53 protein-coding genes and 1 riboswitch (2 of these 54 only partly in view) are annotated in these 55,780 nt (G+C 72.5%); of the genes, 31 read left to right on the forward strand and 22 right to left on the reverse strand.

Annotated elements, in window-relative coordinates; genetic code table 11:
• From FXF68_RS05360 to FXF68_RS05370, 3 genes are all read right to left on the reverse strand, one after another.
• On the reverse strand, window positions 1–1,460 hold the 5' portion of the coding sequence (locus tag FXF68_RS05360) for a sensor histidine kinase (protein ID WP_246178326.1). It extends 874 nt beyond the left edge of the window; 1,460 of the gene's 2,334 nt are visible here — the first part of the coding sequence; the start codon lies at window positions 1,458–1,460; the stop codon falls past the left edge of the window.
• A gap of 283 nt (window positions 1,461–1,743) precedes the next feature.
• Complete coding sequence (locus tag FXF68_RS05365) at window positions 1,744–2,673, reverse strand: terpene synthase family protein (RefSeq protein WP_148757738.1); 930 nt, start codon at window positions 2,671–2,673, stop codon at window positions 1,744–1,746.
• Window positions 2,674–2,816: 143 nt separating this feature from the next.
• The gene (locus FXF68_RS05370) at window positions 2,817–4,250 is read right to left on the reverse strand and encodes a cytochrome P450 (RefSeq protein WP_148757739.1); all 1,434 of its coding nucleotides are present in this window, start codon (window positions 4,248–4,250) and stop codon (window positions 2,817–2,819) included.
• Between the two features lie 411 nt (window positions 4,251–4,661).
• Between FXF68_RS05370 and FXF68_RS44390 the strand changes: the two genes are divergently transcribed.
• Window positions 4,662–4,793, forward strand: coding sequence for a hypothetical protein (locus FXF68_RS44390; protein ID WP_281292131.1), 132 nt, complete (start codon window positions 4,662–4,664; stop codon window positions 4,791–4,793).
• 145 nt (window positions 4,794–4,938) lie between these two features.
• Here FXF68_RS44390 and FXF68_RS05375 read toward each other — a convergent pair whose 3' ends face one another.
• Complete coding sequence (locus FXF68_RS05375) at window positions 4,939–5,982, reverse strand: quinone oxidoreductase family protein (protein WP_148757740.1); 1,044 nt, start codon at window positions 5,980–5,982, stop codon at window positions 4,939–4,941.
• Between the two features lie 167 nt (window positions 5,983–6,149).
• On the opposite strand from FXF68_RS05375, the gene FXF68_RS05380 reads away from it, so the two are divergent.
• The gene (locus FXF68_RS05380) at window positions 6,150–6,776 is read left to right on the forward strand and encodes a TetR/AcrR family transcriptional regulator (protein WP_148757741.1); all 627 of its coding nucleotides are present in this window, start codon (window positions 6,150–6,152) and stop codon (window positions 6,774–6,776) included.
• A gap of 20 nt (window positions 6,777–6,796) precedes the next feature.
• Here the strand turns inward: FXF68_RS05380 and FXF68_RS05385 are convergent, their stop codons facing one another.
• The 3 genes from FXF68_RS05385 to FXF68_RS05395 all read right to left on the reverse strand — a co-directional run bounded on the left by FXF68_RS05385 (window position 6,797) and on the right by FXF68_RS05395 (window position 10,041).
• On the reverse strand, window positions 6,797–7,561 hold the full coding sequence (locus FXF68_RS05385) for a class II aldolase/adducin family protein (RefSeq protein ID WP_148757742.1): 765 nt from the start codon (window positions 7,559–7,561) through the stop codon (window positions 6,797–6,799).
• Window positions 7,558–8,577, reverse strand: a complete 1,020-nt coding sequence (locus FXF68_RS05390) for a methyltransferase (protein ID WP_148757743.1) — start codon at window positions 8,575–8,577, stop codon at window positions 7,558–7,560. Before FXF68_RS05390 ends, FXF68_RS05385 begins: the two co-directional genes overlap by 4 nt.
• An 81-nt stretch (window positions 8,578–8,658) precedes the next feature.
• Window positions 8,659–10,041, reverse strand: a complete 1,383-nt coding sequence (locus FXF68_RS05395; RefSeq protein ID WP_148757744.1) for an NAD(P)/FAD-dependent oxidoreductase — start codon at window positions 10,039–10,041, stop codon at window positions 8,659–8,661.
• A gap of 598 nt (window positions 10,042–10,639) precedes the next feature.
• Between FXF68_RS05395 and FXF68_RS05400 the strand changes: the two genes are divergently transcribed.
• The 3 genes from FXF68_RS05400 (at window position 10,640) to FXF68_RS05410 (ending at window position 13,393) form a co-directional block, all read left to right on the forward strand.
• Window positions 10,640–11,695 (forward strand): type III polyketide synthase, encoded by a 1,056-nt coding sequence (locus FXF68_RS05400; protein WP_281292132.1) that lies wholly within the window; start codon window positions 10,640–10,642, stop codon window positions 11,693–11,695.
• Window positions 11,696–11,733: 38 nt separating this feature from the next.
• Window positions 11,734–12,258: a cupin domain-containing protein gene (locus FXF68_RS05405; protein ID WP_148757746.1), complete on the forward strand. Its 525-nt coding sequence runs from the start codon at window positions 11,734–11,736 to the stop codon at window positions 12,256–12,258.
• A gap of 181 nt (window positions 12,259–12,439) precedes the next feature.
• Window positions 12,440–13,393: a LysR family transcriptional regulator gene (locus FXF68_RS05410; RefSeq protein WP_148757747.1), complete on the forward strand. Its 954-nt coding sequence runs from the start codon at window positions 12,440–12,442 to the stop codon at window positions 13,391–13,393.
• Window positions 13,394–13,431: 38 nt separating this feature from the next.
• Here the strand turns inward: FXF68_RS05410 and FXF68_RS05415 are convergent, their stop codons facing one another.
• From FXF68_RS05415 to FXF68_RS05425, 3 genes are all read right to left on the reverse strand, one after another.
• Window positions 13,432–14,688, reverse strand: a complete 1,257-nt coding sequence (locus tag FXF68_RS05415; RefSeq protein WP_148757748.1) for an MFS transporter — start codon at window positions 14,686–14,688, stop codon at window positions 13,432–13,434.
• A 212-nt stretch (window positions 14,689–14,900) separates the two neighbouring features.
• Window positions 14,901–15,788 (reverse strand): DUF1932 domain-containing protein, encoded by an 888-nt coding sequence (locus tag FXF68_RS05420; protein WP_148757749.1) that lies wholly within the window; start codon window positions 15,786–15,788, stop codon window positions 14,901–14,903.
• A gap of 29 nt (window positions 15,789–15,817) precedes the next feature.
• Complete coding sequence (locus FXF68_RS05425) at window positions 15,818–16,813, reverse strand: aldo/keto reductase (protein ID WP_148757750.1); 996 nt, start codon at window positions 16,811–16,813, stop codon at window positions 15,818–15,820.
• Window positions 16,814–17,185: 372 nt separating this feature from the next.
• Between FXF68_RS05425 and FXF68_RS05430 the strand changes: the two genes are divergently transcribed.
• Together FXF68_RS05430 and FXF68_RS05435 are read left to right on the forward strand one after the other, a co-directional pair.
• Complete coding sequence (locus FXF68_RS05430) at window positions 17,186–18,688, forward strand: class I SAM-dependent methyltransferase (protein ID WP_148757751.1); 1,503 nt, start codon at window positions 17,186–17,188, stop codon at window positions 18,686–18,688.
• Between the two features lie 85 nt (window positions 18,689–18,773).
• On the forward strand, window positions 18,774–20,150 hold the full coding sequence (locus FXF68_RS05435) for an MFS transporter (RefSeq protein WP_222869807.1): 1,377 nt from the start codon (window positions 18,774–18,776) through the stop codon (window positions 20,148–20,150).
• Between the two features lie 98 nt (window positions 20,151–20,248).
• On the opposite strand, the gene FXF68_RS05440 is transcribed toward FXF68_RS05435, so the two are convergent.
• Window positions 20,249–20,905 carry an LmbU family transcriptional regulator gene (locus tag FXF68_RS05440; protein WP_187437740.1) on the reverse strand — a complete coding sequence of 219 codons (657 nt, stop codon included), beginning with the start codon at window positions 20,903–20,905 and terminating at the stop codon, window positions 20,249–20,251.
• A 492-nt stretch (window positions 20,906–21,397) separates the two neighbouring features.
• Here FXF68_RS05440 and FXF68_RS42135 point away from each other — a divergent pair, with 492 nt between their 5' ends.
• From FXF68_RS42135 to FXF68_RS05465, 5 genes are all read left to right on the forward strand, one after another.
• Window positions 21,398–22,387 (forward strand): hypothetical protein, encoded by a 990-nt coding sequence (locus tag FXF68_RS42135; RefSeq protein ID WP_187437741.1) that lies wholly within the window; start codon window positions 21,398–21,400, stop codon window positions 22,385–22,387.
• Window positions 22,388–22,494: 107 nt separating this feature from the next.
• Entirely contained in the window at window positions 22,495–23,820 is a 1,326-nt protein-coding gene (locus FXF68_RS05450) for a family 43 glycosylhydrolase (protein WP_222869808.1), read from the forward strand.
• A 122-nt stretch (window positions 23,821–23,942) separates the two neighbouring features.
• Complete coding sequence (locus tag FXF68_RS05455) at window positions 23,943–24,239, forward strand: polyprenyl synthetase (RefSeq protein ID WP_148757753.1); 297 nt, start codon at window positions 23,943–23,945, stop codon at window positions 24,237–24,239.
• The gene (locus FXF68_RS05460) at window positions 24,232–25,221 is read left to right on the forward strand and encodes a polyprenyl synthetase family protein (RefSeq protein WP_148757754.1); all 990 of its coding nucleotides are present in this window, start codon (window positions 24,232–24,234) and stop codon (window positions 25,219–25,221) included. Before FXF68_RS05455 ends, FXF68_RS05460 begins: the two co-directional genes overlap by 8 nt.
• Complete coding sequence (locus FXF68_RS05465; RefSeq protein ID WP_148757755.1) at window positions 25,214–26,404, forward strand: oxygenase MpaB family protein; 1,191 nt, start codon at window positions 25,214–25,216, stop codon at window positions 26,402–26,404. Before FXF68_RS05460 ends, FXF68_RS05465 begins: the two co-directional genes overlap by 8 nt.
• 91 nt (window positions 26,405–26,495) lie before the next feature.
• On the opposite strand, the gene FXF68_RS05470 is transcribed toward FXF68_RS05465, so the two are convergent.
• Entirely contained in the window at window positions 26,496–27,125 is a 630-nt protein-coding gene (locus FXF68_RS05470) for a hypothetical protein (protein WP_148757756.1), read from the reverse strand.
• Window positions 27,126–27,266: 141 nt separating this feature from the next.
• Here FXF68_RS05470 and FXF68_RS05475 point away from each other — a divergent pair, with 141 nt between their 5' ends.
• The 5 genes from FXF68_RS05475 (at window position 27,267) to FXF68_RS05495 (ending at window position 31,653) form a co-directional block, all read left to right on the forward strand.
• Window positions 27,267–28,493 (forward strand): sensor histidine kinase, encoded by a 1,227-nt coding sequence (locus tag FXF68_RS05475; RefSeq protein ID WP_148757757.1) that lies wholly within the window; start codon window positions 27,267–27,269, stop codon window positions 28,491–28,493.
• Window positions 28,490–29,167 carry a LuxR C-terminal-related transcriptional regulator gene (locus FXF68_RS05480; RefSeq protein ID WP_148757758.1) on the forward strand — a complete coding sequence of 226 codons (678 nt, stop codon included), beginning with the start codon at window positions 28,490–28,492 and terminating at the stop codon, window positions 29,165–29,167. The genes FXF68_RS05475 and FXF68_RS05480 overlap by 4 nt, the downstream gene beginning before the upstream one ends.
• 152 nt (window positions 29,168–29,319) lie before the next feature.
• Entirely contained in the window at window positions 29,320–30,561 is a 1,242-nt protein-coding gene (locus FXF68_RS05485; RefSeq protein WP_187437742.1) for a hypothetical protein, read from the forward strand.
• 323 nt (window positions 30,562–30,884) lie between these two features.
• Window positions 30,885–31,247 (forward strand): RNHCP domain-containing protein, encoded by a 363-nt coding sequence (locus tag FXF68_RS05490; protein ID WP_148757760.1) that lies wholly within the window; start codon window positions 30,885–30,887, stop codon window positions 31,245–31,247.
• 7 nt (window positions 31,248–31,254) lie between these two features.
• On the forward strand, window positions 31,255–31,653 hold the full coding sequence (locus FXF68_RS05495; RefSeq protein WP_148757761.1) for an RNHCP domain-containing protein: 399 nt from the start codon (window positions 31,255–31,257) through the stop codon (window positions 31,651–31,653).
• 44 nt (window positions 31,654–31,697) lie between these two features.
• Here FXF68_RS05495 and FXF68_RS44725 read toward each other — a convergent pair whose 3' ends face one another.
• Window positions 31,698–31,859, reverse strand: coding sequence for a hypothetical protein (locus tag FXF68_RS44725; RefSeq protein WP_148758209.1), 162 nt, complete (start codon window positions 31,857–31,859; stop codon window positions 31,698–31,700).
• A gap of 145 nt (window positions 31,860–32,004) precedes the next feature.
• Between FXF68_RS44725 and FXF68_RS05505 the strand changes: the two genes are divergently transcribed.
• The gene (locus tag FXF68_RS05505) at window positions 32,005–33,105 is read left to right on the forward strand and encodes an undecaprenyl diphosphate synthase family protein (RefSeq protein WP_148757762.1); all 1,101 of its coding nucleotides are present in this window, start codon (window positions 32,005–32,007) and stop codon (window positions 33,103–33,105) included.
• A 9-nt stretch (window positions 33,106–33,114) separates the two neighbouring features.
• Window positions 33,115–33,993: a polyprenyl diphosphate synthase gene (gene uppS, locus FXF68_RS05510; protein WP_246178328.1), complete on the forward strand. Its 879-nt coding sequence runs from the start codon at window positions 33,115–33,117 to the stop codon at window positions 33,991–33,993.
• Between the two features lie 42 nt (window positions 33,994–34,035).
• Here the strand turns inward: uppS and FXF68_RS05515 are convergent, their stop codons facing one another.
• Together FXF68_RS05515 and FXF68_RS05520 are read right to left on the reverse strand one after the other, a co-directional pair.
• Entirely contained in the window at window positions 34,036–35,469 is a 1,434-nt protein-coding gene (locus FXF68_RS05515) for a sensor histidine kinase (protein ID WP_148757764.1), read from the reverse strand.
• On the reverse strand, window positions 35,466–36,206 hold the full coding sequence (locus FXF68_RS05520; RefSeq protein WP_148757765.1) for a response regulator transcription factor: 741 nt from the start codon (window positions 36,204–36,206) through the stop codon (window positions 35,466–35,468). The genes FXF68_RS05515 and FXF68_RS05520 overlap by 4 nt, the downstream gene beginning before the upstream one ends.
• Before the next feature lie 459 nt (window positions 36,207–36,665).
• Here FXF68_RS05520 and FXF68_RS05525 point away from each other — a divergent pair, with 459 nt between their 5' ends.
• Complete coding sequence (locus FXF68_RS05525) at window positions 36,666–37,187, forward strand: DoxX family membrane protein (RefSeq protein WP_148757766.1); 522 nt, start codon at window positions 36,666–36,668, stop codon at window positions 37,185–37,187.
• A gap of 324 nt (window positions 37,188–37,511) precedes the next feature.
• On the opposite strand, the gene FXF68_RS05535 is transcribed toward FXF68_RS05525, so the two are convergent.
• Window positions 37,512–38,567, reverse strand: coding sequence for a S1 family peptidase (locus FXF68_RS05535; protein ID WP_148757767.1), 1,056 nt, complete (start codon window positions 38,565–38,567; stop codon window positions 37,512–37,514).
• 430 nt (window positions 38,568–38,997) lie between these two features.
• On the opposite strand from FXF68_RS05535, the gene FXF68_RS05540 reads away from it, so the two are divergent.
• Window positions 38,998–39,882, forward strand: coding sequence for an aminoglycoside phosphotransferase family protein (locus FXF68_RS05540; RefSeq protein WP_148757768.1), 885 nt, complete (start codon window positions 38,998–39,000; stop codon window positions 39,880–39,882).
• An 8-nt stretch (window positions 39,883–39,890) separates the two neighbouring features.
• Here the strand turns inward: FXF68_RS05540 and FXF68_RS05545 are convergent, their stop codons facing one another.
• The 6 genes from FXF68_RS05545 to FXF68_RS05570 form a co-directional block, all read right to left on the reverse strand.
• Window positions 39,891–40,640 (reverse strand): glycoside hydrolase family 25 protein, encoded by a 750-nt coding sequence (locus FXF68_RS05545; RefSeq protein WP_187437743.1) that lies wholly within the window; start codon window positions 40,638–40,640, stop codon window positions 39,891–39,893.
• Between the two features lie 53 nt (window positions 40,641–40,693).
• Window positions 40,694–40,833: riboswitch (cyclic di-AMP (ydaO/yuaA leader) on the reverse strand.
• Window positions 40,834–41,153: 320 nt separating this feature from the next.
• Window positions 41,154–41,789 (reverse strand): response regulator, encoded by a 636-nt coding sequence (locus FXF68_RS05550; protein ID WP_148757770.1) that lies wholly within the window; start codon window positions 41,787–41,789, stop codon window positions 41,154–41,156.
• Window positions 41,786–42,946 carry a sensor histidine kinase gene (locus FXF68_RS05555; RefSeq protein ID WP_246178330.1) on the reverse strand — a complete coding sequence of 387 codons (1,161 nt, stop codon included), beginning with the start codon at window positions 42,944–42,946 and terminating at the stop codon, window positions 41,786–41,788. The genes FXF68_RS05550 and FXF68_RS05555 overlap by 4 nt, the downstream gene beginning before the upstream one ends.
• A 10-nt stretch (window positions 42,947–42,956) precedes the next feature.
• Complete coding sequence (locus FXF68_RS05560; protein WP_148757771.1) at window positions 42,957–43,562, reverse strand: flavodoxin family protein; 606 nt, start codon at window positions 43,560–43,562, stop codon at window positions 42,957–42,959.
• Between the two features lie 79 nt (window positions 43,563–43,641).
• Window positions 43,642–44,469, reverse strand: coding sequence for a glycosyltransferase family 2 protein (locus tag FXF68_RS05565; protein WP_148757772.1), 828 nt, complete (start codon window positions 44,467–44,469; stop codon window positions 43,642–43,644).
• An 8-nt stretch (window positions 44,470–44,477) separates the two neighbouring features.
• On the reverse strand, window positions 44,478–45,365 hold the full coding sequence (locus FXF68_RS05570) for a glycosyltransferase family 2 protein (RefSeq protein WP_148757773.1): 888 nt from the start codon (window positions 45,363–45,365) through the stop codon (window positions 44,478–44,480).
• Between the two features lie 225 nt (window positions 45,366–45,590).
• Here FXF68_RS05570 and FXF68_RS05575 point away from each other — a divergent pair, with 225 nt between their 5' ends.
• The 10 genes in view from FXF68_RS05575 to FXF68_RS05620 are tightly spaced (at most 10 nt apart) and all read left to right on the forward strand, a layout consistent with a single transcriptional unit that may run on beyond the window.
• Window positions 45,591–47,231 (forward strand): carbamoyltransferase family protein, encoded by a 1,641-nt coding sequence (locus tag FXF68_RS05575; RefSeq protein ID WP_148757774.1) that lies wholly within the window; start codon window positions 45,591–45,593, stop codon window positions 47,229–47,231.
• Entirely contained in the window at window positions 47,228–48,748 is a 1,521-nt protein-coding gene (locus FXF68_RS05580) for an HAD-IIIA family hydrolase (protein ID WP_148757775.1), read from the forward strand. The genes FXF68_RS05575 and FXF68_RS05580 overlap by 4 nt, the downstream gene beginning before the upstream one ends.
• The gene (locus FXF68_RS05585; RefSeq protein WP_148757776.1) at window positions 48,745–49,779 is read left to right on the forward strand and encodes a glycosyltransferase family 9 protein; all 1,035 of its coding nucleotides are present in this window, start codon (window positions 48,745–48,747) and stop codon (window positions 49,777–49,779) included. Before FXF68_RS05580 ends, FXF68_RS05585 begins: the two co-directional genes overlap by 4 nt.
• The gene (locus tag FXF68_RS05590) at window positions 49,779–50,774 is read left to right on the forward strand and encodes a glycosyltransferase family 4 protein (RefSeq protein WP_148757777.1); all 996 of its coding nucleotides are present in this window, start codon (window positions 49,779–49,781) and stop codon (window positions 50,772–50,774) included. Before FXF68_RS05585 ends, FXF68_RS05590 begins: the two co-directional genes overlap by 1 nt.
• Entirely contained in the window at window positions 50,771–52,012 is a 1,242-nt protein-coding gene (locus tag FXF68_RS05595) for a glycosyltransferase (RefSeq protein WP_148757778.1), read from the forward strand. Before FXF68_RS05590 ends, FXF68_RS05595 begins: the two co-directional genes overlap by 4 nt.
• Window positions 52,012–52,617 carry a D-sedoheptulose-7-phosphate isomerase gene (locus tag FXF68_RS05600; RefSeq protein WP_148757779.1) on the forward strand — a complete coding sequence of 202 codons (606 nt, stop codon included), beginning with the start codon at window positions 52,012–52,014 and terminating at the stop codon, window positions 52,615–52,617. Before FXF68_RS05595 ends, FXF68_RS05600 begins: the two co-directional genes overlap by 1 nt.
• Complete coding sequence (gene rfaE2, locus FXF68_RS05605) at window positions 52,610–54,040, forward strand: D-glycero-beta-D-manno-heptose 1-phosphate adenylyltransferase (RefSeq protein WP_148757780.1); 1,431 nt, start codon at window positions 52,610–52,612, stop codon at window positions 54,038–54,040. Before FXF68_RS05600 ends, rfaE2 begins: the two co-directional genes overlap by 8 nt.
• On the forward strand, window positions 54,037–54,714 hold the full coding sequence (locus tag FXF68_RS05610; RefSeq protein WP_148757781.1) for an SDR family oxidoreductase: 678 nt from the start codon (window positions 54,037–54,039) through the stop codon (window positions 54,712–54,714). Before rfaE2 ends, FXF68_RS05610 begins: the two co-directional genes overlap by 4 nt.
• Entirely contained in the window at window positions 54,711–55,673 is a 963-nt protein-coding gene (locus FXF68_RS05615) for a glycosyltransferase family 9 protein (RefSeq protein ID WP_246178331.1), read from the forward strand. Before FXF68_RS05610 ends, FXF68_RS05615 begins: the two co-directional genes overlap by 4 nt.
• 10 nt (window positions 55,674–55,683) lie before the next feature.
• Window positions 55,684–55,780: the 5' end (the start) of an NAD-dependent epimerase/dehydratase family protein gene (locus tag FXF68_RS05620; protein ID WP_148757782.1), read on the forward strand. The gene runs 887 nt beyond the window's last position; only the first 97 of its 984 coding nucleotides appear in the window; it begins with the start codon at window positions 55,684–55,686; the stop codon falls past the right edge of the window.

The following is a 55,780-nucleotide window of genomic DNA, read 5'->3' on the forward strand; positions in this document are numbered from 1 at the left end:
ACGGTGACGCGCGTGTAGTCCTCGACCTCGCCCACCGCGCCGCGGATGGCGTCCACGAGCGGGACGGGGTCGCGCCACCCACGGGCGGGCAGCGCGCCGGACAGGACGATCAGGTTCTCGGCGTTGCGCCGCATGCGGGTCGCGAGGTGGTCGAGCCGGAACAGTTCCTCCAGTTCCTTGACCTCGATGTCGCGGCGGCGCTCCATCGTGTCGAGCATCGTGAGCTGCCGGTGCACGAGCGTCTGGGTGCGGCGGGCGAGGCTGAGCAGGACGTCCCGGATGCCGCGGCGCAGTTCGGCCTGCTCGACGGCGGTGCGCAGCGCGGTCTCCTGGACGTCGTTGAACGCCTGTCCGAGCTGCCCGATCTCGTCGGAGCCGAACTGGAGCGGCGGGGCCTCGGCGGCGACGTCGACCTTCTCGCCGTGCCCGAGCCGTTCGACGACGCTGGGCAGCCGCTGCTCGGCCAGCTCGCGGGCCGCGTCGCGGAGCAGCCGCAGTTGCCCGACCAGGGCACGTGCCGTGGTGATGGAGACCACGACGGCGGTGAGGAGCGCGAGCAGGCCGAGACCGGCGACCAGCACCAGTTTGACGATCACCAGGGTGCCGCCCGGCTTGGCCCGTCCGACCAGGTCGTCACCGCCGGCGTCGATGACCTGGTCGAGCTGGTCCAGGGTGGGCTGGGTGACCTGCCGCCACTGCTCGAGGGACACCGAGGGCCGTCCGCCGGGCCGGACCTGCTCGATGAGCCTGCTCTCCAGGCCCTCCAAGGTCCGGTAGAGGTTGGAGCCGGTGAGCCGCTGGTAGCGCGGCCGGTCGGTGGGCGGCAGGTGGCGGGCGGCGGTGTCGGAGTCGGCCTGCCGGATCCCGGCCAGCGCGACCAGCCGGTTGTGGTCCCCCGCGTCGAAGCGTCCCCTGGCCAGGATCCCGGTCACCAGGGCGTTCTCGCGCGACAGGGACTCGCGGGCGACGGTCAGCTCGATCAGCGCGCGACCGTCGGCCGCGACGTCCTTGTCGTCCAGTTCGGCGGTGGCCCGGCTGATCTCAAAGCACTCGTCGATGGCCTGGTTGTAGACCAGCATCGCCTCGTTGCGGCTGATGGCGCCGGTGTCGATCTGCTGCCGGACCGCCCGCAGCCGGTCGAGATAGGCGGCGACCTGACGGACGTGCCCCTTGGTCTTCTGGTCGTCGGTCTTGGCCGTGGTGAGCCGCCACTCCCGGACGAACCGGTCGGTCTGCGCGCGCTGCGCGGCCAGTTCCGCCGACACCCGCCGCGTGCCCGGACGCGCCCAGGCCGCACGTCCCAGTTCGAGCTGCGAGGCGCGGCGCTCGTCCTGCAGATGGTTGACCAACGTCTTGGTCGGTCGGCCGACCTGGCTGTCACGCTGAGCCGCCACGTACAGGCCGATGCCGTCGCTGATCGTCACCCACGCGGCGAAGGCCCACAACGCGAACAACGCCACCAGCGACAGGGTGATTTTCTGGCCCAACCGGAGGTTCGACGGACGATTCCGCTTACGGAGACGCACAGGCATCGGCAATTCCTCAAATCCAGCGACCCGGGGGAGGGAGGGGTGATGTGGTCCCGGTCCGGAGGACACCGGCCGTACGGGACGCCACCAGCCACGCGGAGCACATTAGCAACGCCGGGTAGGCCGGGAATGTGGAATGTCGGCTTCGTGCCGCTCGCCACACGAGCGGGGACAGTCGGGCTTTGCCGGGCGCCGCATTACGGTGGCGCGCGGGTCAAAGTCGCCGCCAATAGTCGTCGCCCGCGGAGTAGAAGGCGTCGGAGTACCGCAGTTGCCGGCGCAGGTAGTCGGCGCCGTCCGGACAGGGGCCGGCGAGGGCGTCGATCAGCGCCGCGCATTCGGTGAGCAGTTCGCCGATCCGCCGCTCAAGGACGTCGGGTGTCACCAGGCGAAGCGCGTTGAGGTCTCCGGTGTTCTGCTCCCGCTGCCAGGTGGCCAGGTCGTTGAACAGCCGCAACGTCTGCTGGACGCGCTGGCTGGCGTCCACCAGTCCGGGCAGGCACTCGGCGACCCCGGGCTCGTCGTGCGCGATCCAGTGGACGACGTTGACCCAGGTGGATCCGAAGTTGTCGGCGTTGTCCTGGTAATCCTCGAAGGTCGGCGGCGCTGCGGGGCCTTCGCGCGGGTCGGACGCGGCGCGCGCGAACCGCCAGTCCCATTCGCGGACCATGGCGGCGAGCATGGCGGCCAGGTGCCGCCGCCACAGCGGTCGGCGTTCGGCGAAGGCGGGATACGCGGCCAGGTCGTCGCGCAACTCGGCGAGGAACGCTCCCACCGCGTCCCCGGGCTCGGGGTCGGCGCCGTCGGCGACGGCCAGGCATCGCTGTCGCAGGCCGCGCACTTCCTCGCGGGAGCGTGCGCGGGTGTCGATCAGCCAGTCGACCGGGAAGACCCACAGCGAGGCCCGCGCTTCGTGCGCCAGGAGAGCCGCCGTGCTGCCGGGCGCCTGCGCGACGATGGCCCCGGCCAGCTTGCGCGGCAGTCCCCCGTCGAAGACGTCGGAAGGGAACAGGTCGCTGTAGCGCGCGATGGTGGACCGCAGGTCGTCCTCGCACTGAATCCGGAGGCGCTCGGTCACGTCCTCGGCTTGCGCCGGCTCCCCCTCCTGGGACGCTTGCCTGTTGAGCTGGTGCGCTGGCTGCATGGAGGCGGCTCCGTTGTCGGGACGGCGGCGGTTCGGGTTCTTCGCACCGGCGCGTGCGACCGCGCCCGGCACGACGGGGCGGGCCCTGGTCGAGCGCGGTCGGCACGACGGGGCGGGCCCTGGTCGAGCGCGGTCGGCGACGGTCAGACGCGCGGTTCGAGGGTGACCTGGACGTCCCGGTCCGGGTTCAGCGCCAGGCCGGGTTTGGGCCGGATGGGCGCCGAGCCGGCCGGCAGGTGAAGGCTCAGCCGATGGCGGCGCAGCAGCGACGCCAGGATGAGCAGGGCCTCCATTTCGAAGAACTGCTGCCCCAGGCAGGCGTGGTGCCCATATCCGAAGGCGAGGTCGGGCACCCCGTCCCGGAACTGCTTCTGGCGGGCCTTCTCGGCCTCGGGGGTGAACCGGTCGGGATCGAACCGGTCGGGATCGGGCCAGGCCCGCGGCAGCCGGTGGGTGAGGTACGGGCTGATCACGACGATCGATCCGGAGGCGATGCGCACGCCGTCGATCACGTCGTCCTGCTGCGCGACGCGGGGGATGATCCAGCCGACGGTGTACATGCGCAGCAGTTCGCGCAGGACGCGCTTGGTGTAGGTGAGCCGTTCGAGCTGCTCCAGCGTCGGCGTGCCGTGCTCGTCCGCCCCAGGGTCGGAGCCGATCTCGGCATCGATCTCGGCGTACAGTCGGGCCGCGACGTCGGGATGGTCGGCGAGCACCACCGGCAGCCAGCTCAGCGCGACCGCCGTGCTCTCACTCCCGGCGACCGCCAGCGCGACCAGTTCGTCGCGGATCTGCCGGTCTGTACGGCCGCGCCGCGCCAGCATCGAGGCGATCCCGGCGTTGCCCGGTTTCCGCGCGGCCTCCACCAGCGGCTGGATGACGCGGTCCACGGTGCGCACCGACCTGCGGAACCGCCGGTCGCCCGGCAGCGGGATCCAGTTCGGCATCCAGGGCACCAGCAGCCGCGGGACGATCGACGTGGTCGCGGTCCGGACCGCCCGGCCCACCAGCTCGGCGTCCTCGACGCTGATCCGTCCGCCGAAGAACAGGTCGTTGACGGCGCGGTGGATGACCCGGGTCGCCTCCCAGTAGATCTCGAAGACCTCTCCCGGCGCCCGGCGCTGGACGAGGTCGTCGACGGCCCGGGTGACCACCGGCGCCCAGCCCGGGTAGACCTCCCGCAGGTGCCCGGCGGCGAACTGGGGTTGCAGCGCCCGGCGCGCCTCGGCGTGCTTGTCGCCCTCGCCGCCGATGTTGTCGCCCACCAGCCGCTGCATGGCGTCCCACATCATGCCCTGCCGCGGGTAGCAGTCCCTGGCGCGGGTCACCAGGACGTGCTTGACGTCGTCGGGCCGCGTCACCAGGTAGGGCCGGACCAGTCCCAGGTTCAGGCGGGTGATCGCGCCGTCCCGCTCCTGCACGATCTGGGAAAGGGCGCGGAGGGGGTCTTCGCGCAACGGTCCGGCGAGACGGCGGAACGCGATGCTCTCGGCCGCGCGCGGACGCTCGGACCGGGACGGCCGCCGAGGGGACAGGGCCTGCGGGGATTCGCTGGAGGAACGGGCGTCGATCGACATGGCGCTTCACCTCGGGGGTCTGCTGCCGGGCGGTGCCGCCCCGGCGGCGCGGCACCCTGATGGGGGACGGTGAAGTCGGACCCGGCCGCCATGGGCCGGTGAGGCGTTCCCGCGCGGGCGTGTGCGACAGTGACCAAGGCTCGACGGGACGACCCGATCGGCTTGGCCCTGGCGTGTCCGCGCGCCGGAAGAGGCACCCGTCGGTCATGTCGCCGGGACGATGATCACAGGCTCACATCGACGGTTGCCCACCTCCCAGACGGACACAAACACGCCTAATCAGCAATGACCAACAGCAAAATATCATCTACCGGACATACCGGTGGAGATTGCCTCAGGGTAAGGATCATGCATCCTCGCGGCCAGAAGCTCGGGACCTGGCCGACGCAGCCCACGTGAAGGAACGGCTCGATGACCTTGCTCGCCCGGCACGGTCCCGAGTGGACCTTCATCGACCACCACCAGTTCTTGCTCATAGAACCTGATCAGTTGAATTTCATGCCCGAGGAAGACGAAAAGCTCAGCAACACCCGGCCGCGATGAGTTTCGCCAGCCGGGTCGGTCTACCACTCGTACGCCATCGAGCCACGACTGGAGACCCACCACGAGGAAACCCGCACCGTGTCGGCCCCAACCTCGATCAACCGCCGCACCTGCCCGGTGAAAGCGTCGGATTCGCGCGGGGAGGTTAGGGGATTTCGAGGATGGTCTGGCCGGAGGCGGTGCCCTCTTCTAGCTGGCGGTGGGCTAGAGGGGCGTCTGTCCATGGGAGTTGGCGCAGGTGGAAAGGGGGTGGGCGGAAACCGGCGCGGACGTCCTGCCAGAGGGCCCCGATCTGTCGGCGGTTGCCGGTGCGGACTCCGATGAGTGACTGGCTGCGCAGGTAGAACGGAAGCAGCCGCAAAGGGACGGGGTCGTGCTCGATGGCGCCGGAGACGACTATGCGCCCCATCGTCGCGAGCGCCGGGCGGTATGCCTCCCACAGCGCGGGGACGCCCAGGTTGTCGATCACGCAGTCGACGCCCTCGCCGCCGGTGGCTTCGCGAATGTGGTCGGCGAGGTCGGCGGTGGCGTCCAGCGCCGCGGCGAGCGGGAGGCCGGTGAGACCGTCCGGGCGGCGGGACGTGCGGGCGACGCCGATCACCGTGGCGCCCCGGTACGCGGCGAGCGCGGCGACCGTGGACCCAAGGGAGCCGGACGCGCCGACCACGAGCACGGTGCCGCCTTCCCGCACGTCACCGGCGTCGAGCTGGGCGCGGGCCACCGGGCCGTTCGCGGCCAGGGACGCGGCTTCGGCATCGCTGACATCGTCCGGCAGGACGTGCACCCCGGCGGCCGGGGCGACGCAGTACTCGGCGTAACTGCCTGGACGGTGCACGCCGATTAACGCGAGGCTCGGACACGCCTCCTCGCGGCCTCGCTGGCAGGCACGGCATTTGCCGCAGGGCAGGATGGCCGACACCCCGACCCGGCGGCCGACCAAGGCGGCGCTCACACCCGGTCCGGCGGCGTCGACCACACCGGCGTGCTCGGTGCCCAGCACGTGCGGGAAACGCCTGATGAGGGAGCCGAAGGGGGGACGTCCTGCGCGGGTGGCGACGTCCTTGGTCCGGGCCACGGCTACCGCGCGCACCCTGACCCGGACCTCTCCGGGGCCGGGCTCCGGTGTCGGCACCTCCCCCGCCCGCAGGACGTCCGGGCCGCCGAACCCGGTGAGGAGGACGGCCTTCACCGCGCGCGCCCCTCGGCGGGCCCGGCAAAGGCGATTCGCGGACGCGGGAGCACGGCCATTCCGGGCGACGCCCCTTTCCTCGGAATGCGTGAACTGAAATGGCGCGGCGTTCGTCCGGCATTCGGCCTGCGAGCTGCGGCATTGGTTACGGCTTGTAGCATGGGCTTGTGAGCGAGAGGGATTCCCGGGGGGCCGCGGCGGGCCTGCGCGCGGCGGGCGTCGCGCGTACCCGGCGCGCGATCGTCACCGCCGCCCGGAAGCATCTGATCGAGGTCGGCTACCACCGGCTGAGCCTGGAGCAGGTCGCCGCGGACGCGGGAATCACCCGGGTCACGATCTACCGCCAGTTCGCGTCGAAGCTCGGCCTGCTCGACGCGGTCGCCGACGACCTGGCCCAGCGCTCCCAGGTGGTGCGCGGCATGGAGACCGCCGCGGCGATGGCCGACCCGGCCGCCGCGTTCCGCGCCATGGTCGCGGAGCTGTGCCGGTTCTGGGGCACCGACCCCGACCTGTTCCGCAGGCTGATCGGCCTCGCCGCCGTGGACCCGGAGGCCGACCAGGTCGTGGGGAGCCGGGAGCAGTGGCGTTACGACCAGGTCGCCGCCTTCGTCCGAAGGCTCGCCGACGACGGGCGCCTCCGCGGCGACGCCGACGTCGACCGGTCCGCGACCGCGATCGGGGCCGTCACCGGGTTCGTGCCGTGCGACGAGATGGCGATCCGGCTCAAGCTCCCCCACGACCAGCTGGACGGCCTCGTCATCACGCTCCTCAACGGAGTCGTCCGCCTCGACTAGGCCGATTTCCGGCTTCCGCATCATTCGAGCAGGTCCGGCTGCGTTCGGACGGTCTGGTGGTAGAGCGGCTGGAAGTTGAGCCAGCCGACGAACTCGCCGCCGAGCTGCCGGTGGGTGAGCGCGGCGCTCTCGTCGTCGATGTGGATCGGCTTCCCGGCGGCCTTCGCGAGGAGCTGAGCCTGGCACGACCGTTCCATGGAGATGAACCACCAGGTGGCGGCGTCCACGGACGTCCCGACCGTGAGCAGCCCGTGGTTGCGCAGGATGACGGCCTTCGCGTCGCCGAGCGCCGCCGCGAGGCGCTTGCCCTCCGCCTCGTCCAGCACCACGCCCGTGTAGTCGTCGAGGTATCCCTGGTCGTTGTAGAAGGCGCAGGAGTCCTGGGTGATGGGCTCGATCGGCTCGCCGAGCGAGGAGAGCGCCCGGCCGTGGATGGAGTGGCTGTGCGCGGCGGACTGGACGTCCGCGCGCGCCCGGTAGATCGCGGAGTGGATCGAGAACGGCGCCTCGTGCGTCTGGTGCTCCCCCTCGACGACCTCCCCCTGGTCGTTCACCAGAATGAGGTCGCTCACCCGGATATGGGAGAAGGGCATGCCGATCGGGTTGATCCAGAAATGGTCCTGGAATTCCGGGTCGCGGGCGGTGATGTGCCCGGCGACGCCGTCCTCGAAGCCGTGCGCCGCGAACAGGCGCAGCGCGGCCGCCAGCCTTTCCTTGCGGTGTCGGCGCTCCTCCTCCACCGAGGAGAACTCGGGCGGGACGAGGTCGATGGAACGGCTCGTCATTTGTCCTCCTCGTCGTCGAGGCGGAGCGCGAGGATCGAGATCTCGCCCTCGGTGTGGACGCCGGCGACGCCGAGCCCGCGGTCGGCGGCGAGGGCCGCGACCTCGCCGACCGAGCGCTCCTGGCCGTTCAGGTAGACGAGCATCCGCAGGTCCATGGTGGTGCTCGGCGACTCGCCGTCCGGGCCGTACTCCCCGACGACGAGCACCACCCCGTCGCTTCCCGCCGCCTCGGCGCAGCGCCCGAGGATGGCCTTCGCGTCCTCGTCGTCCCAGTCGTGCAGGACGTCGGACAGCACGTACGCGTCGGCGCCGGACGGGAGCGGATCGAAGAAGCTGCCGGAGCGGACGTCGACGCGGTCGGCCATGCCCGCCTCCTCGAAGGCGCGCACCGCCGCCTCGGCGGCCTCCGGGAGTTCCACCAGCGTGCCGCGAAGGTTCGGGTACTCGGTGAGGAGCGCTCTCAGCAGCGCCCCGTTGCCGCCGCCGACGTCCACCACGTGCTTGAGCGAACCCCAGTCGTAGGCCGCCACGATCGACGGGGCCACCCCGGCGAGGTTGATCGCCATCATCGCGTTGAAGGAATCCGAGAGGGCCGGGTCGGCGGACAGGTCCTCCCACAGGGACCGCCCGTAGCGCTCGGTGTAGGCGTTGGTTCCGGCGCGCACGGTGCCCGGCAGCTCCACGAGGGCCAGCTCGGCGCGTCCGAGCGCGCCGTCGACGTCCAGGCGCTTGCGCAGGTGGGACGGGTGGTCGTCCCGGAGCGCCTCGCTTACCGGCGTCAGCCCGTACCGTCCCTCCTCGTCCTCGCTGAAGACGCCCGCGTTGGCCAGGTGGCGCAGCACCCGGTCGAGCGGGCCCGCGTTCACCTTCACGGTGTCGGCGAGCTCCGCGGCGGTGCGCGGGCCCTCGGCGACGTGGTCGGCGATGCGCAGCGTCGCCGCCACCCTGATCGCCATCGGCACGCTGAGGTCCGCGAGTTGCCCCAGGTTTCCAACCGATCCGTTCTGCTGCGTCATATCCGGTGGCTCCTTGTTGTCATGCGGCGAGGTTGCAGTGCGGCGAGGTTGCAGTCCGGCGATGCCGACCTGCGGCGACGGTCAGCGGGCGACGAGTCGTTCGAACTCGGTCCGGTCCGGGCCCTGCGCCGGGACGACGGGGTCCGCATGGGTTTCGAGGTAGTCCCGGATTCGCGGCGCCGCGACGGGGTCGTCGACGAGGGCTTCGGGTGTCATGAGCATGTTGAAGAAGCGCAGCTGCACCGCGTTCACCTCCGGCTCGTCCTCGCTGACGATCGCGAGGGCGGCGATGAACCGGCCCATCGGGTCGGCGGGCGGGGCGATCGGCCGCCCGCGGACGCCCGCCTCGATGTGCTCGCGCTGTTCGCGGGAGCTGGCGACCTGGGCCCTGAACCAGAAGCCCAGGTTCCGCTCCGCCCACTCGTCGAACCGGGCGACGAAACCGGCCGCGTCGCCGGCCGTCTCGACCGTGTCGGCGAAGTGCCTGGCCTGGAGGAAGGCGAGCGGCACGCCGCGTCCGAACGCCGGGTTGGTCTGGAGCGCCGAGTCGCCGAGCAGGACGAGACCGGCGACGACGGGGCGTCCGCCGATCACCAGCCGCCGCCACCTGTCCTCCAGGTTCCCCATCGGGTGCGGCTCGTCGATCGGTTCGCTGCGGTCGAGCCATGGCGCGGTCAGCGGCACGGACTCCAGGAAACGGTGGTAGACGCCGGGCTCGCGGAGCCGGTGCCGCAGCGGGTCGTCCGCCGCCACCGTCATGGACACCTGGAAGCAGCCGTTGTCACCGGCGAAGAGCACCAGCTTGGTGTAGTCGAGCTTCACGTATATGGGCACGGTCAGCGCGGGGAACGACTGGCCAGGACGCAGCCGGAAGTGCTGCGTGAGGTAGTGGAACCCGCACGGCTGGGCGGTCTCCCGCGGCGGGCGGCAGCCGGCCTCGGCCAGCCACCGCACCGAGCGCGTCCGGCGCCCGCTCGCGTCGACGACGACGTCCGCCGCGACCTCCCCGCTGGGCAGCCGCACGCCGACGACACGCGGGACGCCCGCGAGTTCGCCCCGTGTCAGCAGGCCCTTGACGGACGTCCCCGACAGCACCTCGACGCCCGGCTGCGCCTCGACGACACGGCGCAAAGCCCCCTCGTAGACGAGCCTGCGGGACAGCACGTTCTCGTCGCCGTCCCCGCCCGCGATCGGGACCCGCGGCGCGCCCCGGGCGGCGACCGCGTCCAGGACGTCGGGCGCCTCCTCCCGCATGATCCGGCTGGAGAGGCCGAGGAAGTTATGGCCCTGACGGGCGTGCGGGACGCCGTCGCGCTCCCACTCCGTGAAATCCTCCTCGGCACTCGCCTCGGGTTTCGGCTGATCATCCCGCTCCACCACGGTGACCATGTGGCCGCGCCGGGCGCAGAACAGGGCGACCGCCAGCCCGGCCATTCCCGCACCGATCACTACTATCTTCGCCATCGAGTTGCCAACCCTTCCCAGCAAAGGCGGTCACATCGAGCCGGCGCTCCGCGTCCCGCTCGGATCCGTCTTCGGCAAACCGGTTCAATCGACGGTCGGCGCACGGAAGTCCAGGGATATCAGACGACCCTGACACGAGCAAGAAGTCCCATCAAGACCGGAGTAATCGAAAAGACCCCCGATTTTCACCGAGCGCAAGATCGGACGGCGGAGCCACTGGTAGAGGCATCGCTGCAATGCCCTCAACAGTTGCCCGCCACCCTTGCGCCCGGCTCAACTCTCCTTCTCCACGGCATATCGAGAAGCGACTCCTGTGATATGCGCCACAAAAAGGACCGGTCCCGATCCGGGTGAACTCAGCGCAATAAGGGTTGACCTGCCAGCGCTGGCGACTGTAGAGATGTTCTGGTATTGGGTTCGTCCGCGACGTCGAATGGAATCGACCATCGACTTCTCGGGGTCCGACCGGGCGACCCACGGGGCAATTTCTTTACACCAGAGTCGGGCATGCTCCCGCCAGGATGGTTCTCCCAACTCCCAGGATGGTGCCACGATGCCGATCCTCTGCAAGCCGGCCGTCAATGTTCCGGAAAACATAGTGACCCTGGACGACACGCTTCGGCTGGCCGAGCAGCTGCACGCCGACCACCCCAAGCTGAAGCTGGTGCTGCGCCTTATCCGCAACACCGGCGTGCTCAAGCGGCACACGATCCTCCCGCTCGACGAGACGCTTCGGCACCCCGGGTTCGAGGCGCGGAACCTCACCTACGAACGGCACGCCAAAAAGCGGGTCCCGGCGGTCGTCGAGCTGGCGCTGAAGAACGCGGAACTGACCCCGCAGGACATCGACGTGATCATCTACGTGTCCTGCACCGGGTTCATGATGCCGTCGCTCACCGCCTGGCTCATCAATTCCATGGGCTTCCGGCACGACACGAGGCAGATTCCCATCGCGCAACTGGGCTGCGCCGCGGGAGGCGCCGCCATCAACCGGGCGCACGACTTCTGCAACGCCCACCTGGGCAGCAACGCGCTCATCGTCTCGTGCGAGTTCTGCTCCATGTGCTACCAGCCGACGGACCACGACATCGGTTCACTGCTGTCCAACGGCCTCTTCGGGGACGCGGTGTCGGCCGCCGTCGTCCGCGGCCACGGCGGCACCGGAATGCGGCTTGAGCGCAACTCTTCCTACCTCATTCCGAACACCGAGGACTGGATCTCCTATGCCGTGAAGGACACCGGATTCCACTTCCAGCTCGACAAGCGGGTCCCGACCACGATGGAGCCGCTCGCCCCGGTCTTGCGCGACCTCGTAAGCGACCAGGGCTGGGACGTGTCCAAACTCGGTTTCTACATCATTCACGCGGGCGGCCCGCGAATCCTGGACGATCTCTGCCGTTTCCTGGACGTCAAGCCGGACGCCTTCCGGCACAGCAGGGCCACGCTCACCGAATACGGGAACATCGCCAGCAGCGTCGTCCTGGAGGCGCTGCGGCGCCTCTTTGAAGAGGGCGAGACCGAGAACGACGAAAAGGGGATCATCGCGGGCTTCGGCCCGGGGATCACGGCCGAGATGGCGGTCGGGACCTGGGCGGACGGGTCGACCACGCGGTCCGCGGACCCCCGGCGGGCCGCCCGTCACCCCGTCTCGTGACCTCGCCCTCGGCAGCGGAATTCGGGAAGGAACGCGCCATGACCGACGGTCTCGTCATACCGCCCGGCGCCGGTCGGAAATTCGTCACCAGGGCACAAGAAGTGACCTTCAAGGTGACGGGCGACCATTCGCGCACCGGCTCCCTCTTCGAGGTCGTCGTCCCACCCGGATTCGACGTGGGCGCGCATGTCCACACCCGTACCGAAGAGATCTTCTACGTTCTCGACGGAGAACTCGAGCTCCTCGCATTCGAGCCGGAGCAGCGCACCCCGGACGACTGGCGTTCCTGGCGCGGGGCGGACGGCCGCCGTCCGGTCCGCGCCGGCGCCGGAAGTTGCATGTTCGTTCCGGCCGGATGCCCGCACGCCTTCACCAATCCGCACGACACTCCCGCGCGGATGCTCTTTCTCTCCGCGCCGCCACCGGACCACGAGGCCTATTTCGAGGAGCTGCTCGAGATGTTCGACAGCGGCACCGCCAATGTGGATGCCGTGATCAACCTGCGCGAAAAGTACGACATCCAGCAGATCACTCCGCTACGATTCGACGCGGCCGAGAGCTGACCTGCCGCGAAGAAGACAGCTCGCTCCCCGAGTCGCGCTGACTCGGCCCATCGACAGGCCATCGCGCCCTTCAAATTAGCGCCTGTCCGAGGGTATGATAATGACTTGGCCGAGACACGGTCGATCCTCCATCTGAGCTACCGTAGATCAGGTACCGCCGCTGCGAGGAGTGTCATCAGAAGTGGTTCCACCGAATAACGACGCTGAGCTCTCCCTGCCCAGTGATTTTCGCCTGCTCGTCGCGCTGGACGCCCTTCTTCAGACCGAGAGCGTCACCCAGGCCGCAAAGCGGCTGCATCTTTCTCCCTCCGCCATGAGCCGGACGCTGCACCGAATTCGCCACCGGCTGGGAGATCCGATACTCGCCCGCGCGGGGCGGGGCATGGTCGTCACTCCGAGAGGAATCGAACTGCGGGAACGGGTGCACCTCCTCGTCCGCGAGGCCGAGGAGTTGTTCTCCTCCGGGGAAGTGAACGCCATGGCGTCCGCCTGGCGCAACTTCGTGCTGCTCGTCGACGACGGATACGCGGGCGTCCTCGCGCCGCGGCTCATGTCATACGACTACCCGCAAATACCGGGCGCGACCTTTCATTTCATGTCCGCGAGCCAGGCCGACCCCGACGCCCTGCGCGAGGGGACCGCGGCCCTGGAGATCGGAAGGGTCCATTCCTTCTCACCGGAGTTGCGGGTCGAGAATCTCTTGTTCAGCCGCTACGTCGCCGTGGTGCGCGCCGGTCATGAGCTTTTAAATGGAACGATCGATGTCGAGCGGTTCGCCAACGCCTCGCATATCGACGTCCTGGAGGCCGACGCCGCGGGCGCCGCGGTCGACTCGTCCCTTGCGAAATATGATCTGCGCCGCCGCGTGACCATGACGACGCATCACTACACCACGGCGTTCTCGGTGATCGGCCAGACCGATCTGGTCGCGATCGCACCGGAGGTCATCCTGCATCCCGGCCTGTTCAAGGCGGGGCTGCGGTCATTCGCGCTCCCCATTCCGGCGACTCCCGTCGCCATTCGCATGGCGTGGCATCCGCGGAGCGAGGCCGACCCGGCGCACGCCTGGCTGCGCTCCCGCGTCCGGGACACCCTGCGAAGTCGCCTCCCGGAGAACGGTTCACCGTCCGACTGATCCCCGCCGGCCGACCCGCGCCGCCACGCCACCGCCGGTCAGCCATTGCCGGTGGTCTCGGCGACGTCGGTGCTCTCGGCGACGTCGCCGGCCCCGCGCGGCGCGGTGATCCACCACACGGCGAGCGCGGCCGTCGCCAGCCCGGCGCCGAGGAGGCAGATCCCGGTCCACCCCGCGGCGTTGTAGACGAACGCGGCCGACGTCGACCCGGCCACCCCGCCGAGGAAGAACGCGAGCATGTAGGCGGTGTTGATCCGGCTCCGCGCCTCGGGGTCGATCGCGAAGACGGTGCGCTGGTGGTTGATGTGCGCGCCCTGGAACCCGGCGTCGAGCAGCACGATGCCGGCGATGAGCGCGATCACCGAGGTGCCGCCGAGGACGAGCAGTCCCCAGCTCGCGAGCATCACGGTCAGGGAGATCGTGACGGTGCGGGCGCTGTGGCCGCGGTCGCCGAGGCGTCCCGCCAGCGGGGCGACCATCGCTCCGGCGATTCCGAAGAGCCCGAACAGGCCGATGGTCGTGGCCTCGTAGTCGTAGGGCGAGTCGGTGAGGAGGAAGGCCATCGGCGTCCACAGCACGGTGAAACCGGCGAACTGGAGGAAGGCCAGCACCATGCGGCGGCGCAGCTCGGACTCGGATTTCACCAGCGTCATCACCGACCCGAGGAGGGTCCAGTAGCCGGTGCGCCGCGTCGACGGCGTGGGCGGCAGCGTCCGGTTCAGCAGGATCGCGAGGACGACCATCAGCACCGCCGCCACCACGAAGATCAGCCGGAACCCGGCGAGGCCCGCCGCGAACCCGCTGAGCGTGCGCGCGGAGAGCGTGCCGATCAGCAGGCCGCTCGTCACGAAGCCCACGACGTGCCCGCGCTCGTCGGGCCCCGCGAGGGAGGCGGCGAGCGGGATCAGGATCTGGGCGGACACCGACATCATCGCGAGGCCGGCCAGCGCCAGGGCCAGCACGGGAAGCGCCGGTGCGGCGGCGCAGCCGAGGGCCACCGCACCGGCGAGCAGGAGCATGACCGTCACCAGCCGGCGCCGTTCCAGCAGGTCGCCCAGCGGAACCAGCAGCACGAGGCCGGCCACGTAACCGACGTTCGCGCCCGCCACCAGGAGGCCCGCCGCCGCGTTGGACACGTCGAACTCGTCGGCGACCAAGCCCAGCAGCGGCTCGATGTAGAACCGGTTCGCCACCGCCGCGCCCACCGTCGCGGCCAGCAGGATCATCAGCAGGCGCGACATGCGGTCCTGGCCGGGCCGTTCCGTCGTCGTCACCCCCTGGTGACTGGCGGTCATCCGGGCACCTCCGATGTTACAGGTCGTTTCACTAGATACTGTTTGTATCACAGACCGGAGGGCCACGAAAAGCGCCCGCGAACGCGGCAGGTAGGCAGCCGAAACGCGGCAGGGACGGGGCTCCCGAACGCGGCGGGGCCGACGCGCCCTCGTTCTCGGCGGTCGGCCCCGCGGCGTTTCCGTGTCCGGCCCGGGTCGTCCGGGCCGCGTCCTCAGCTCGGCTGGGAGGCGCCCTTCCCCTCCGCGCGCAGCAGGGCGAGGGCCTCGCCCAGGTCCTCCTCGGGCCGGTCCTTCAGCGGCGCCCAGCGTCCGAACACCTCGGCGGCCCCGCGCGACAGCTCGCCGGGCAGGTCGGCCGCGTCCAGCGCGCTCTGGACCTCCGCCATCTCGTGCTCCCAGCGCCAGCCGCGCACCGCGGCGGGCAGCAGGTAGCGGTCCGGGCTGCTGAACGGCGAACGGCCGGTGCGTCCCCGCTCCGCGTCGGCCTCGGTCTCGGCCTCGGCGCACAGGCTCGCGGCGACCTCGTACCGGTCCGCCAGCGCGTAGGACACCGCCGCCAGCGCGCGGGCCCCCTTCTGCCACAGGGCGAAGGCCAGCTTGAGGGCGGACGCGGTGCCGACCTCACCGTCCAGCGGGATCGCGGCCACCCCGGTGCCGTCGAACAGGGCCGCGACGGCGGCGGTCCGGTCGGACGGCCCGGACAGGTAGAAGCGCATCTGCGCGCCGGACGCGCCGAGGATCCCGCCGTCGAGGACGGTGGCGCCGTTCGCCGCGACCGTGGCGGCGATGCGCCGGACCCGCTCCGGCGAGATCGCGTTCGCCTCGACGTAGGTCCCGGCGAACCCGTGCTCCGCGACTGCTTCGGCGACGTGCTCGGCCGCGTTCGACGGGCAGATCGAGAGGATCGCGGTGCTCTCCGCGACCAGGGTCTTGAGGTCGTCCACCGGTCGCAGGGCGGCGGCGTCCGCGCGTTCCCGGGTCGCCGGGCTGCGTCCCTCGGGCAGCCAGAGCACGTCCGCGCCGCCGTGGAGCAACTGCCGGGCGATCGCGACGCCCATCTGTCCGGGGTGCAGGATCGCTATCGTCGGTCGGTCTGCCATTGCTCATCCTTGGGTTCGGAGGGTTCGGTTCACTCTTCGTCGTCGTCGGGGTTCGGAATGGGGCGGCTCGGGTAGCGGTCGCCGGCGGCCGATCCGGCGGGCACCGCCCGCTCGACGGCCGCGAGGTCCTCTTGAGTGAGCCGGACGTCGGCGACGGCCAGCGCCTCGGCGAGCTGGGCCCGGGTTCGCGCTCCGATCACGGGGACGACGTCCTCTCCGCGCGCCAGTGCCCAGGCGATGGCGAGCTGGGCGACCGTCATCCCCTTCGGCTCGGCCACCTCGCGCAGCCCGTCGATCAACGCGAGGTTGTGGCGGAGGTTCTCGCCCTGGAAGCGCGGGAAGCCGCCGCGGATGTCGCCGTCCCGCGTCCTCGGCTGGGACCGGCTCTCCGAGAGCAGGCCGCGCGACAGCACCCCGTACGCCGTGATCCCGATGCCGTTCTGTCGGCAGAACGGCAGGATCTCCTCCTCGATCTCGCGCGAGAGGATCGAGTACTCGATCTGGAGGTCGCCGATCGGGTGGGTCTCGTACGCCCGGCGCAGGGTCTCCGCGTCGACCTCCGACAGCCCGATGGAGCGCACGTACCCGGCGGCCACCAGTTCGGAGATCGCCCCGACGGTCTCCTCGATGGGCACGTTCGGGTCGGGCCGCGCCGGACGGTAGACGTCCACATAGTCGGTCTCCAGGCGGCGCAGGGTGTACGCCAGGGAGTTGCGGACGGCCTCGGGACGCGCGTCCAGCCCCGCCCATCCCCCGCCCGGTTCGCAGAGCACACCGAACTTCACGCTCACCGCGACCTGGTCGCGCCGCCCGTCCCGGAGGGCGCGGGCGATCAGGCGCTCGTTGTCTCCGATGCCGTAGAAATCGCCCGTGTCGAGCAGGGTCACGCCCTCGTCGAGCGCCGCGCGGAGCGTCGCGAGGCTCTCGGCGTCGTCGACGGGACCGTAGCGCCCCGACATTCCCATGCATCCGAGTCCGAGGGCGGAGACCGAGGGTCCGCCTGTGCCGAGCCGACGTTGTTCCACGTTCCCCTCCGTGTATGTGGGCGGGTGCGGGTGTGCCGCAAGGCGGCGGGAGAAGTGACGATTCCCGGACGGCGCCGGCACCATCGGCTCTCCCGTTGTGACGCACCTCACAAACAGATATGAATTGGCTTCCGACAGGCATATTTGCAATAGCCGCAACCATGCACGGAAACCTTTGATCGGCGTGCAACATCTCGACCGACTTGCAGATTCGTCGGCCACGGCGATTATAACCGTCCGCCTTATGCGGGACCTGCCCGGGGACAGCCCCTTGCCGGTCGACGACATATCCTGTTATACCTGGACGAAACTGTCCGATCTCTGCACGGAATACGTCGCATCCGCTCATCACCCGTGCGTTGGGAGACATATATGAGAGCGCAGGCCGCCGCCTTCAGCGAACGCCTCGAACAGTTCTCTCAGGTAAATGACGATGAGGTCTACCAGCTTTCCCTCGACCTGCTCCGCCTGGTGTGGTCCGAGGGACGCCCGCGTCCGGGCGCGTCGGACGCGGCACAGGAGATCGTCCAGCGGGTGCGCGCGGTGCCCGCCGGACGGCGCGCCCATCTCGCCGTCCTGCTCGGCCTCCTGGCCGAGACCGCCGGAGACGGCGACCAGGAGCTGCGCCGGCGGATACGCGACGGGCTGCCCCGCTTCGTGGAACTGCTCGGCACGCTGCGGCGGGACGAGCCCCTGGGCGCCGCCCTCGTCTATTTCCTAGCGCATTTCCCCGAAGACGCCGCGCGGATACTCCCGGCGGCCAGAAACGCCGCGCTGGATCCGGACGATTTCGCCCGCCTGGAACGGTGCCTCGCGTCATTCGATCCTTCGGCGCCTTTCATCGGCCGGGCGTGGCCGTCCCCGATCCGCTGGACGCTCACCGGCGCGGAGCGCGACCGGGAACGCCAATGGCTGGCTACGTTGTCCCCCGAGGCGGCGGTCGCGTTCTGGGAGAAGGACACTCGAACCCTCCTCGCCTATATGGGCGGCAAGGCCGCCTCCGCCATCGCCACGGGGCAGGTCACGTCCGAGGCGCCTCGTGAAACCGAGCCTGAAACCGCCTCCGTCCCCGCCGCGCAGGCGTCATCGCTTTTCGATGGATTCGCCGTGGTTATTCGGTGCCCGTCCTGCAAAGGCGAACTCGCGCGCGACGGGGCGAGCGTGGTCTGTGCTCGCTGCGCCGTCGACTACATGACCGACCACGGGTATCTCGACCTCTCCTCCGAGGCGTTCGGGGCCGGGGACCAGATCGCCGGTAATTCGCCGCTCTACCTGTCGAGGTACGAGCCCCTTCTACGCCCGGCCTTTCTCCGCATCAACGGGTCGAACTGGAACGGCGCCGTCTCCGTCGCCGACGAGGACCGGTATCTCCTCGAACACGCGCGTCCGGAAGGCGGCCCGCTCCTCGACCTCGGGGCTGGGACGGGCCGTTGGACGAGACTCCTGACGCAGCGCTTCGGCGGCGACCGGGTCATCGCCTTCGACCTCGCGTCCGCGATGGTCGGACGGCTGCGGGAGGTCGTCCCGGACGCGCTGACGATGCGCGGCCCGGCCCGGTCCCTGCCGTTCGCCGACGGCTCCCTCGGCGCGGTGAACTGCTGGAACACCATCCAGTCGATCGACGATCCGGAAGTCACGATCAGCGAGATCGGCAGGTGCCTGCACAGGGGCGGCACATTCACGATGCTCACCTACCGGCCCTCCGCCGACCCGCTCTACCGGTACTTCCAGCAACGGCACGAGGAGTGCCTGGGCGTCACGTCGTTCCCTCAGAAGGAAATGAGCGAGGCGCTCTCCTCGGCGGGAATGGCCATCGTGGACGAGTACACGCCCGGAACCTTCCTCATCGTCACCGCCGTGCGCGAAGGAAATTGATCGAGGCCGGATGTCGACCGCACAAGACACTCTCACAGGCCCCGAGGCGGCGCCCACGCGAAAAGGGTCCGTCATCGGCGTGGTCATGACCGGGGTGTTCCTCTCCGGAATGGACACCACGATCGTGGTCCTGGCCCTGCCCACCATGGAGCGTGATTTCGGCGCGGCCTTGGCCTCGCTCGTATGGCTCATCATCGGCTTCCTGCTGGTCAACACGCTGCTCACCACCCAGGCCGGACGCCTCGGCGACCTCTACGGGCCCGCCCGGATCTACAAGGCGGGCTTCGTCCTGCTTACCGCGGCGTCCTTGTTCTGCGGCCTCGCCTGGGACCTGACCTCGCTGCTGGTGTTCCGCCTGTGCCAGGGGGCGGGCGCCGCGTTCCTGACCGCGAACAGCGGGGCGATCATCGCGACCGCGTTCTCCCGGAACGAGCGCGGCAGGGCCTACGGCCACACCGGGGTCGGCTTCAGCCTCGGCGCGGTCGCGGGCATCGTCCTCGGCGGCCTGCTCATCACCTATGTGTCCTGGCGTTGGATCTTCTGGATCAACGTGCCCGTCGGCGCGGTGGCCCTGGCGTTCGCCCGCGGAGCGCTGCGCGACGAGGCCCCGCGGCAGCGGCGGGGCCTCGACCTGCCGGGCATGGGCACGCTGGGCGCGGGCCTGTTCTGCGTCCTGTGGTCGACCACCAGGCTGGCGACCGAGCCGTTCAGCCTCTTCTTCGCCGTGCTCATCGCCTGCGGCGTCGTGCTGCTCGGCGTCTTCGTCCTGCTTGAGCGGCGCCAGGCGGAGCCGATGCTGCGGCTGTCGCTCTTCCGCATCCCGGCGCTGTCGGCCCCGCTGCTCGCCGCGCTCCTCCAGGGGCTGGCCAACTATGCCGTGCTCTGGCTGGCGATCATGTACCTCCAGGGTCCGGAGGGACGGTCGCCGCTGGAGACCGCGCTGCTGATCATGCCCGGATACGTCATCGCGGGGATCATCTGCCTCGGCAGCGGCCGGCTCGCCGACCGGACCGGGCCGCTGCCGCCGATCGCGGTCGGGCTCGGGGCCGAGATCATCGCGCTGGGCTGCTATGCCCAGGTCTCCGCCACGGGCGGGGTCTGGCTGATCGTGGCGGCGAACATCGTCAACGGGATCGGCCTCGGGTTCTTCATCCCCGCCAACAGCTCCGCGGTGATGAAGGCAGCCCCGCAGGACCTCATCGGGATCTCCTCCGGGATGCTGCGGACCTTCGCGAGCATCGGGTGGGTGTTCTCCTTCCCGCTGGCGATCATGTCCGCGTCCCGGTCCATCCCCCGGGACCTGGTCATCGCGATCTTCGTCGGGTCGTCCGGGCTCGACGGCGCGGCGGCCGACGCCTTCACCGACGCGCTCGGCCCCACGTTCTACGTGCTCATGGGCATCATGATCCTGGCCATGCTCGCGTCCCTCATCCGGCTGGCCGGGAGGAAGGACCGGACCTGACGGCGATGCGGGCGGGGCCCACTGGCCCGCGCGCGACGTGACGGTGCCGCCGACGCATGCGTCGAGGACGGCCGTGGCGGGACGATCCACTTCGCCGGTCAGTCTCGCAGCGCTTGTGCGGCGGCACTGTCCAGGGTGGTCAGCACCCATTGCCGCAGGTCCGTCCCGACCTGGTCCGCCGCCAGGCGCCAGCGCTCGAGGTGGCTGCCGGGCACCGCGAGCCGCCGTGTGGCCTCGTCCGGCGAGACCTCGCGGACCTCGGTCGCGTACGAGAGCCGGATGCCCGCCCTCAACTGCTTGGTGGTCCACTTCGCCTGCTCGGCGCGGTCGAGCCATTTGTCCTGGTCCTCGACCAGCAGGGACGCGACCTCGGCGTGATGCTGGAAGCTCAGCGCGGCGCGCCGGCGGGGCATTTCGAACCGCCGTGCGACCCAGGCGTAGTTGCGGAGCGTCTGATACTGCAACCCGGCGGCGAGGATTCCGCGCTCGTAACGGTCGCGGTAGTGCTCCTTGCCGTATACGAGCCAGTCGCCGAGCCACCACGCGGACGAGTTCACGATCCCGGTGATCTGGCGGCCGGCGCGCTCCCAGTCCTCGAACGTCAACTCGGCTGGTATTTGCAGTCCCACCGCCGTCGTCAGCACGTTGCCCCGACGCTGCCCGCCGGAGACGGTTCCGCGGTTCGCCAGTGGCGGGGCCTTCTTCCGGTAGAGGACGGACTGCGTCGATTCGGTTTCGCTGACCAGCTTCGCCATTCTCGCTCCATCGAAAATCCAGCCGCGCATGACCCGCCATGCACGGTGCGCGAGAACAGGAAAGCCCGGCCGTGAACGTGTCCAACAGGGCGGCGGTCGGACTCGTCCGTACTCCGTCCAGGTTCTGACCAGGCGCGGACGGCGAACGGCGACCTCCCGGACCACAACCGGACACGCAATGTCATCGCTCGGACACTCTCGGACACGATCGATGGGACAATCGCCACAGCGGGACGGCAGAGAACTGAAGCGCAGAGGTCAGGCGTGACGACGAGCAATGATCCGGCAGACACTCCGAGCGCCCGCCAGTCCGGACTGGAGTCGGTGACGACCGCGGCGGACCTGGCGAGGCTGCTGGCCGAGCAGTGCGCCCGAGCCGACGTGTCGCTGCGGGAGTTGGAACTACGTGCGAACCGGGCAGGCGGGACCAGGCTGGCGCGGACGACGTGCTCGGACATGTTGGCCGGACGCAGGTTCCCCAAGAAGGCGTTCATGGTGGCGTTCCTGCGGGCTTGCCAGGTGCCCGAGGAAGAACTCCCCGCCTGGGAACGCGCATGGGAACGGGCGAAGATCTCCCAACTCCCCCAAACCTCCACCGTGCGAACCTCGGGGGCAGAGCAAAACACCACCCGACTCCCCAAGCCCACCCGCAACGCCCGCGAGGACACCGACCTCGAAAACGGCGACGCGAGTGACGGCAGCGTGGAGGACGCCGACGCGCGGGACAGCGGCGCAAGGGTCGGCGAAGCGGGGAAGGGTGGCGCGGCGGACGCCGGTGCCGGGGACGCCGGTGCAGAGGTCGGCGGCGCGAAGGCCGGCCGCGCGGGGAACGGCGGTGCGGCGGTCGGTGGGGCTGGGTCGGGCGGGGCGGCGGGCGGTCGGAAAGGGCGGCCGGTCAGCGGATGGGCCGGGCGGGGCGGGAAGGTTGTTCGGCGGCGTCTCGTGCTGCCGGTCGGGCTGATCGTCGCCGCGGGTCTGGCCGGTGCCATCGCCATCTCGGCGCTCACCGACGCGGGCGGCCACCCTCCCCAACGCCTGACCGACGACGGTCGTGCGTTCGGCAGCGGCGGGTCGAGCCAATTCACCGTGAGCGTCGATCCCGCCCATACCGAGTTGCGGCTGACCCGCCGTCTCGACGCGATCATCGCGATGCAGACCGCGACCGTCGCCGTGAACGGGGCCATCGCGGCGGTGTGGCAGCCCCTCCAGGGAGGGCCCCGGGCCTGGCAGGACCAGACCGTCGTCCTCCCGCCCGCGCTGACCCTGAGGCGCCGCTCGCTCACCATCACCAACACGTTCGTGTCCTCGGAATTCGACTTCAACGAGTTCACCTACTTCGTCGACCAGAAGGTCGGCGGCGACTGGTCCCGAGCCGACACCGTCAACATCGGCCCAGAGCACCCCGGCAGTGAAGCCGCGCATCACTACCGCATCACCAATCAGCACTGGGCTGGAGTGCGCCGCCTCGACTACCTGAAATGAACCCGCCCCACCCCGCCCTGCCCCGCCCCGCCACGGCGGGACAGCTCTCATGACCCGACCGTCCCTGCGCTTATGAGGAGTGCCTGATGCGATCGTCTGGCCTTACCGTGCTGCTGGTCACCGGGTTGGTGACGGCCATGGCGCACGTCGGATCGGTTCCGGCGGCGGCCACCGCGCCTCAAAGGACGGCCACGGAGCCTCCCAAAGAGGTCATCACCGATTTCGCCGACCCGGAAGTCATCCAGGTCGGAGCAACCACCTATGCCTACTCGACCAGCAGTTCGAGGGGCACGGTTCCGGTCGCCAGCGCGCCGTCCGCCTCCGGACCGTGGACCATGCGCGGGGACGCCCTGCCCACCAAGCCGTCCTGGGCGAAGGAGGAGGGCGGTTTCTGGGCGCCGGACGTCTCCCGCCGCGCGGACGGCCAGTACCTCATGTACTTCACCGCCCCGAGCGCCGCGAACCCGTACATGTGCATCGGGGCCGCGCTCTCGACCGGACCGCTCGGCCCGTTCCGGCCCATCGGCGGCGGTCCCCTCGTCTGCGACCCGCGCGAAGGCGGCGACATCGATGCGGCGAGCTTCGTCGACAACGACGGAAAGAGATATCTGCTCTACAAGAGTGACGGAAACGCGCTGAACAACGGCACGCCCTCGATCATCTGGCTCCAGGAGGTGAACGCCGACGGAATCACCTTCGTCGGCCCCCGCAGGGAATTGATCCGCAACGGCCAGGTTGCCGAGAATGGCGTTATCGAAGCGCCCGTGCTGATCAAACGTCCCACCCAGTACGTGCTCTTCTATTCGGGCGGCTCGTACTGCGGCGACGATTACTTCACGGGCTACGCCGTGTCCTCCTCGCTCGCGGAGCCTTTCAGCAAGGCCTACCGGCCGCTGATGACGACCGAGACCGTCGACGGCGCGGTGCGGGGCCCCGGCGGCGCGGACGTGCTCGGCGATCACGTCTTCGTCCACGGCTGGGTGGGAGAGTGCCCCGGCGAGGGAACGCGCTCGACCTATACAGCGGAGCTGGGCTGGGCGAATGACCGTCCCGTCGTGCGAGGGAGCCGGGTTCGCTACGAGGCCGAGCGCGGCGTCCTGAACCACGCCGAAGTCCGCACCGGCGCCGCCGGCGCGTCCCAGGACGCCGTCGTGGCCAAGCTCGACTACCAGGACAGTTGGGTCGACATCCAGGTGTTCGCACCGGCCGCCGGACACTACACCGCGCACGTGGGATATGCCGCCGGGGGCGGCGACGCCCAGCACATCGTGACGGTGAACGGCACCACCCAATTCGTCCTGAATTATCCCGCTCACGGCTGGGACGACTGGCGCCAGGTCCCGGCCACGATCGGCCTGAATCGGGGATGGAACACCCTTCGATTCCAGCACCACAGCCGGTGGGCTGAGCTGGACTATGTCGAGATCGCCTGATTCCGACCCGCCGGGCCGGCGGCTCTCACCAAGAGGTGAGGATCGTCATGCGGTTATTGCAGGACGTAACCGAAAGTGGGTTGATATTGCTGACGGTGTTGTCTCGATGACTGTGGGTCGTGATGGTGCGAGGCGAGGATTCCGGGGCGCATGACGAGGTGCTCCACTTGGCGGCCGGGGCGGCCGACGTGGTGCTGGGCGGGATACGGGGCCTGGCACGGCGCCTTCCCGGGTTGGGCGACGTACGGCAGGAGCTGCGGGCGCGGGGTGAGCTGGCGCTGCGGCGGAACGCGCCGGCGCAGCCGGCGCACATGGAGGTCCTGGCCCGGCGGGTGAGCGAGCGCGCCGCCGAGCCCGCTCCGGCCGCTCAGACCGCGCGGAACGGCCGGCCCGCCCAGCTCGTGCGGGACGATGGGTGACCTCCGGGTCCGCGTCGACCGGGCCCTGGAGGAGTTCGTCGAGTCCGAGATCGGGGAGCTGACGGCCCTGGACGCCGAACTGGCGCCCGTGGCCGAGCAGCTGCGCGCGTCGGTCACCGGCGGCAAGCGGATCCGCCCGGCGTTCTGCTACTGGGGATGGCGGGCGGCGGGGCAGCCCGACGCCGAGTCGATGGTGCGGGCGGCCGCGGCGCTGGAGCTGGTGCACGCGGCGGCGATCGTCCACGACGACATCATCGACCGCAGCCCGCTGCGCCGCGGCCGGGTCACCGCGCACGCCAGGCTCGGCGACGGCCTGGCCATCATGGTCGGCGACCTGCTGCTGGCGTGGGCGGGAGAGCTGTTCCACACCTCCGGCCTGCCGCGCGCGTTCCTGGCCCGGGCCGTGTCGGCGTGGACGGCGATGGGCCGGGAGCTGATCGCGGGCGAGTGCCTGGAGATCCTGCGGACCGGGGCCGCGCCGGACGTGGGCCTGTCGCTGCAGGTCGTGCGGTTGAAGACCGGGTCGTACACGATCGAGTGGCCGCTGCGGATCGGCGCCGTCCTCGGCGGCGCGGCGCCGGGGGTGCTGGCCGCGCTGGCCGCGTACGCCCGGCCGCTGGGCGAGGCGTTCCAGTTGCGCGACGACCTGTGGGGCGTGTTCGGCGACCCCGCCGAGACCGGCAAGTCGTCGCTGGACGATCTGACCGGCCGCAAACCCACCGCGCTGCTGGCCCTCACGCTGGAGCGCGCCGACGGCGGCGACCGCACCCAGTTGCGGGAGTTGCTGCGGGCGCCCGTCCAGGAGGACGAGACCGCGCGGATCCGGCAGATCATGCACCGCTCGGGCGCCCGCGACCAGGTCCGGCAGATGATCGACGACCGTGCCGCCGCGTCGCGGGCGGCCCTCGCCCGCACGCGGCTGCCGGCCGAGGCCGCCGGCGCCCTGACCCGACTGATCACCGAGGTGACCGCAGATGCCTGAACCCGCCACCGCCGAGACCGCCTCGTCCGCCCCGGAGGGCCGGTACACCGACGCCTACCTCGACTCCCTGCGCCTCAAGGGCGACGAACTCGCCGACGCCACCGTCGACGCCCTGTTCACCAGCGGGGAGGTACCCCGGTTCAACACGCTGATGCGCTGGTTCACCACCTCCGGGCAGGAGCTGCCCGCCGGGCTCCCGGCCGCCGGCCGCGACTACCTGGAGGCCACGGCCAGGCCGCCGGAGTGGGTGGACTGGGGGATGATGGAGCAGGCGCGGCAGTTCTTCATCGACAACGACGTCCACATCTCCACGGCGCTGTCGTTCGCGTCCATGCCCGCGTGCTACATGATCCCGCACGGGGCCAGGCTGCTGTCGGCCACCCATTCGCTGGACTACCCGGCGCGGCGGATGGCGGAGACCGGGCAGTTCACCGTCTACCTCATGCAGCCCGACGCGTTCGAGGCCGGGGGCCGGTTCCTGCCGGCGGCGCAGAAGGTGCGGCTGCTGCACGCCACGATCCGCCGCCACCTGCGCCAGGACGGCCACTGGCCCGAACCCGTGGCGATCTGCCAGGAGGACATGCTCGGCGCGCTGATGATGTTCAGCATCCAGGTCCTGGACGCCCTGCACCGCCTCGGCGTCCACATCACGCCCGGCGGAGCCGACGCCTACTACTACGCCTGGAAGGTCGTGGGCACCATCCTGGGCTGCGACCCGGACGACATACCGCCCGACCTTGAGGCCGCGCGCGAGTTCTCCGACCGGTACATGATGCGCTACATGGGCCCCTCGACCGAAGGCGCCCACCTGACCCGGCAGCTGATCGACATGTACGAGCAGGTCGTCCCCGGCACCCTGCTGGACCCCATCGTCCCGGCCCTCATCCGCTTCCTGATCGGCGACACCGCGGCCGACTGGCTCCAGATCCCCCGCTCCCCCTTCGACACTCTCATCAAGGCGGGACCCGCCCTGCTGGGCCTCATCGAACGCTTCGAGGACCGCGGCCCGTGGGCGGCCCAGATGTCCGACCGGATCGGCCGCCTGGTCACCCACCTGGAGCTGTCGTCACTGACCCGCGGCCGCGTGATGCACTACGCCATCCCCGAGGAACTCAAACCCGCCCACGGCATCCCCACGCCTTCCAACCGCTGGACGCCTCCCCCGCCCATCGACCACCCGTAGCAAGCCAGAAAAGGACATCGAAGCGCGGCGGAGAAGAGCGAGGTCGAAGTCTGACCTGCCCTATCGCTTGGGGCGCGTCGGACCGCGATCGTCAGCGTCGGCTGTTCTGAGCGATGTATTGGGCGACGGACTTCGCGAGGTACGGCTCCAAGGGCTGGCCGAGGGCGGGATCGTCCGAGAGGAGCAGCGGCGTGCCGTCCTGGCCCTTGCCGAAGCAGGCGATGCGACCGGTTTCGACGCCCACGGCCGGGTCGAGGACGTACGGGTTGTCGTCCGCCCACATCACCTGCTGGTCGGCGGCCAGGCCCGTCCGGAGCCGCGCCTTGCGCAGCTTCTTGTTCTTCGGAGGGTTCTCCGAGAGGGGGTAGTCGGGCAGCAACGGTTGCAGGCGCGCCATCGGGTACGCGCGGGCGTCGGCGTCCAACGCGAAGGGGCCGAGCGGCCAGCGGCGGCCGACGATCACGACGCGCCCGGCGAGGACGAGGCCCCAGAGCTCCAGCCGCTGGTTGGGCTTCCGCGCCTCCAGCACCGGGACGGGCGGGACCCCGGCGTCATGCAGATGGCGGGCCGCGGCCGACAGGAGGTCCTGGACGCGGGCGACGACCTGCTGCCATTCGGGGAGTTCGCCGTGCCGCCGGGCGCTCTCGCGCGCGGCGTGCGCCGACGCCTGCGCGTCGATCCTGCGCCGCTCGGCCGACACCAGATCATCGAAGTCGGACACGTCGCCGTCCTTTCGCGTCGCGGGCCTGGGAGCACCGCGTACACGGCGGCCGGCCCCTAGACGATCGCACACGCGGGCGAGGAAGGGCCCCCGGGAAATGCCGGGTAGTGCGAGTGATCCGGCATCGTGGATCATTCGGGCATGAAGCTGATCGGCGGGTTCGCGGCGCCCGCGCTGCCGACGACTCCGGCGGGGGTCGAGGTGTGCGCGGTGGCGGTGTTCGCGGGCGTGCGGGTGGTGAACCTCGCGCAGTTCGCCGTCGCGTCGCCGGTCGCGCTGCGCGAGGCGACCTCGCCGGTCCTGCTGGTGGTGGTCCTCGGCGGCTACCTGACCGAGTCGGCGGCGATCGGCGCGGTCGTGATGCGCGCCCGCGCCTACCGCGACCGCCGCTGGGGCTGGGCGGACACGGCGACCGCCGGTGCGGTGCTGCTGGCCCAGCCGCTGTTCACCGCCGCGTCCGACCGGACGGGGAGCTGGACGGCGTGGGGCTTCGCCTGCACGTTGAGCTCCGCCGTGGGAGCGGCGGTCGTGTTCACGCGGCGGCGGCACGTCGCGGCGGCCGTCGCCGTCCTCGCCGGGTGCTACCTGGCCGCGACCCTGCCGGGGGCGGCGGACGGCTCGGCGGCGACCGCGCTGGGCAACGCCTTCGCCTATGTCGGGTTCGCCGTGCTGGCCCGGCTCCTGGTCGGTTACCTGCGGCGGCTGGCGGACGACGCCGAGCGCGCGCGGGCCGAGGCGGCGCGTGCGGCGGCGGAGGCGGCGCGGCTGCGGGAGCGGGAACGGCAGCGGCGGTTGCTGCACGACAACATCAGCGTGCTGCGGCTGTTCGCCGGAGGCGGCGTCCCCGAGGAGCTGGACGGCCCGCTGCGCGCGCAGGCGATGGCGCTGGCCAACCGGGTCCGCGCGTTCCTGGACGACCCGCCGGTCGACGCGGGCGAGCCCGGCCCGTCGCTGGTCTCGGTGCTGCGCGCGGCCGTCGGCGACTACCGGGACCTGCGCGTCGAGGCCAGCGTGGACCTGGCCGAGGGCGTCCCGCTGCCGGAACCCGCCGCCGGGGCCGTCCGCGCGGCCGTGGGCACCCTGCTGGCGAACGTGCGGATGCACGCGGACGCTTCGAGCGTCGTCGTGCACGCCGACGCCGATCCCGCCGAAGGCGAGTGGGAGGTGACCGTCGCCGACGACGGCCGCGGGTTCGACCCGGCCGCCACGCCGCGCGGTTTCGGGCTGCGCGACCAGGTCGAACGGGCCTTGGCCGCCCACGGGATCGCCGTCCACGTGCATTCGGTCCCGGGCGACGGGACGCGGGTCACGCTGCGCGGCCCCCTGCCCGCCTCGTGGGAGGCCGCCGAGCCGGAGGGCGCGCCATGACGGGCGGCGAGCCGCGCGTGCGGGTCGCGGCGATCGACGACGACACCCTCATCCGGGACGGCCTCCGGGCCCTGGTGCCCGGCCTGGACGTCGTGGCCGCGTACCGGGACGTGGCGGAGTTCCTGGCCGTCCGTCCGCGCGTGGAGGTCGTCCTGCTCGACCTCACGCTGACGGGCACCGCGTCCGATCCCGTCCTCCAGGGGACCGACGCGGTGGCGGCGCTCGCCGCGGACGGGTGGCGGGTCCTCGTCTACACCAACGAGCGGCGGCGCGCCGTCCTGGTCGCGTGCCTGAACGCGGGGGCGCGCGGCGTCGTCCACAAGGCCGAGCCGCTGCCCGTGCTCGCCGCTGCCGCCGCCGACGTCGCGGCCGGGCGGATCGTCATCACGCAGGCCCTGACCGGGCTGGCCGAGCTGGCCGGACGGCGCGGACGCCTGCCCGACCTGTCCCCCCGGGAACGGGACGTGCTGGCCGGACGGGCCCGCGGCGAGTCGTTCCGCAGCATCGCGCGCCGCCTGTTCATCACGGAGAAGACCGCGTCCGGCTACATGGACCAGGTGAAGCACAAGTTCGCCGCCTACCTGCGCGAACACTCGCCCGCGGACCTGGAGCGCGCCCTCGGGCTGGAACCCGCCGGGCTCACCGACCGGCATCCGCGCGACGCGCTTCCCTGATCCTCCGCGCCCTCCCTCCCGGCTCCCGTTCGTTCGCCCCGCCACCGCCGTCCGACGGCCTCGTCCGCGCGGACCGTGATCGCACAAGGAGCCGCATGCCGTCCTCAGCCCTTCCCTGTCCGCGGCGCGGCGCCGTCAGGCGGCTTCTGGTCGTGGGAACGCTGGTCATCGCGTTCCTGTGCGTGCTCGCACCCGCCGCGCGCGCCGACGCCCCGCCTCTGCGCGCCACTCCCGCGCACCCGACCAACCGCGAACCCGTGACGATCAGCGGCAGGTTCGAGGGCGCCGCCGCGGGCTTGAGCGTCCTCCTGCAACGGGAGGGCGGCATGTTCGGCGGCGAGTGGGAGCCCGCCGCGTCGACCACGACGCGGAAGGGCGGCTCGTTCGCCTTCCGCCTCGGCCGGGTCGACGGCGACGAGACGTTCCGGGCGGTGCTGTCCGGCGACGGGACGCGCCGGAGGCTGTCCAAGGAGTTCGAGCTCGCCGTCCGGTACGCGTCGGTCGACCGGCGCTGGGTCCGCGGGGACGCCTCCGGCAACCGCGAGACGCTCTTCGCCTGCTTCGACTCCGGCGGCGACCAGTGCGCGAGCGACGACAACGCCAACACCTCGCCCACCTGGCTCGTCGGCGTCCTGATCCTGTGCTTCCTCGGCGGCGGCGCGCTGCTGGTGTGGGGCGCGACGGCGCTGCCCGCGAAGGTGCGCGCCCCGGCGGCCGTCGTCGGCCTGGTCGCCTGGGTCCCGCTGTTCTACGACCTGGCGTTCGGCTATGCGATCCCCCGCGTCGGGATGGAGCACAACGCCATCCTCGTCACGTTCCTGTACCCGCTGTACCTGCTCGTCCTGCTGCTCGGCATCGCCGTGATGATCGGCTACCCGTTCCTCATGGTCGGGCTGATGCGCGCGGACGTCATGCCGCACGGCCGTCCGGGACGGGCCGGGCTGTTCGGCGTCGTGATCGCCGTCCTGGTGGCCTGGGGCCAGATCTACGAGCGCTCGCCCGCCATCGCGGCCGGGCCGTTCGCGGTGAAGACGCAGTGGCTCAACGACGCCGTGCACACCTGGTCGCTGCACTGGCCGCTCTCCGTCCTCTGGACGGTCCTGGAGTTCTTCGCCACGGAGGCGGGCCTGGTCTCGTTCGGCGCGCTCGCCCTCGTGTCCGTGCTGCTGCCCGCTCCGCGCGGCCTGCCGGGCACCTCTGCGCTGACGCTGGCGCACGGCACCGCCGCCAACGTGTCGGCCGTCATCGTGGGCAGCGCGGCCGTCGTCGTCATCTCGATCGTCGCGTTCGCGGTCTTCGTCCTGGCGGCCGTCGTGCTGATGGCCTACGTGATGTTCTACATCCTGGTCGCGTTCACAACCGCCGCCATGCTGGCCTACCTCTTCAAACGCTAAACAGTCATGCCCGCGCCGCCCAGCGCCCGAATGGCGGGCCCTCCAGAGGTGACGATGCGGGAAAAATCGTTGGATTGGCTGGTCGGGGGGTTGTTAGGGTCGGGGCGTCTTGTTGGTCATGGTCGGCCTCTGTGCCTAGAGAGTCAGGTTGTATGCCCCGGTCAGCGCCGAGCGCGCTTACCCATGCCCTGGACCGTCGACGCCTCTGACAGTTCTCTCTGTCGGTCGGACGGCCAGGGTCGCTGTGCGCGGCGACTCCAGCAAGGCGCGTTCGGCGCTTCCTTGCTGCTGTTCCATGACCGATCGGCAAGGAGGACCCTGCTGTGTCCAAGGACGTCTCACGCTCCGTACTCAGCACCGAGACATTCGACTGCGTGCGCTGCGGCCTGAACGTGGCCGCGCTCGCCCCGGACGGCGTCCGGCGCAACCACTGCCCGAGCTGCCTGCACTCCCGGCACGTCCTCGACCGCGAGGGCGGACGGCCGCGGTGCGGGTCGCAGATGGCGCCGATCTCCATCGCGGTGCTGCGGAACGGCGACTGGATGGTCGTCCACCGCTGCACGCGGTGCGGCGAGCTCACGTCCAACCCGATCAGCGGTGACGACAACCAGTTCATCCTGATGCGGATGGCCGTGCGCCCGCTGGCGCAGCCACCGTTCCCGCTCGAACCCTTCGGCGATCTCTGAGGTACCCATGCCACGGCGAAAACACCGACGGGAAAGAGTCCAGCGGCGCAAGGCCGGGCAGGACGGACGGCTCGACGCGTTCCGATGCGTCGGATGCCGTCTCGACGTCCCGGCCGACGCGCCGGGGACGGTGCACCGCAACCACTGTCCGCACTGCCTGACCAGCGTGCACCTCGACGACCTGACGCCGGGCGACCGGCGGGCGGGCTGCCGGGGGCGGATGGCGCCGCTCAGCCTCACCGTGCGGCCGGACGGTGAATGGATGCTCATCCATCACTGCCAGTCGTGCGACGCGCTGAGCGTCAACCGCATCGCGGGCGACGACAACGCGCTCGCCCTGCTCCGCATCGCCGTGCGTCCCCTGCGGGACGACCGGATGCGGGCGGGCCTGCGGACGGTCACTTAGAGAACACGACGGCGCCCTCCGCCATCGGCGGAGGGCGCCGTCACCTACTCCAGGGTCCACATGCACGCCACCTCGTTTCCGGCGGCGGCGAGGACTTTGCCGTCGGGGCTGAACGCCACCGAGGTCACCCAGTCGGTGTGACCGGTGAGCGTCCGCGCGTAGGTCGCCGTCCTGACGACATGCGGGCCGCCATGTCCGCACGAAATGTCACCCGGCCATTACTCTTCGCGATGGTGTGACTGTCGGTAAGGGGGTGCGGTTCCCACGGGCGCGCTAGATGGCAGGAATGACGCCGTTTCCTAGCCTCGTACAGAGCGGCTGTCTACGGTGCGTAGCCAACCTGGAGGTCGTATGGCGTCGCCCACCCTCCCCGGACATGTCGTCGTCATCATGGACGGCGGCGCCCACTGGGCCCGCTACCGAGGCCTGGACTTCTCGCCCGGCGCCGTGCCGGTCGACCCGGCGGTGCGGGCGGTGGTCGACGCGGCCCTCGAACAGCGCGTGCCCTTCCTGACGCTGGTGCCGCCGCCCGAGAGGGTGCGGGACGCGGCATGGATGCTGGTCGACCCCTTGCTGAACGGCCTCGGCGTGCGACGCCTGCACCACCGAGGCGTGCGGATCAGGACGCTGGGCGACACGTCCGGGCTCCCCGAGGAGACGGCCGCGCGGCTCGTCCGGGCCGGTGCGCTCCCGGCCGGAGGCACCGCGCTGCACCTGACCGTGGCCGTCGATCACGACGGCCGCGGCGAGCTGCTGGACGCCGTCCGCGCTCTGCTCGCCAGCGGACGCGACGGCAGGTCCAGCGACTCCGGGGACGGGACGATCACCGCCGACGCCGTTCACCGCCAACTGCACGGAGACGACGGCCTCCCCGAGGTCGACCTCGTGATCCGGACGGGGGGCCAGCACCGCTTGTCGCACGTCCTCCCCTGGCATTGCGCCGACGCCGAACTGATCTTCCTGGACGTGCTGTGGCCCGACTTCACCACCGAGCATTTCCGCCGGGCCCTGGAGCTTTATCACCTGCGGCGGCGGGGCGCGGAAGACCTCCATGGGGAGGACGCGCCTCACCTCGACGCACCCGACCCGGCGCCGTTCGAGGCGGATGTGGACGATGGCGGTCCGATGCGCGCGGACGTCGCCGGAGATGGGCGCCGGCTCGTCCCGTCCCTGGTCGGTGTCGGGGGGCTGGTGACGCTGCCGGTCGCGGTCACGGTGCATCTGGGCGGCAACCTGGTGGACAACCTGCACGACACGGCCCGGTTCGCCAAGGCCCGCCTGGCCCGTGCCCTGCTCGGGGAGCCGCTCGGCACCGCGGCGGACCACGTCCCGATGCCCGGCGACCTGGCGGGTTCGATCATCGACCCGGGGTGCGGGCACATCTGGGCGACGTCGCCCGAGACGGTGGCGGACGCGGGCCCGGGCGAGCCGTCCGGTCGGCCGGGGCCGTGAGGATCGATGGTGTCAGCGAATTCCGTCCGGCACGTGGCCTGCATCATGGACGGCAACGGCCGCTGGGCCATGACCCGCGGACTGGAGCGCATACACGGACACCTGGCCTCCATGCCCGCCTTGGAGGCGGTCGTGGACGCCGCACTCGCCGAGGGCGTGCCGTGGCTGACGTTGTTCGCCTTCTCCACCGAGAAGTGGTCGCGTCCGGCGGGCGAGGTCGGATTCCTGATGAGCACCTTGGCCAACAGGATCATCGACACCAGCCTGTCCCGCTTTCACGCCAAAGGGGTGCGGGTGCGGATGCTGGGCGCGATGGAAGGCTGCCTTTCCGATGACATGGCGGCGAAGATCCAGCACGCCGAGGAGATCACCCGCGACAACGACGGGCTGAATCTGACGATGGCGGTCGGCTACGGCGGCCGCGACGCCATCGTGCACGCCGCCCGCGCGCTGGCCGCCGCCGGGATCCCGCCCGACGACATCACCGCCGAGGTGTTCGCCCGGCACCTCCAGGACCCTGACTTGCCCGACGTGGACCTGCTGATCCGCTCGGGCGGCGAGCAGCGGCTGTCGAACTTCCTGCTCTGGCACTGCGCCCACGCCGAACTGGTGTTCCTGGACGTCCTCTGGCCCGACTTCCGCGCCGAGCATTTCCAGCACGCCCTGCGGATCTACCACCAGCGCCAGCACCGCTTCGACAACATCGCCGTCACCCCGACTGCCCCCACCGGTGGCGGCGCGATCGTTCCCAGGGTGATCACCCTGCCCGGCATCATGGCCCTCCACCTGACCAACGGCCTGCTGGGCACGGTCCGCGGCACGATGCGCGCCGCCGCCACCCACCTGACCACCACCCCACCACCTCCCCCGGACACCCCACCCCACTGACGGTCGTCACGGATACATCGCCTGCCCGGGCGCGGTTCTCAGCTACCTCGTCATCGTCGTCGTATGAGCGAGGGTGATTCGGAAGGTCGTGTGGGCGTCGGTTATGAGTTCGGCGTGGCCGTGGTGGGCGGTGGCGACCGCTTGGACGATGGCCAGGCCGAGGCCGGTGCTGCCTGAGGTGCGTGAGCGGCCTTGGTCGGCGCGGACGAAGCGGTGGAAGATCTCTTCGCGCAGTTGTTCGGGGACGCCGGGGCCGTCGTCCTCCACGTCGAGGACGACGGTGTCGCCGGTGGTGGTGAGTTTGACGGTGACGTGGGTGCCCGGGGGTGTGTGGGTGCGGGCGTTGGCCAGGAGGTTGGCGATGAGTTGGTGGAGACTGCGGGCGTCGCCGGTGACGATCACCGGTCGTTCGGGCAGGACCAGTTCCCAGCGGTGTCGGGGGCCGGCGGCGCGGGCGTCGGCGGTGGCGTCCAGGACGATGCGGGTCAGGTCGACCGGGCGGGTGTCCAGCGGGCGGCCGGCGTCCAGGCGGGCCAGCAGCAGCAGGTCGTCGACGAGGTCGGCCATCCGGACCGATTCGGCCTCGATGCGCCCGAGCGCCCGCGTCACCTCGGGCGGGACGGGTTCGGCGGTGCGCAGGGCCAGTTCGGCGTGCCCGCGGATCGCGGCGACCGGGGTGCGCAGTTCGTGGCTGGCGTCGGCGGCGAAGCGCCGCAGCCGCTCCTCGCTGGCCTGCCGCCGGGCCAGGGCGTTCTCCACGTGCCCGAGCATCCGGTTCAGGGCGGCGCCGACCCGTCCGACCTCGGTACGCGGATCGGTGTCGGGGACCCGCTCGGGCATCGCCACCTGCCCGCTGGCCAGGGGCCGCTCGGTGATCCGCGACGCGGTCGCCGCGACCCGCCGCAACGGACGCAACGTCAACCTCACCATGACCGCCGCCGCGATCCCGGCCGCGGCCAGCACGGCCGCGAACACCACGACCTCCACTAACACGACCTGGTGCAGCGTGTCCTCGGCGGGGCGCAGCGGCAGGCCGGTGACCAGGACGTCGCCGTCGGCGCCCGGCACGGCCACCACCCGGTACTCGCACAGGGCCGACAGGGAGAGGGAGCGTCCCCGGCCGTCGGCGGGCAGGTCGGCGAGGGCGCGGCGGTCGGCGGGGGTGAGCGGCACCGGCTCGTCGGAGTCGCCGCGGACGACCGCCGCCTGCGTCACCGCCCGCCCGTACAGGCGCGCGCCGAACGTCCCCGTCGCCTGGCCACGGGTGTCGGGACCGTTGCCCGCGCCCCTCGGCCAGTGGTGCTCCAGGCTCGCCGGGAACCGGCCGCCGGACGCGGTGAGCTGATCGTCCAGCCGTCCGACCAGGAACCGGGCGAGCGCGGTCGTGGTCGCGAGCCCGACCGCGAGGCAGCTCAGCGCCAGCAGGAGGACGAGCCCGGCGGTGAGCCGCGCCCACAGCGTGCGCGGACCCTTCACCGACCGTCCGCCTTCAGGATGTAGCCGATGCCGCGGACGGTGTGGATCATCGGCGGGCGGCCCGCGTCGATCTTCTTGCGCAGGTAGCTGATGTACAGCTCCACGACGTGCGCCTGGCCGCCGAAGTCGTAGTTCCAGACCCGATCCAGAATCTGCGCCTTGCTCAGCACCCGGCGCGGATTGCGCATCAGGAACCGCAGCAGTTCGAACTCGGTCGGGGTGAGTTCGACGGGACGGCCGTCGCGGGTCACCTCCCGCGCGTCCTCGTCCATCGTGAGCGGGCCCACCGCGATCAGGCGAGCGGCGTCGGCGCGGCGGGTCATGCCCGCCCGGCGCAGCAGCCCGCGCAGCCTGGCCAGCACCTCCTCCAGACTGAACGGCTTGGTGACGTAGTCATCGCCGCCCGCCGTCAGCCCGGCCACACGGTCCTCGACGGCGTCGCGGGCGGTGAGGAACAACACGCACACCTCAGGCGCGTCCGCTCTCAGACGATGCAGGACGCCCAAACCGTCGATGTCGGGGAGCATCACGTCCAGCACGACGGCGTCCGGACGAAAGTCGGCGGCGACCGCCAGCGCCTCGGCACCACCCCCGGCGGTACGGACCGTCCACCCCTCCAGCACCAGCGCGCGGGACAACACCTCCGCCAGGTCAGGCTCATCGTCCACGACGAGCACCCGGACGGACGTGCCGTCGGTTCTTCGGAGGCCCGTGGCTTCGGGTTCAAGATTGGTCATGGTGCCGCCAGCATTCACCGTTCATCTCCGTGTTTTCTCAGAAAAGGCGCTGGGGGTCCACCGACCGGGCGGTCTGGCGCCGCGCGGCGATCGGGGCCACCGCCGTTCAGGCCGGGCGGGCCTGGTCCGTGGCCGAGATTCAGAGAGTTCTCATAGGAACCGTCCCTTGTGGGTCGGGAGAACTCGAAATACCGGTTCGGCGGGACGGCCTTTTCGCAGGTGAGCTGCCGTAGTGGGCGGGTGTTCGCCTTGTGCGGCTCGGGCGATGCGGTGTCCGGCGCTGGACGGGCGGTCGGCGCCGACTTCGTCCAAAACCACCGGCCAGCTCACTCGACATGAGCGAACGACCATTTACTCCAGTACACCAGACGGAAGGCGTACGACGCTTGCCAGGAAAGGGAACAGATAGGAAACTTCCCAGTCGAATGGCTCGTCAGCTCCCCGCCCCAAGGAACTCCCATGTCCCTCGAAACCCCCCTGCGCCCTTCGTCGTCCCTGGAATCACAGCATCCCGCCCGGTATGCGCTCGCCGCCGGACGGATCTTCCTCGGCTGGACATTCCTCTGGGCCTTCGTCGACAAGCTCTTCGGCTTCGGCAAGCCGACCGAGAAAGGCTGGCTCTCCGGCGTCTCACCGTCCAAGGGCTTTCTGAGCCACACCGAAGGCCCGTTCAAAGACATCTTCCACGCGATGGCCGGAAAGGTCTGGGTCGACGCCCTGTTCATGTTCGGGCTCGGCGGGCTCGGCATAGCGCTGCTCCTCGGCATCTGCCTGCGCATCGCCGCGGCCGGTGGAACGCTCCTGCTCCTCATGCTCGCGGCCGCGTCACTCTGGCCGGAGACCAATCCCTTCATGGACATGCACTGGATCTATGCCGCGCTTCTGGTCGCCGTCGCGCTCGCCGACAACGGGACCACCCTCGGCCTCGGACGGGCCTGGGCACGGCTGCCCATCGTCCGCGACTACCCCGTCCTTCGCTGACCGGCTCACCCGGGCCGCGGCGGGCGAGCACGCCGCCCGCCGCGGCCTTCCCGTCTCTATGGCGGGCCGATTCCGTCACGGGACGTGCGCACGAACCTTGCCCCGCATTCACGAACCTTTACTGCCCCGCATTGACGAGGGCGCCCAGCGAACCGCCATTCAGCGGGGCGGCGAAGAAGTGCCGCCGGTGAGAGCACGATCGCGCTTCCGTCGCGCACATGACGCAGCGCCCGCCTAGCCAAAGCAACCTGCCCCAGCAACGACGACCACCTTCATGCTCGCAAGGATGCCATTGGCATCGGAGCGAGCCGTGGAGGAAAGGTCTCAGTAGATTTCGACGTCGAACGCGGAGAGGACTCCGTCGAGCGGCTGGATGAAGGACGTTCCACCACCCTCGCAGTTTCCGCCGGCGCCGATTCCCAGACCGACCGCGAAGGGGCCGGAGAGGTAGGGCGTTCCCGGAGCGTCGCCGGACTCCGTGCAGATGGTCGTCTTCACCAGGCCGGTGATCGTCCCTCCTCGGAGTCGCACGCTCTGGTTGCGCGCCGTCACGGTGCCGCACTTGATCCCGGTGTCGGGGCTGGTGCGGCAGACGCGGTGGCCGACCTCCAGGGCGCGCGCCGCCAGGACGTCCTGCGAACCCGATGGCGTCCCGACGCTGCCGGGCCTCTCCACGTGGGGGCTGACGTAGCGGACGAGCGCGGTGGAGTTCCTGACCGCGACGACGGTGCCGAGCTCGATGACCAGCGTCGGATCGGCGTACAGCTTCAGGCCCACCTCGGCGCAGCCGCCCGTGGTGAGGAAGTAGTAGCTGCCGGCCTTGCGCACGTTGAAGCCCAGGGTGCAGCGGACGCCGCCGCGCGCGAAGATCGTCTCGCCGCCCTCGGGATCCGGGGTGATGAGCAGGCCGGGATGCGCGGGCGGCTCGGGGTCGGGGTCGTCGCCCTTCGGCGGATCGGGGTCTGGCGGAGTCACGGGATCGTGGCCCGCGGGGGGATCGGGCTTGGTCACGGGCCCCGGCTTGGGCTTGCCGGGGTCGGGTCTGCCCGGCCTGGCCTTCCCGGGCTTGGACGGCGAGCCGGGGGCCGCCACCACGGGAGCCGGAACCGCGGGGTCGGGGGCCGATTCGCGACCGGGCTCGGACGCGGACGACCGGTGGCGGCCGCGGGCCGGGACGCCGGCCTGGGCATCGGCGGCGACGCGGCCGGCCGCGGCCTCGTTCAGCGGGTCGCCGTCCGGGGCGGGCGCGCGCTTGGGCAGCAGGTCGGGGGCGGGAGCGGGGGCGAGGGCGGAGTCGGGGGACTGAGTGATCATGTAGGGAGCGGTGGCGACGAGGACGGCGGTGCCGCCCACGAGCACGATCAGCGGAACGGACCTCACGGGGAGCCTCCTGGGGGTGGCGGGGGTGAGGGGGTCGGCCCAGGATGACGGTTTCCGGAATTGTGCTGAATGAATGACGCCCTTAACAAGGGTTGAAACTGCCAAGATCTTCGCTCGCCGTATATCAGATACCAGCTAGTCGGCATGACATCCGGCCCGCCCGGCCGCACTCCGATGCGAAAATTGTTATCGTCCAATCACTTTTCGTCACCGTCCACACCATTTAAGACCGTTCCATTTTTCGGTGGGCGACGCCCTTCGGCGGCCCGGGAAGACAACGGGCATTTCGGACATGCGTCCGGCCCTCGGCGGCCGCGGCCTCGACCGGAGTCTGGTCGGGTGGTTCGCGCCGGACGCCGTGCCGTTCGCGCTCGCCGGTAGTCGGTTGACGGATTCGGCGTCGCGGCGATCTCCTCGTCGCGTGGCCAAGATGCATGACGATGAGGTGGACATCGATGCGGATCTCGTCGAGCGCCTGATCCGCGGGCAGTTTCCCGAGTGGGCCGATCTCCCCGTGAGAAGGCTGGATTCGGGTGGGACCGTCAATGCGATTTACCGGCTCGGCGGAACGCTGACGGTGAGGCTTCCCCTCACGGCCGGAGGGGTCAAGGCGCTGCGGTGGGAGCGGCGGTGGCTGGACCGGCTCGCGCCCGCGCTGCCCGTCGCGATCCCCTCCCTGGTCGCGGAGGGACGGCCCGCCGGCGGGTATCCGTTCGCCTGGTCGGTCCACCGGTGGATCCCCGGGGAGACCCCGGTCGAGGGCCGTCTCACCGAGGCCGAACCGCTGGCGCGCGACCTGGCGGCGTTCGTCACGGCGCTGCGGCGGGTCGGCGCCGCCGGCGCGCCGACCGCCCATCGCGGCGGCCCGCTGGCGGACCTCGACGCCGCCACGCGCGACGCGATCGAGGACCTGCGCCGCACCGACGAGCCCTTCGACGCCGACGCCGCCCTCGCGACCTGGGAGGCCGCGCTCGCCGCCCCACCGTGGAGCGACGCCCCGCAGTGGGTGCACGCCGACCTCATGCCCAGCAACCTGCTCGTCGCGCGGGGCAGGCTCACGGCCGTCCTGGACTTCTCGACCGGCGGGGTCGGCGACCCCGCCTGCGACCTGATCCCCGCGTGGAACCTGCTCCCCGCCCCGGCGAGGCGGGTCTTCCGCGACGAGGTCGGCCTGGACGACGCCGCCTGGACGCGCGGGCGCGGCCGAGCGCTGTCGATGGCCCTCATCCAGCTCCCCTACTACCGGGCCACCAATCACGTCATCTCGGCCAACGCCCGCCACGTCATCCGCGAGACCTGCGCGGGAATTCCGTAGGACGCCGGTCAGCCGGAACTCCGCGCCGAAGGGTCGTAGCCGAGTTGCCGGAGCCCGTCCGCGGAAAGCCGGGACACGTTGTGGTCGTGGTCGGTGGACGCATACTGATGAATGGCCCACTGCTTCCACGGCGTAGGGGCGGCGACCCGTCCGCGCGCCTTTCCGTAATGCGCGACCCACAGCGGATATAGGCCGAGGCCCTTGCCGTATTCCTTCGCGAACGACCACGAACTGTAGAAGAGCGGCTTGACGCCGGTCTTCTGCTGAACGCGCTCCAGCCAGCGCTTGGCCCAGTCGTTCACTTCGCTCTTGGAGCGGCCGTCCGTGGTCTCCAGGTCGAGGACGAGCAGGTCGCCCGAACGCAGTCCGGCGGACGTCACCGTCTTGAGGTAGTGGTCGGCCTCCCGCACCGGGTCGTTGCCGGGACGGCCGTAATGGTAGGCGCCCCTGACCAGCCCGTTCTCCTGGATCTCCGCCCAGTTGCGGTCGAAGGTCGAGTCCTTGTGCTCGACGCCCTCGGTGGCCTTGACGATGCCGAACGAGAGCTTCTTCTGGCTCCAGTCGAACCCCTTGTCGTGATGCGAGACGTCCACCCCGTAAGGGCGGGACGCCGGGGCCGTCACCTTCTTCTCGGTCCGCGTCATCGGCGCTGCGGCGGCCTCGGCGGGTCGCTCCGCCTCGGGCGCGCTCGCCGTTCCCGCGGTCACGGCCAGCGGGACGGCGACGCCCCCGGCGATCACCAGGACCATCAGCAGCATTCTGCCCCGCCTACGCTTTCCGATCATTTTCCGGATGCCCGTTCGCACTGGCGTCCACCTCTCCTTTTCCGCCTGCCGGGTTAGCTGACGGGTTCGGGCCAGGAGACGGCCCTACCGCTGGCGGCCAGCGGATTCACCCCGGAGGAACCTGGGTCCCCGGCTCCCCTTTCGGGGGATTCGGCGTCCGGCCGGACTTCGACCGGTGCAGCGGAGAATAGGCAGCGGAAAACGGCGACGGCAACTCGGAACGGCAAATAGATTATGCGTGCGGCGCGGCCTGCCCTCCCGAATTCCCCGGCGGGACAAGGGCTTTCGACGGGTCGTTCTCAGGCGGCGGGTCCGGCGAAATCAACCGATCGGTTGACGCGGGCGTCAACCGGACGGCGCGGCACGTCCCGCCGATCGTCCGATGGGAGCCGGACGTCGCGCGGCGACCGTGGAGGAGGAAGCGTGTGAGGAGGAAGAAGGCGCCGTCACGCGTCGCCATCGAGCCCGCGGACCCGCCGGGCCGTCTCAGCCGGGGAGGCGGATGAGGCGCCGCTCGACGGCCGCGGCGACGGCGGCCGTGCGGGTGCCGACGCCGAGCTTGGCGAAGATGTGCACCAGGTGCGTCTTGACGGTGGCCTCGCTGATCAGCAGGCGGCGCGCGATCCGCTGGTTGGACAGGCCCTCGGCCAGCAGTTCGAGGATCTCGATCTCCCGTGGGCTGAGCGCGGGCGCGGGTTCGCGCAGCCGGTCCGCGAGGCGGGTCGCGACCTCCGGCGACAGCGCCGTCTCGCCGCGCGCGGCCGTGCGGATGCCCTGGAACAGCTCGTCCGGCGGGCCCGCCTTGAGCAGGTAGCCCGCCGCGCCGACCGCGATCGCGCGGGAGACGTCGGCGTCGGAGTCGTAGGTGGTGAGGACGAGGACGCGCGGCGGGTCCGGCAGCGCGAGGATCCGCCGGGTCGCCTCGACGCCGTCGATCCCCCCGCCGAGCTGGAGGTCCATCAGGACGACGTCGGTCGGCACGAGCCCCACCCGCCGGACCGCCTCCTCACCGTCCGCCGCCTCCGCGACCACCTCGATGTCCGGCTCTCCGCCGAACAGGGCGCGCAGCCCGGCCCGCACGACGGGGTGGTCGTCCACGATCGTCACCCGGACCACGCTCATCCTCGCTCCTCCGGGCTCGACGGCCGTGCCGCGCGGCGCGGGGCCGTCGCGGCGACGACGGTTCCGGCGCCCGGAGCGCTCTCGACCGCGAGGGCGCCGCCGACTTCGGCCATCCGGTCCCGCATGGCCCGGAGCCCGTATCCGCGTCCGGGGGCGGACGCGACGGCGGCGGGGTCGAAGCCGGAGCCGTCGTCGGCCACGTCCAGGGACACGGCGTCGTCCAGGTAGGTCAGCGTGAGCGTCACCGCCGTCGCGGCGGCGTGCTCGCGCGCGTTGGCGACGGCTCCCTGCGCGACGCGGAGCAGCGCCGCCTGCACCTGGACGTCCACGGGGTACTCGTCCCCCGCCGTCCGGAACCGTACCCGCGGGTCTCCGGCCTCCGCGTCGGCCAGCTCCGCGAGCGCGGCGGGCAGGGACCCGGACGCCAGCGCGGGCGGGGCCAGCGCCCGGACGAAATGGCGCGCCTCGTCGAGGTTCGCGGCGGCGACGTCGGCGGCCCGGCGCAGCTGGCTGCGGGCCGCCTCCGGCGCGGCGTCCCACTGCCGGTCGGCCGCCTGGAGCAGGATCCCGAGGCTGGTGAGGCCCTGCGCGAGCGTGTCGTGGATCTCGCGGGCCAGCCGCTCGCGCTCCGCCAGCACCCCGGCCGCCCGCTGCGTGTCGGCCAGCTCGCCGCGGGTGCGGACCAGGTCGTCGACGAGCCGCTGCAACTCCAGGAGGATCACGGCCGCCATCCCGGCGACCGCGATCGGGGCGAGCACGAGGCTCGGGTCGAACGGGTCGGTCAGGTAGACGGCCGCGAAGATCACCGCGCCGGTGATCACCACGACGGCGGCGACGGCGGCGCGCGGCGACAGCAGCCGCAGCGCGGCGAAGAACAGCGGGACGGCGCACCAGGCGAAGCTCGGCGCGGCGGCGACCAGGGCGAGCCAGCACACGAGCACGGCGGCGAGCCAGCCGAGGCGGCCCCGGCGGCCGAGCGCGTCCCAGCGGACGGCGCCCAGCGCGTAGCCGGCGCCGAGGACCCCGCTCAGCGCGAGCAGCGCGGGCGTCGCACCGTCCAGCCCGTGCCTGACCGCCAGCCGGGACGCCGACGCGGCGAGCAGCAGGAAGAACCCCGCGTGCATCGCCAGCCGGATGCGCCGCTCCGCCCTGGTCACCCGGGCAGGGTCAGGACGGCGGGGCCGGGATCGGGTTCGCGGCGAGCGCCGAGGCGGCGGCGACCAGGTTGGCGGCCATCGCGCGTCCGGTGCTGTGCGACCAGTCGTGGCCCTCCTCGGTCTCCAGGTAGCTCGGGCCCGGTCCGGGGCCGCGGTTCCAGTACGTCCACGCCTGGCCGGGGATCGTGTAGCCGAACTCGTTCAGCGCGCCGCTCAGGTTGTTGATCACGTGGTGGGCGCCGTCCTCGTTGCCGGTGACGATCACGCCCGCGACCCGGTTGAAGGCGACGGGACGGCCGTCGTCGTCGGTCTCCGACAGCATCGCGTCCATCCGCTCGACGACCCGCTGGGCGACCGAGGACGGCTGCCCCGCCCACGTCGGCGTCGCGAGGATCAGGATCTCCGACTCCAGCAGCGACTTGTGGACGGCGGGCCACGGGTCGCCGTCGCCGAGGTCGGTCTCCACGCCGGGCGGGATGTCCAGGTCCACGGCGCGGATGCTCTCCACCTCGACGTCCCTGGCGCGCAGCGCGTCCTCCACCACAGCGGCGAGCGCGTGGGTGTTCGAGGTCTCCGGCGAACGCTTCAGGGTGCAGTTGATGACGACGGCGCGCATCCGCGCCTCCCTCCGGGTCCGGTGCGGGTCTGCTCCCGCGAGGTACCCGGGTCAGCGCGGTGAAACGTCGAGGAAAACGTCAGTAGTCCGGCAGGCGGGCGCGGGCGGCCTCCACGGCGGGCGGGACGGGACGCCGCGCGAGCGCCAGCGCGGGCAGGACGCGGACGGCGGCGGCGAGCCCGGCGCGGCCGTCCCGGCTGCCGAGCGCGGCGGCGGCGGCGCGGGCGACCGCCGGGAGCGGGCGGCGCAGCCACGCGGTGAGCAGCCGGTTCCGGACCTGCCTCCGGCGGCGCGCGACCGGGTCGCGGCCCGTCGTCGCCGGATGGTGGTGGACGACCAGCTCCGCCGCGTAGGCGAGGCCCCATCCGGCGGCGGCGAGGTCGAGCGCGAGCAGCTCCTCCTCGCCGCCGAAGTGGAGGACGTCGGAGAAGCCGCCCGCGTCGAGGAACGCGTCCCGCCGGACGACGACCGAGCAGGCGAGGAAGCCGAGGACGGCCGGTCCGGGCAGGCCGTCCGGGCGGCCGAGGGGCGAGCGGGCCATCTCCCCCGAGACGGGGTCGAGCCGTTCCTCCGCGCCGACCAGCACCCGCGCGGCGAGCAGCGCCGTGCGGGGATGGGCGTCCAGGATCGCCGCCGCGCGGTCCAGGCTCCCCGGGGCCCACCAGGAGTCGTCGTCGGCGAAGGCGACGTAGCGGGTGGCGGCGCGCCGGACGGCGACGTTGCGCGCGGCGGCGCCGAGGTTGCCGGGCAGGCGCAGCACGGTCGCCCCTGACTCGGCGGCGACGTCGGCGGTGCCGTCGGCGGAGGCGTTGTCGGCCACGATCACCGGGGCCGTGTGGTGGCGGAGGCTGCGGCGCAGCTCCGGCGCGCGGTCGCGGGTGGCGACGACGATCGTCACTGCGGGCATGGGGCTCCCTAGCTCACGTAGCGGCGGGCCGTGGACCCGCGCTGGGACGTCTCCAGGCTGCGCAGCCGCGCCTCCACGTCGGGCGGCAGCGGCCGGCGCGCGCGGACGACCCAGGGCAGCCCGGCCGCCGCCGCCCCGAGCGCGCCCGCCGTCACGCGGTCGCGCGGCAGGGTGCGCAGCAGCCCGGCCGTGCGGCGCAGCGCCACCGGCAGCGGGCGGCGCAGCCAGGTGAACCACAGCGTGTTGCGGATGCCGTGGCGGCGGCGCAGGTGCGGCTCGCGGAGCCGGGACGGCTCGTGGTGCACGACGACGTCCTCGGCGAAGCAGAGCTGCCAGCCGAGGGTCATCAGGTCGGCGCTGAGCAGCTCCTCCTCGCCGCCGAGCCACAGCCGCGCGGAGAACCCGCCCGCCTCGCGGAACGCGGAGGTCCGGAGCATCGACGCCCCGGCGAGGAACGACCCGAGCGCGGGCCCCGGCAGCCACGGCGGTCCGGACACCGGCGAGTGCCGCAGCTCCGGCACGATCGGGTCCTCGCGCCCGCCCGGCTCCACCAGGATCCGGCCGGTGACGACGGCGAGCCGCGGGTGCGCGTCGAGCAGGTCGGCGGCGCGGGACGGCGCGTCCGGGTCCCACCAGGTGTCGTCGTCCCAGAACGCGACGTACGGGGTGCGGACGTGGTCGACGGCGACGTTGCGGGCGACGGCCCCGAGGTTGCGCGGCGAACGGATCAGGGTGACGTCCGGGAACTCGTCGGCGACGGCGTCGGGAGACCCGTCCCGCGACGCGTTGTCGACCACGACGACCGGCGCGCTCTCGGTGAGCGCGCGGGCGCGGGCGAGGACGGCGAGCAGGGAGCGCCGCCGGTCACGGGTGATGAGGACGACGGTGAAGCGCATCGCCCCGGCCGGTACCCGGCGTCCTCCGCACCATGCGTGAAAAGTTGAATATGCCGGTAAATCATCAAATTAAAGGAACTTCGGGCTGCTTCTGTTTAGGTGTCCGGCTCCGGGCAATGGGCGAATGACCTATAGGGGATTCGCTCCGGTTCAGCGGAGGTCGATGCCTACGACGCAGGCATCGAAGATCCCTTCCTCACCGACGTGGCGCAGAAACGGGGACACATGCGCGTGCTCGGAATCAATGCGATCTTCCACGACCCGGCCGCCGCCCTGGTCTGCGACGGCGCCGTCGTCGCGGCCGCGGAGGAGGAGCGGCTCAGCCGCCGCAAACACGGAAAGCGCCCGGTCCCCTTCTCCGCCTGGGAACTGCCGGAGAAGGCCGCGCGGTGGTGCCTCGACGAGGCCGGGCTGGAGCCCGGCGCGCTCGACGCCGTCGCCTACTCCTACGACCCGTCCCTGGTCGAGCCCGGCCTCGACGGCCACGACCGGGACTGGGAGCGGCTCCGGACGCTGTACGCGCGCCGCGCGCCGAACTTCCTCGCCACCGCGCTGCCCGGGCTGGACCCGGGGATCGTCCGGTTCGTCCCGCACCATGTTGCGCACGCCGCGTCCGCCGCGCTCGCCGCGCCCGGCCCCGGCGAGGGGGACGTGCTGGTCCTGGACGGCCGCGGCGAGTCGCACTCGCACCTCGCCGGGACCTACGAGCGCGGCGAGTTGATGCCGCTGCACGCGCAGCGGCTCCCGCACTCGCTCGGGCTGATGTACGAGGACCTGACCGAGCACCTCGGCTTCCTGCGCTCCAGCGACGAGTACAAGGTCATGGCGCTCGCGTCCTACGGCGAGCCGCGCTTCCTGGACGAGCTGCGCGAGCACGTCCGCGCGACGGGCGACGGCGGCTTCGCGGTCGCGCCGATCGACTGGGGCTCGCTCGCCAAGGCGCGCGGCCCGGACGGCGAGTGGACCCGCGACCACGCCGACCTCGCCGCGAGCGTCCAGACCCGGCTCGAAGAGGTCCTCCTCGACCTCGCGACCTGGCTGCACGCCCAGACCGGCGGCCGCCGCCTGGCGCTCGCCGGGGGCGTCGCGCTCAACTGCGTCGCGAACTCCCGGCTCGCCGCGGACGGCCCCTACGAGGAGGTCTGGGTGCAGCCCGCCGCGGGCGACGCCGGGACCGCGCTCGGCGCGGCGCTGCACGTGGCCCGGTCCGGCGGCGACGCGCCGGCCGCGATGCCCGGCGCGGACCTCGGCCGCCGCTGGGACGACCGGGACATCGCCGCGCGCCTCGACACCGCGAAGATCCCCTACGAGCGGCCGGACGACCTCGCCGCCACCGTCGCGGACGCGCTCGCGCGCAACGAGGTCGTCGCCTGGTTCCAGGGGCGCTCCGAGTTCGGCCCGCGCGCGCTCGGGCACCGCTCCCTCCTCGCCCACCCCGGACACGCGGAGAACGTCGAGCGGCTCAACGACGTCAAGGGCCGCGAGCAGTTCCGGCCGATCGCGCCGATGGTCGCGCTCGACCACGCCGCCGGGATCTTCGACGGGCCGCTGCCGAGCCCGTACATGCTGTTCGTGCACGACGTGCGGCCCGAGTGGCGCGCGCGGATCCCCGCCGTCGTGCACGTGGACGGCACCGCCCGCGTCCAGACGGTCGACGCCGCCGACGAGCCGCTCGTCGCGCGCCTGCTGGAGGAGTTCCGCCGCCGCACCGGGCTGCCCGTCCTCGTCAACACGAGCCTGAACACCGCCGGGCGGCCCATGGTGGACGACCCGCGCGACGCGCTGGAGTGCTTCGGCTCGGCCCCGGTCGACCTGCTCGCCATCGGGCCCTACGTCGTCCGCAGCCGGGAGGTGCACGCCCGATGAGCTACACCGTCGTCATCCCGACCATCGGCAGGCCGAGCCTGCGCGTCACGCTGGACGCGCTGCTCACCGCCCTGCGGGCCGGGCCGGGACCGGCGCCGCACGAGATCGTCGTCGTGGACGACCGGCCGGCGCCCGGCGCGCCGCTGCCGATACCGGAGTCGGCCGGGCCGGAGGTCCGGGTCGTCCGCTCCGGCGGGCGCGGGCCCGCCGCCGCGCGCAACACCGGCTGGCGCGCGGCCGCGTCCGAGTGGGTCGCCTTCCTGGACGACGACGTCGTCCCCGATCCGGACTGGCCGGAGGCGCTGGCGGCCGACCTCGCGGGGCTGCCGTCCGAGGTCGGCGGGTGCCAGGGGCGGGTCACCGTCCCGCCGCCGCCCGGCGGCCGGGCCGCCACCGACTGGGAGCGCAACACCGCCGCGCTCGCGTCCGCCGACTGGATCACCGCCGACATGGCCTACCGGCGCGGCGCGCTCGCCGAGCTCGGCGGGTTCGACGAGCGGTTCCGCCGCGCCTACCGGGAGGACGCCGACCTCGCGCTGCGCGCCCTGGACGCCGGGTACGGCCTCGTCCTCGGCGGGCGGCGGGTGACGCACCCGGTCCGCCCGGCCGGGTTCTGGGCGTCGGTGCGGGCGCAGGCGGGCAACGCCGACGACATCCTCATGTGGCGGGTGCACGGCCGGTACTGGCGGCTCCGGGCCGGGGAGGGACGCGGCCTGCTGCTCCGTCACGCGCTCACCACCGCCGCCGGGCTCACGGCGCTGGCAGCCGTTCCCGCCGCGTTCCGCGACCGGCGCTCGGCCGTCGCGGCGGGCGTCGCGGGCGGCGTCTGGACGGCGCTGACCGCGCGGTTCGCCTACGAACGGATCAGGCCGGGGCCGCGCACCCCGGGCGAGGTGGCGAAGATGCTGGTCACCAGCGCCGCCATCCCGCCCGCCGCGATCCGGCACCGGCTGCGGGGCCTCGCCGTCCACCGGCGGGCGCGCGGCTGGGGCGCGGCGCGGGTCGTGCTGTTCGACCGCGACGACACCCTGATCCGGGACATCCCCTACAACGGCGACCCGGCGCGAGTCGAGCCCATGCCGGGCGCACGCCGCGCCCTCGACCGGCTGCGGCTGCACGGCGTCCGCGTCGGCGTCGTCTCGAACCAGTCCGGGGTGGCGAAGGGGCACATCACCGCCGGGGACGTCCGGCGCGTGAACGCCCGCGTCGAGGAGCTGCTCGGCCGCGTCGACGCCTGGGAGTTCTGCCCGCACGACGGGCCGGACGGCTGCGGCTGCCGCAAGCCCCGGCCGGGGATGATCGAGCGGGCCGCCGAGCGGCTCGGGGTGCGGCCGTCCGACTGCACCGTGATCGGCGACGTCGGCGGCGACGTCGAGGCCGCCGCGGCGGCCGGGGCGCGCGCCATCCTCGTCCCGACCGGCCGGACCCTGGAGGCGGAGATCGCGAAGGCGCCGGAGATCGCGCCGACGCTGGTCGCCGCCGTCGAACTCGTCCTCAACGGAAGGCCCCGCCGGTGAACGGGCCGGTCGGGCCGGGGACGGCCCCGCCGAGGGTCCTCGTCGCGCGGCAGGACAACATCGGCGACGTGCTGCTCGCCGGGCCCGCCGTGCGGGCGGTCGCCGCGCGGGCCGCCGAGGTCGTCCTGCTGTGCGGGCCGCGCGGCCGCGCCGCCGCGGACATGCTGCCCGGCGTCGACCGCGTCATCGAGTGGCGCGCCCCCTGGATCGACCCCGACCACGTGCCGGTCGAGCGCGCCGCGATCGACGGCCTCGTCCGGGAGCTGGAGGGGTTCGACCGGGCGCTGATCCTCACCTCGTTCCACCAGTCGCCGCTGCCGCTCGCGCTGCTGCTCCGGCTCGCCGGGACGCCGTGGATCGGCGGCATCAGCGAGGACTACCCCGGCTCCCTCCTCGACCTGCGGCACCGGCCCGACACCGACGTGCCGGAGCCGCAGCGGATGCTCGCCCTCGCGGACGAGGCCGGGTTCCCGACCCCCGCCGACACCCGGCTGCGGGTCCGCGGGCCGCTGCCCGACACCCGCCACCTCACCGGACGTCCCGGCTACGTGGTGGTGCACCCGGGGACGTCCGTCCCCGCGCGGGCCTGGCCGCCCGCGCACTGCGCGGAGGCCGTGCGGCTGCTCACGGCGGCCGGGCACCGGGTGGTCGTGACCGGCCACGCCGACGAGAAGGAGCTGACCGCCTTCGTCGCCGGGGAGGACGGCCTCGACCTCGGCGGCCGCACCGGGCTGCCGGAGCTCGCGGCCGTGCTGGCGGGCGCCCGCGCCGTCGTCGCCGCCAACACCGGCCCCGCCCACCTGGCCGCGGCCGTCGGCACGCCGGTCGTGTCGCTGTTCGCGCCGACCGTCCCGGCGGCGCGGTGGGCGCCGTTCGGCGTCCCGCTGGCGCTGCTCGGCGACCAGGGCGCGGCCTGCCGGGACAGCCGCGCCCGCGAGTGCCCGATCGACGGGCACCCGTGCCTGTCGTCGGTCACCGCCGACCAGGTCGCGGCGGCCGTCGAGATCGTCGCCAAGGAGGGGCCCGCCTGATGAGAGTGCTGATGTGGCACGTGCACGGGTCGTGGGCGACGTCGTTCGTCCACGGGCCGCAGACCACGCTCGTCCCCGTCACCCCCGACCGGGGACCGGACGGCAGGGGACGCCCCGACACCTTCCACTGGCCCGACCGCGCCGTCGAGGTGACACCCGAACGGCTCCGCCGCGAGGACGTCGACGTCGTCGTCCTGCAACGCCCCCACGAACTGCATCTGGCGGAGGAGTGGCTCGGACGCCGCCCCGGACGCGACGTCCCCGCCGTCTACGTCGAGCACGACACGCCGCGCCGCACCCCGGCCGACGTGGGTTCGCCCGAGGAGGTCGTCCCGGACAGCAGGCACTTCCTGCACGACCGCTCCGACATCCCGGTCGTCCACGTCACCCACTTCAACGACCTGTTCTGGAACTGCGGCCGCGCCCCGACGACCGTCATCGAGCACGGCGTCGTCGACCCCGGCTACCGGTACGCCGCCGACATGCCGCGCGCGGGCGTCGTCATCAACGACCCGCTGCGCCGCGGCCGCCTCACCGGCGCGGACCTGCTGCCCGAGCTGGCCGCCGCCGTCCCCGTCGACCTTTTCGGGATGAACGTCACCGGCGTCCCCGAGCGGCTCGGCATCGCCCCCGAGTCGCTGTGGACGTTCGAGGACCTGCCGCAGGCGAGGATGCACGAGGAGCTCGCCCGCCGCCGCGTCTACGTCCACCCCTACCGGTGGACGTCCCTCGGCCTCGCGCTGATCGAGGCCATGATGCTCGGCCTGCCGGTGGTGGCGCTCGCCACCACCGAGGCGGTCGAGGCGGTGCCGCCGGAGGCCGGGGTGCTGTCCACCCGGGTCGCGACGCTGGCGGACGCCGCCCGGAGCCTGGCCGCCGACCCCCCGCGCGCCCGCCAGATGGGCAAGGAGGCGCGGGCCTGGGCGAGCGACCGGTACGGCCTGCCGCGTTTCCTGCGCGACTGGCGGCGAACTCTCCAGGAGGTAACGCGATGAGGATTGCCATGATCTCCGAGCACGCCAGCCCGCTCGCCGCCGCGCGCGGACCGGCGGGCACCGGCCTCGGCGGGGCGGACGCGGGCGGGCAGAACGTGTTCGTCGCCGAACTCGCCGCCGAACTCGGGCGGCAGGGGCACCACGTCACCGTCTACACGCGCCGGGACGCGCCGGGCCCGCCCGACCGGGTGCGGCTCGCGCCGGGCGTGACCGTGGAGCACGTCCCGGCCGGACCGGCGAAGCCCGTCGCCAAGGACGACCTGCTGCCGTGGATGCGCGACTTCGGCGCCCACCTGGAGCGGCGCTGGGCGGCCGACCCGCCGGACGTGGCGCACGCGCACTTCTGGATGAGCGGCCTCGCCGCCGTCCAGGCCGCGCAGGCCGCGCAGGCCGCGGGGACGCCGCGGGTGCCGGTCGTGCAGACCTACCACGCGCTCGGCTCCGTCAAGCGCCGCCACCAGGGGGACAGGGACACGAGCCCGGCCGCGCGCGTCCGGCTGGAGCGCGCGATCGGGCGCGCCGCCGCCGCCGTGATCGCCACCTGCTCGGACGAGGTCGGCGAGCTGACCGCGATGGGCGTCCCGCGCGGCCGCGTCCGGGTGGTGCCGTGCGGCGCCGACCTGGGCCTGTTCACGCCGGACGGCCCCGCCTCCGGCGGCGGCGGACGGCACCGGCTCGTCGTGCTGTCCCGCCTCGTCGAGCGCAAGGGCGTCGACACCGCGATCCGCGCGCTGGCCGCGCTTCCGGACGCCGAGCTGCTGATCGCGGGCGGCCCGCCGGACGAGGACTTCGACGCCGACCCGGAGGTGCGCAGGCTCCGCCGGGCGGCGGCGGACGCGGGCGTCGCCGACCGCGTCGAGTTCCTCGGCAGGCTCGGCCGCGACGAGGTGCCGCCGCTGCTGCGCTCGGCGAGCCTCGTGGTGACGCTGCCCTGGTACGAGCCGTTCGGCATGGTGCCGCTGGAGGCGATGGCCTGCGGCGTCCCGGTCGTGGCGACCGGCGTCGGCGGCCACCTCGACACCGTCGTGGACGGCGGCACCGGCGTGCTCGTCCCGCCGCGCGACCCGGACGCGGCCGCCGCCGCGATCCGCGCGCTGCTGGCCGCGCCCGCGACGCGGGCCGCGATGGGCGAGGCGGCGAGCGCACGGGCGCGCGAGCGCTACTCGTGGGCCCGCGTCGCCGCCGACACCGCCCGCGTCTACCGGCACGCCGCCGCGCTGAGCGAGGTGGCGGCCTGATGACCGCGCAGACGGGAACGGAGACCCGGGCTGGAGCCGGGCACGACCGGCGGCTGGAGTCGCTCGCCGACGCCGCGCTGCGGTTCCGCGACCAGGTCCCGACGATCGAGGCGTGGGGACGGCGGCTCGCCCGCGTCCTCGACTCCGGCGGGCGGCTGCTCGCCTGCGGCAACGGCGGCAGCGCCGCCGAGGCGCAGCACCTGACCGCCGAGCTCGTCGGCCGGTTCGAGGACGAGCGGCTCCCGCTGTCGGCGATCCCGCTGCACGCCGACACGTCGTCGGTCACGGCGATCGGCAACGACTACGGCGCGGTCAGCGTGTTCGAGCGGCAGGTGCGGGCGCACGGCCGTCCGGGGGACGTGCTGGTCTGCCTGTCCACCAGCGGGCGCAGCGCCAACGTGATCGCGGCCGCGCACCGGGCCGGGTCGCTCGGGATGACCTCCTGGGCGATCACCGGGCCGGGCCCGAACCCGCTCGCCGAGGCGTGCGACGACGCGGTGACCGTGCGGGCGGCGGCCGTGTCGACCGTCCAGGAGATCCACCTCGCCGCGATCCACCTGCTGTGCGGCGCGGTCGACGACGCGCTGGGGGTGCGGCATGCGTGACCGAGGCGCTCCGCTGGTCGTGGTCGGCGACGTCCTGCTCGACATCGACGTGGTCGGCACCAGCACCCGGCTCTGCCCGGACGCGCCCGTCCCCGTCATCGAGGCGGCGACGGAGCTGCCCCGGCCGGGCGGCGCGGGCCTCGCGGCGCTGCTGGCCGCGGCGGGCGGGCGCGAGGTGGTGCTCGTCACCGCGCTCGCCGACGACGAACCGGGACGGCGGCTGCGCGCGATGCTGGAGCGGCACCTGGAGGTCGCCGCGTTCCACCTGCACGGCGGGACGCCCTGCAAGATGCGCATCCGCTCCGGCGACCAGTCGGTGGCCCGGCTGGACGCCGGGGAGGGCGAGGCGCTCGACGGGCCGGTCGGCCCGCGCGTCATCGACGCGATCGCGGGCGCGGGCGCGGTGCTGGTCGCCGACTACGGCCGGGGCGTCACCCGGCACCGGGCCGTCCGGGCGCGGCTCGGGGAGCTGTCGCGCGACGTGCCCGTCGTGTGGGACCCGCACCCGCGCGGCGAGCCGCCGCTGCCCGGCGTCCGGCTGCTCACCCCGAACGAGGAGGAGGCCGCCCGGCTCGCCGCCGCGGACGGCGCCGACATCACCGGCGCCGGGCTGTCGGCGGCCGGGCGGCGCGGCCGCCACCTCGGCCGCTCCTGGGGGATCGACGGCGTCGCGGTCACGCTCGGCGCGGACGGCGCGCTGCTGTGCGACGGCTCGGAGGCCCCGTTCCTCGCCCCGGCGCGGCCCGCCCGCGGCGACACGTGCGGCGCGGGCGACGCCTTCGCCGCCGGGGCCGCGGCCGCGCTCGCCGACGGCGCGGACCTCGCGGGCGCCGTCACGACGGGCGTCGACCAGGCGTCCGGGTTCGTCCGCGCGGGGGCCGCGGCGGCGGTCGCGGCGCGGCTCGCCGAGACCGGCACGGCCCGGCTCGTCCCGGAGCGGGGCGAGGACGCCTGGGACATCGTCGAGCGGACCCGGCGGGCGGGCGGCACGGTCGTCGCGACCGGCGGCTGCTTCGACCTGCTGCACGCCGGGCACGTCAGCCTGCTCCAGCAGGCGCGGCGGCTCGGCGACTGCCTGGTCGTCTGCGTCAACTCCGACGCCTCGGTCCGCCGCCGGAAGGGGCCGTCCCGGCCGGTGACGCCCGCCGAGGACCGCGTCCGGGTGCTGGAGGCGCTCAGCGACGTGGACGCGGCGGTCGTGTTCGACGACGACACCCCGGCGGCGCTGCTGGAGCGGCTGCGCCCCGACCTGTGGGTCAAGGGCGCCGACTACGCCGGGACGACCCTGCCCGAGGCCGAGACGGTCCGGGCCCACGACGGCGAGGTGGTCCTGCTGCCTCTGCTGGAAGGGCGCTCCACCACGCGCCTGCTGTCCACCACCCAAGCCACCACTCAAGCCACCACGAAGGGAACCGCGTCATGAACGTCCTCATCACCGGCGGCGCGTCCGGGCTCGGCGCGGCCGTCGCGCGCAAAGTCGCCGCGGACGGCGGACGGCCCCTCGTCCTCGACCGCCATCCGCCGAAGGACGACGTCGAGCACATGCAGGCCGACCTCGCCGACCGCAAGTCCGCCGAGCGCGCGGTGCACGGCCTGGCCCGTGCGGCGGGCGGCCTCAACGCCGTCGTCACGGCGGCGGGCATCGACGCGTGCGGGACGCTCTGCGAGGTCCCGGCCGAGGACTGGGAGCGGGTCGTCCAGGTCAACCTGCTCGGCACGGCGGCCGTCGTGCGCGCCGCGCTCCCCTACCTGGAGAACGAGCCTCAGGGGCGGGTCGTGACCGTCGCGTCCACGCTGGGGCTCAAGGCCGTGAGCGACGCGACCGCCTACTGCGCGTCCAAGTTCGGCGTCGTCGGGTTCACCCGCGCCCTGGCCGTCGAGATGGCGGGGAAGGTCGCCGTCACGATGGTCGTGCCCGGCGGGATGGACACCGCGTTCTTCGACGGCCGTCCCGAGCAGTACAAGCCGGGGCCCGACGCGCGGCTCAACAGTCCCGAGGACGTCGCCGCGACCATCGCGTTCGTGCTCTCCCAGCCGCGCGGCTGCGAGGTGCGCGAGATGGTCGTGTGCCCGTCGCGGGAACCGTCGTGGCCGTGAGCCGCGAGCGGGTGCTCGTGCTCCGGGCACTCGGGCTCGGCGACCTGCTGACCGCCGTCCCGGCGTTACGGGCGCTGCGGCGCGGGATGCCCGGCGCGCGGATCACGCTCGGCGCGCCGGCCGTCCTCGGCCCGCTCGCCCGCGAGTCCGGGGCCGTGGACGACATCCTGCCCGCGGTGGGGCTGGAGGTGCCGCTCCCGCGCGCCGCCGGGCCGGTGGACGTCGCCGTCAACCTGCACGGGAAGGGGCCGCGGAGCCACCGGCTCCTCGCCGCCCTAGCGCCGGGCCAACTGCTCGCCTTCGCCTGCCAGGACGCCGGATACACCGGCGGCCCCGGCTGGGATCCGGAGGAGCACGAGGTGGCCCGCTGGTGCGGGCTCGTCACGGCGTTCGGCTTCCCCGCCGACCCCGCCGACCTGCACCTGCCGGAGCCCGCGGCGGCGTCGCCCGCGCCCGGCGCCGTCGTCGTCCATCCGGGCGCGGCGTTCGCGGCGCGGCGGTGGCCCGCCGAGCGGTTCGCGGCCGTCGCGGCGGCGCTGCGGGACGGCGGCGAGCGCGTCGTCGTCACCGGCGGCCCCGGCGAGACGGCCCTCGCGCGCCGCGTCGTCCGGCTCGCCGGGCTGCCAGAATCGGCCGACCTGTCCGGCCGCACGCCGCTCCCGGAACTGGCCGCGCTCGTCGCGCACGCCCGGCTGGTGGTCTGCGGAGACACCGGCGTCGGGCACCTCGCCACCGCGTACCGCACCCCGTCGGTGCTGCTGTTCGGCCCGGAGCCGCCGGACCGCTGGGGGCCGCCGCCGCGCGCCGGGCACCACGTCCTGTGGGCCGGGTGGCACGGCGACCCGCACGGCCGCGCGCCCTTCCCGGGCCTGCTGGAGATCTCCGCGGACGCGGTCGTCGACGCCGCCGCGAAAGCGCTCGGCGCCGCCGAACCGTCCTTTGTGAACCAGGATCGATGAGAGGACCACGATGACTCAGCCACGCGCCGTCGTCACCGGAGGCTGCGGCTTCCTCGGCTCGCATCTGTGCGAAGCGCTGCTGGCACGGAGGATCCCGGTGGTGTGCC

The sequence above is a fragment of the Actinomadura decatromicini genome (assembly GCF_008121305.1).
Taxonomy (GTDB): Bacteria; Actinomycetota; Actinomycetes; order Streptosporangiales; family Streptosporangiaceae; genus Spirillospora; species Spirillospora syzygii.

What these genes read in the sequence shown, in the direction of transcription:
- FXF68_RS05365 (WP_148757738.1), bottom strand. Translation starts at nt 2,673, where the DNA reads ATGCAGCCAGCGCACCAGCTCAACAGGCAAGCGTCCCAGGAGGGGGAG.
- FXF68_RS05370 (WP_148757739.1), bottom strand. Translation starts at nt 4,250, where the DNA reads ATGTCGATCGACGCCCGTTCCTCCAGCGAATCCCCGCAGGCCCTGTCC.
- FXF68_RS44390 (WP_281292131.1), top strand. Translation starts at nt 4,662, where the DNA reads ATGACCTTGCTCGCCCGGCACGGTCCCGAGTGGACCTTCATCGACCAC.
- FXF68_RS05385 (WP_148757742.1), bottom strand. Translation starts at nt 7,561, where the DNA reads ATGACGAGCCGTTCCATCGACCTCGTCCCGCCCGAGTTCTCCTCGGTG.
- FXF68_RS05390 (WP_148757743.1), bottom strand. Translation starts at nt 8,577, where the DNA reads ATGACGCAGCAGAACGGATCGGTTGGAAACCTGGGGCAACTCGCGGAC.
- FXF68_RS05395 (WP_148757744.1), bottom strand. Translation starts at nt 10,041, where the DNA reads ATGGCGAAGATAGTAGTGATCGGTGCGGGAATGGCCGGGCTGGCGGTC.
- FXF68_RS05405 (WP_148757746.1), top strand. Translation starts at nt 11,734, where the DNA reads ATGACCGACGGTCTCGTCATACCGCCCGGCGCCGGTCGGAAATTCGTC.
- FXF68_RS05415 (WP_148757748.1), bottom strand. Translation starts at nt 14,688, where the DNA reads ATGACCGCCAGTCACCAGGGGGTGACGACGACGGAACGGCCCGGCCAG.
- FXF68_RS05420 (WP_148757749.1), bottom strand. Translation starts at nt 15,788, where the DNA reads ATGGCAGACCGACCGACGATAGCGATCCTGCACCCCGGACAGATGGGC.
- FXF68_RS05430 (WP_148757751.1), top strand. Translation starts at nt 17,186, where the DNA reads ATGAGAGCGCAGGCCGCCGCCTTCAGCGAACGCCTCGAACAGTTCTCT.
- FXF68_RS05435 (WP_222869807.1), top strand. Translation starts at nt 18,774, where the DNA reads ATGACCGGGGTGTTCCTCTCCGGAATGGACACCACGATCGTGGTCCTG.
- FXF68_RS05440 (WP_187437740.1), bottom strand. Translation starts at nt 20,905, where the DNA reads ATGGCGAAGCTGGTCAGCGAAACCGAATCGACGCAGTCCGTCCTCTAC.
- FXF68_RS42135 (WP_187437741.1), top strand. Translation starts at nt 21,398, where the DNA reads ATGGTGGCGTTCCTGCGGGCTTGCCAGGTGCCCGAGGAAGAACTCCCC.
- FXF68_RS05455 (WP_148757753.1), top strand. Translation starts at nt 23,943, where the DNA reads ATGGTGCGAGGCGAGGATTCCGGGGCGCATGACGAGGTGCTCCACTTG.
- FXF68_RS05460 (WP_148757754.1), top strand. Translation starts at nt 24,232, where the DNA reads ATGGGTGACCTCCGGGTCCGCGTCGACCGGGCCCTGGAGGAGTTCGTC.
- FXF68_RS05465 (WP_148757755.1), top strand. Translation starts at nt 25,214, where the DNA reads ATGCCTGAACCCGCCACCGCCGAGACCGCCTCGTCCGCCCCGGAGGGC.
- FXF68_RS05475 (WP_148757757.1), top strand. Translation starts at nt 27,267, where the DNA reads ATGAAGCTGATCGGCGGGTTCGCGGCGCCCGCGCTGCCGACGACTCCG.
- FXF68_RS05480 (WP_148757758.1), top strand. Translation starts at nt 28,490, where the DNA reads ATGACGGGCGGCGAGCCGCGCGTGCGGGTCGCGGCGATCGACGACGAC.
- FXF68_RS05495 (WP_148757761.1), top strand. Translation starts at nt 31,255, where the DNA reads ATGCCACGGCGAAAACACCGACGGGAAAGAGTCCAGCGGCGCAAGGCC.
- FXF68_RS05505 (WP_148757762.1), top strand. Translation starts at nt 32,005, where the DNA reads ATGGCGTCGCCCACCCTCCCCGGACATGTCGTCGTCATCATGGACGGC.
- FXF68_RS05520 (WP_148757765.1), bottom strand. Translation starts at nt 36,206, where the DNA reads ATGACCAATCTTGAACCCGAAGCCACGGGCCTCCGAAGAACCGACGGC.
- FXF68_RS05525 (WP_148757766.1), top strand. Translation starts at nt 36,666, where the DNA reads ATGTCCCTCGAAACCCCCCTGCGCCCTTCGTCGTCCCTGGAATCACAG.
- FXF68_RS05540 (WP_148757768.1), top strand. Translation starts at nt 38,998, where the DNA reads ATGCATGACGATGAGGTGGACATCGATGCGGATCTCGTCGAGCGCCTG.
- FXF68_RS05545 (WP_187437743.1), bottom strand. Translation starts at nt 40,640, where the DNA reads ATGCTGCTGATGGTCCTGGTGATCGCCGGGGGCGTCGCCGTCCCGCTG.
- FXF68_RS05550 (WP_148757770.1), bottom strand. Translation starts at nt 41,789, where the DNA reads ATGAGCGTGGTCCGGGTGACGATCGTGGACGACCACCCCGTCGTGCGG.
- FXF68_RS05560 (WP_148757771.1), bottom strand. Translation starts at nt 43,562, where the DNA reads ATGCGCGCCGTCGTCATCAACTGCACCCTGAAGCGTTCGCCGGAGACC.
- FXF68_RS05565 (WP_148757772.1), bottom strand. Translation starts at nt 44,469, where the DNA reads ATGCCCGCAGTGACGATCGTCGTCGCCACCCGCGACCGCGCGCCGGAG.
- FXF68_RS05570 (WP_148757773.1), bottom strand. Translation starts at nt 45,365, where the DNA reads ATGCGCTTCACCGTCGTCCTCATCACCCGTGACCGGCGGCGCTCCCTG.
- FXF68_RS05575 (WP_148757774.1), top strand. Translation starts at nt 45,591, where the DNA reads ATGCGCGTGCTCGGAATCAATGCGATCTTCCACGACCCGGCCGCCGCC.
- FXF68_RS05580 (WP_148757775.1), top strand. Translation starts at nt 47,228, where the DNA reads ATGAGCTACACCGTCGTCATCCCGACCATCGGCAGGCCGAGCCTGCGC.
- FXF68_RS05590 (WP_148757777.1), top strand. Translation starts at nt 49,779, where the DNA reads ATGAGAGTGCTGATGTGGCACGTGCACGGGTCGTGGGCGACGTCGTTC.
- FXF68_RS05595 (WP_148757778.1), top strand. Translation starts at nt 50,771, where the DNA reads ATGAGGATTGCCATGATCTCCGAGCACGCCAGCCCGCTCGCCGCCGCG.
- FXF68_RS05600 (WP_148757779.1), top strand. Translation starts at nt 52,012, where the DNA reads ATGACCGCGCAGACGGGAACGGAGACCCGGGCTGGAGCCGGGCACGAC.
- rfaE2 (WP_148757780.1), top strand. Translation starts at nt 52,610, where the DNA reads ATGCGTGACCGAGGCGCTCCGCTGGTCGTGGTCGGCGACGTCCTGCTC.
- FXF68_RS05610 (WP_148757781.1), top strand. Translation starts at nt 54,037, where the DNA reads ATGAACGTCCTCATCACCGGCGGCGCGTCCGGGCTCGGCGCGGCCGTC.